Origin of the sequence: Sphaerisporangium dianthi (assembly GCF_042654065.1) — a bacterium.
Lineage (GTDB): Bacteria > Actinomycetota > Actinomycetes > Streptosporangiales > Streptosporangiaceae > Sphaerisporangium > Sphaerisporangium dianthi.
Window position 1 is genome coordinate 1 of sequence record NZ_JBHSFP010000040.1, and the last position, 57671, is coordinate 57671.

47 protein-coding genes, 4 tRNA genes and 1 riboswitch (1 of these 52 running past the window's edge) are annotated in these 57671 nt (G+C 72.6%); of the genes, 20 read left to right on the forward strand and 31 right to left on the reverse strand.

Annotation, left to right across the window (positions count from 1 at the left end; translation table 11 throughout):
- A partial coding sequence (locus tag ACFO60_RS35625; RefSeq protein WP_380849999.1) for a hypothetical protein occupies nt 1-485 on the forward strand: 485 nt, incomplete at its 5' end.
- 70 nt (nt 486-555) lie between these two features.
- Here ACFO60_RS35625 and ACFO60_RS35630 read toward each other — a convergent pair.
- Genes ACFO60_RS35630 through ACFO60_RS35645 form a run of 4 tightly spaced genes read right to left on the reverse strand, consistent with a single transcriptional unit; the run spans nt 556 to nt 3652 of the window.
- Nucleotides 556-1587 carry an ABC transporter ATP-binding protein gene (locus ACFO60_RS35630; protein WP_380850002.1) on the reverse strand — a complete coding sequence of 344 codons (1032 nt, stop codon included), beginning with the start codon at nt 1585-1587 and terminating at the stop codon, nt 556-558.
- Nucleotides 1584-2426 carry a molybdate ABC transporter permease subunit gene (gene modB / locus ACFO60_RS35635; protein ID WP_380850005.1) on the reverse strand — a complete coding sequence of 281 codons (843 nt, stop codon included), beginning with the start codon at nt 2424-2426 and terminating at the stop codon, nt 1584-1586. The genes ACFO60_RS35630 and modB overlap by 4 nt, the downstream gene beginning before the upstream one ends.
- A 4-nt stretch (nt 2427-2430) precedes the next feature.
- Nucleotides 2431-3228 carry a molybdate ABC transporter substrate-binding protein gene (modA, locus tag ACFO60_RS35640; protein ID WP_380850008.1) on the reverse strand — a complete coding sequence of 266 codons (798 nt, stop codon included), beginning with the start codon at nt 3226-3228 and terminating at the stop codon, nt 2431-2433.
- 13 nt (nt 3229-3241) lie between these two features.
- Complete coding sequence (locus tag ACFO60_RS35645) at nt 3242-3652, reverse strand: TOBE domain-containing protein (RefSeq protein ID WP_380850011.1); 411 nt, start codon at nt 3650-3652, stop codon at nt 3242-3244.
- A 143-nt stretch (nt 3653-3795) separates the two neighbouring features.
- Between ACFO60_RS35645 and ACFO60_RS35650 the strand changes: the two genes are divergently transcribed.
- The gene (locus ACFO60_RS35650; protein ID WP_380850014.1) at nt 3796-4593 is read left to right on the forward strand and encodes an alpha/beta fold hydrolase; all 798 of its coding nucleotides are present in this window, start codon (nt 3796-3798) and stop codon (nt 4591-4593) included.
- A gap of 38 nt (nt 4594-4631) precedes the next feature.
- On the forward strand, nt 4632-5810 hold the full coding sequence (locus ACFO60_RS35655) for a PP2C family protein-serine/threonine phosphatase (protein ID WP_380850017.1): 1179 nt from the start codon (nt 4632-4634) through the stop codon (nt 5808-5810).
- A gap of 73 nt (nt 5811-5883) precedes the next feature.
- Here the strand turns inward: ACFO60_RS35655 and ACFO60_RS35660 are convergent, their stop codons facing one another.
- On the reverse strand, nt 5884-6075 hold the full coding sequence (locus ACFO60_RS35660; RefSeq protein WP_380850020.1) for a ferredoxin: 192 nt from the start codon (nt 6073-6075) through the stop codon (nt 5884-5886).
- A 12-nt stretch (nt 6076-6087) separates the two neighbouring features.
- Nucleotides 6088-7278 carry a cytochrome P450 gene (locus ACFO60_RS35665; RefSeq protein ID WP_380850023.1) on the reverse strand — a complete coding sequence of 397 codons (1191 nt, stop codon included), beginning with the start codon at nt 7276-7278 and terminating at the stop codon, nt 6088-6090.
- A gap of 124 nt (nt 7279-7402) precedes the next feature.
- On the opposite strand from ACFO60_RS35665, the gene ACFO60_RS35670 reads away from it, so the two are divergent.
- From ACFO60_RS35670 to ACFO60_RS35685, 4 genes are all read left to right on the forward strand, one after another.
- Nucleotides 7403-8059 (forward strand): TetR/AcrR family transcriptional regulator, encoded by a 657-nt coding sequence (locus ACFO60_RS35670; RefSeq protein WP_380850026.1) that lies wholly within the window; start codon nt 7403-7405, stop codon nt 8057-8059.
- Nucleotides 8060-8283: 224 nt separating this feature from the next.
- The gene (locus ACFO60_RS35675) at nt 8284-11199 is read left to right on the forward strand and encodes a helix-turn-helix transcriptional regulator (RefSeq protein WP_380850029.1); all 2916 of its coding nucleotides are present in this window, start codon (nt 8284-8286) and stop codon (nt 11197-11199) included.
- Between the two features lie 132 nt (nt 11200-11331).
- A complete protein-coding gene (locus ACFO60_RS35680; RefSeq protein ID WP_380850032.1) occupies nt 11332-12432 on the forward strand; it encodes an alpha/beta fold hydrolase in 1101 nt (366 codons plus the stop codon).
- On the forward strand, nt 12422-14782 hold the full coding sequence (locus ACFO60_RS35685) for a GMC oxidoreductase (RefSeq protein ID WP_380850035.1): 2361 nt from the start codon (nt 12422-12424) through the stop codon (nt 14780-14782). The genes ACFO60_RS35680 and ACFO60_RS35685 overlap by 11 nt, the downstream gene beginning before the upstream one ends.
- Nucleotides 14783-14919: 137 nt before the next feature.
- Here the strand turns inward: ACFO60_RS35685 and ACFO60_RS35690 are convergent, their stop codons facing one another.
- Nucleotides 14920-15537 (reverse strand): DUF4142 domain-containing protein, encoded by a 618-nt coding sequence (locus tag ACFO60_RS35690; protein ID WP_380850038.1) that lies wholly within the window; start codon nt 15535-15537, stop codon nt 14920-14922.
- Between the two features lie 190 nt (nt 15538-15727).
- Here ACFO60_RS35690 and ACFO60_RS35695 point away from each other — a divergent pair, with 190 nt between their 5' ends.
- The gene (locus ACFO60_RS35695) at nt 15728-16273 is read left to right on the forward strand and encodes a sigma-70 family RNA polymerase sigma factor (RefSeq protein ID WP_465269896.1); all 546 of its coding nucleotides are present in this window, start codon (nt 15728-15730) and stop codon (nt 16271-16273) included.
- Nucleotides 16270-17268: an anti-sigma factor family protein gene (locus tag ACFO60_RS35700; protein WP_380850041.1), complete on the forward strand. Its 999-nt coding sequence runs from the start codon at nt 16270-16272 to the stop codon at nt 17266-17268. Before ACFO60_RS35695 ends, ACFO60_RS35700 begins: the two co-directional genes overlap by 4 nt.
- 68 nt (nt 17269-17336) lie before the next feature.
- Here the strand turns inward: ACFO60_RS35700 and ACFO60_RS35705 are convergent, their stop codons facing one another.
- Nucleotides 17337-18824 (reverse strand): NADH-ubiquinone oxidoreductase-F iron-sulfur binding region domain-containing protein, encoded by a 1488-nt coding sequence (locus ACFO60_RS35705; protein WP_380850044.1) that lies wholly within the window; start codon nt 18822-18824, stop codon nt 17337-17339.
- On the reverse strand, nt 18821-19396 hold the full coding sequence (locus ACFO60_RS35710; protein ID WP_380850047.1) for a hypothetical protein: 576 nt from the start codon (nt 19394-19396) through the stop codon (nt 18821-18823). Before ACFO60_RS35710 ends, ACFO60_RS35705 begins: the two co-directional genes overlap by 4 nt.
- A 462-nt stretch (nt 19397-19858) precedes the next feature.
- Between ACFO60_RS35710 and ACFO60_RS35715 the strand changes: the two genes are divergently transcribed.
- Nucleotides 19859-20605 carry a GNAT family N-acetyltransferase gene (locus ACFO60_RS35715; RefSeq protein WP_380850050.1) on the forward strand — a complete coding sequence of 249 codons (747 nt, stop codon included), beginning with the start codon at nt 19859-19861 and terminating at the stop codon, nt 20603-20605.
- 16 nt (nt 20606-20621) lie between these two features.
- Here ACFO60_RS35715 and ACFO60_RS35720 read toward each other — a convergent pair whose 3' ends face one another.
- Both ACFO60_RS35720 and ACFO60_RS35725 read right to left on the reverse strand, forming a co-directional pair.
- On the reverse strand, nt 20622-21269 hold the full coding sequence (locus tag ACFO60_RS35720) for a response regulator (RefSeq protein WP_380850053.1): 648 nt from the start codon (nt 21267-21269) through the stop codon (nt 20622-20624).
- The gene (locus tag ACFO60_RS35725; RefSeq protein ID WP_380850056.1) at nt 21260-22507 is read right to left on the reverse strand and encodes a sensor histidine kinase; all 1248 of its coding nucleotides are present in this window, start codon (nt 22505-22507) and stop codon (nt 21260-21262) included. The genes ACFO60_RS35720 and ACFO60_RS35725 overlap by 10 nt, the downstream gene beginning before the upstream one ends.
- A 204-nt stretch (nt 22508-22711) precedes the next feature.
- Between ACFO60_RS35725 and ACFO60_RS35730 the strand changes: the two genes are divergently transcribed.
- Nucleotides 22712-24142 (forward strand): acyltransferase family protein, encoded by a 1431-nt coding sequence (locus ACFO60_RS35730; protein WP_380850060.1) that lies wholly within the window; start codon nt 22712-22714, stop codon nt 24140-24142.
- Here ACFO60_RS35730 and ACFO60_RS35735 read toward each other — a convergent pair.
- Both ACFO60_RS35735 and pgeF read right to left on the reverse strand, forming a co-directional pair.
- Entirely contained in the window at nt 24074-27358 is a 3285-nt protein-coding gene (locus ACFO60_RS35735; RefSeq protein ID WP_380850062.1) for an ATP-binding protein, read from the reverse strand. The genes ACFO60_RS35730 and ACFO60_RS35735 overlap by 69 nt on opposite strands.
- Nucleotides 27359-27606: 248 nt before the next feature.
- Nucleotides 27607-28299, reverse strand: a complete 693-nt coding sequence (pgeF, locus tag ACFO60_RS35740) for a peptidoglycan editing factor PgeF (RefSeq protein ID WP_380850183.1) — start codon at nt 28297-28299, stop codon at nt 27607-27609.
- Between the two features lie 295 nt (nt 28300-28594).
- Here pgeF and ACFO60_RS35745 point away from each other — a divergent pair, with 295 nt between their 5' ends.
- A complete protein-coding gene (locus ACFO60_RS35745; protein ID WP_380850065.1) occupies nt 28595-29020 on the forward strand; it encodes a DUF5980 family protein in 426 nt (141 codons plus the stop codon).
- Nucleotides 29021-29363: 343 nt separating this feature from the next.
- Here the strand turns inward: ACFO60_RS35745 and glgA are convergent, their stop codons facing one another.
- A complete protein-coding gene (gene glgA / locus ACFO60_RS35750) occupies nt 29364-30536 on the reverse strand; it encodes a glycogen synthase (protein ID WP_380850068.1) in 1173 nt (390 codons plus the stop codon).
- Nucleotides 30537-30604: 68 nt separating this feature from the next.
- Between glgA and glgC the strand changes: the two genes are divergently transcribed.
- The 3 genes from glgC (at nt 30605) to ACFO60_RS35765 (ending at nt 34186) form a co-directional block, all read left to right on the forward strand.
- On the forward strand, nt 30605-31840 hold the full coding sequence (gene glgC, locus ACFO60_RS35755; RefSeq protein WP_380850071.1) for a glucose-1-phosphate adenylyltransferase: 1236 nt from the start codon (nt 30605-30607) through the stop codon (nt 31838-31840).
- Between the two features lie 183 nt (nt 31841-32023).
- Nucleotides 32024-32338 (forward strand): DUF5709 domain-containing protein, encoded by a 315-nt coding sequence (locus ACFO60_RS35760; RefSeq protein WP_380850074.1) that lies wholly within the window; start codon nt 32024-32026, stop codon nt 32336-32338.
- 243 nt (nt 32339-32581) lie between these two features.
- The gene (locus ACFO60_RS35765; RefSeq protein ID WP_380850077.1) at nt 32582-34186 is read left to right on the forward strand and encodes a hypothetical protein; all 1605 of its coding nucleotides are present in this window, start codon (nt 32582-32584) and stop codon (nt 34184-34186) included.
- Here ACFO60_RS35765 and ACFO60_RS35770 read toward each other — a convergent pair.
- The 5 genes from ACFO60_RS35770 to ACFO60_RS35790 all read right to left on the reverse strand — a co-directional run bounded on the left by ACFO60_RS35770 (nt 34166) and on the right by ACFO60_RS35790 (nt 41137).
- A complete protein-coding gene (locus ACFO60_RS35770) occupies nt 34166-35341 on the reverse strand; it encodes a mechanosensitive ion channel family protein (protein ID WP_380850079.1) in 1176 nt (391 codons plus the stop codon). The two genes, ACFO60_RS35765 and ACFO60_RS35770, sit on opposite strands and share 21 nt — an antisense overlap.
- A 205-nt stretch (nt 35342-35546) precedes the next feature.
- The gene (locus tag ACFO60_RS35775; RefSeq protein WP_380850082.1) at nt 35547-36542 is read right to left on the reverse strand and encodes a ribonucleotide-diphosphate reductase subunit beta; all 996 of its coding nucleotides are present in this window, start codon (nt 36540-36542) and stop codon (nt 35547-35549) included.
- A complete protein-coding gene (locus tag ACFO60_RS35780; protein ID WP_380850085.1) occupies nt 36542-38884 on the reverse strand; it encodes a ribonucleoside-diphosphate reductase subunit alpha in 2343 nt (780 codons plus the stop codon). Before ACFO60_RS35780 ends, ACFO60_RS35775 begins: the two co-directional genes overlap by 1 nt.
- Nucleotides 38885-39006: 122 nt before the next feature.
- Nucleotides 39007-39205: riboswitch (cobalamin riboswitch) on the reverse strand.
- A 59-nt stretch (nt 39206-39264) separates the two neighbouring features.
- Nucleotides 39265-40227: a tripartite tricarboxylate transporter substrate-binding protein gene (locus ACFO60_RS35785; RefSeq protein WP_380850088.1), complete on the reverse strand. Its 963-nt coding sequence runs from the start codon at nt 40225-40227 to the stop codon at nt 39265-39267.
- 157 nt (nt 40228-40384) lie between these two features.
- Entirely contained in the window at nt 40385-41137 is a 753-nt protein-coding gene (locus ACFO60_RS35790) for a DUF998 domain-containing protein (protein ID WP_380850091.1), read from the reverse strand.
- Between the two features lie 608 nt (nt 41138-41745).
- Between ACFO60_RS35790 and ACFO60_RS35795 the strand changes: the two genes are divergently transcribed.
- Complete coding sequence (locus ACFO60_RS35795; protein WP_380850093.1) at nt 41746-42906, forward strand: polyprenyl synthetase family protein; 1161 nt, start codon at nt 41746-41748, stop codon at nt 42904-42906.
- Between the two features lie 181 nt (nt 42907-43087).
- Here the strand turns inward: ACFO60_RS35795 and ACFO60_RS35800 are convergent, their stop codons facing one another.
- The 11 genes from ACFO60_RS35800 to ACFO60_RS35850 form a co-directional block, all read right to left on the reverse strand.
- The gene (locus ACFO60_RS35800) at nt 43088-43756 is read right to left on the reverse strand and encodes a response regulator transcription factor (protein ID WP_380850096.1); all 669 of its coding nucleotides are present in this window, start codon (nt 43754-43756) and stop codon (nt 43088-43090) included.
- Entirely contained in the window at nt 43753-45054 is a 1302-nt protein-coding gene (locus tag ACFO60_RS35805) for a sensor histidine kinase (protein ID WP_380850099.1), read from the reverse strand. The genes ACFO60_RS35800 and ACFO60_RS35805 overlap by 4 nt, the downstream gene beginning before the upstream one ends.
- Nucleotides 45055-45204: 150 nt before the next feature.
- Nucleotides 45205-47055: a GH39 family glycosyl hydrolase gene (locus tag ACFO60_RS35810; RefSeq protein ID WP_380850102.1), complete on the reverse strand. Its 1851-nt coding sequence runs from the start codon at nt 47053-47055 to the stop codon at nt 45205-45207.
- 44 nt (nt 47056-47099) lie between these two features.
- Nucleotides 47100-48701: a glucoamylase family protein gene (locus ACFO60_RS35815; protein WP_380850105.1), complete on the reverse strand. Its 1602-nt coding sequence runs from the start codon at nt 48699-48701 to the stop codon at nt 47100-47102.
- Nucleotides 48702-48737: 36 nt separating this feature from the next.
- Nucleotides 48738-49553 (reverse strand): carbohydrate ABC transporter permease, encoded by an 816-nt coding sequence (locus ACFO60_RS35820; protein WP_380850108.1) that lies wholly within the window; start codon nt 49551-49553, stop codon nt 48738-48740.
- A gap of 11 nt (nt 49554-49564) precedes the next feature.
- Nucleotides 49565-50551: a carbohydrate ABC transporter permease gene (locus ACFO60_RS35825; protein WP_380850111.1), complete on the reverse strand. Its 987-nt coding sequence runs from the start codon at nt 50549-50551 to the stop codon at nt 49565-49567.
- Entirely contained in the window at nt 50551-51915 is a 1365-nt protein-coding gene (locus ACFO60_RS35830) for an extracellular solute-binding protein (protein WP_380850114.1), read from the reverse strand. Before ACFO60_RS35830 ends, ACFO60_RS35825 begins: the two co-directional genes overlap by 1 nt.
- The gene (locus ACFO60_RS35835) at nt 51912-52940 is read right to left on the reverse strand and encodes a LacI family DNA-binding transcriptional regulator (RefSeq protein ID WP_380850117.1); all 1029 of its coding nucleotides are present in this window, start codon (nt 52938-52940) and stop codon (nt 51912-51914) included. Before ACFO60_RS35835 ends, ACFO60_RS35830 begins: the two co-directional genes overlap by 4 nt.
- Nucleotides 52941-53159: 219 nt before the next feature.
- Nucleotides 53160-54116, reverse strand: coding sequence for a pirin family protein (locus ACFO60_RS35840; RefSeq protein WP_380850125.1), 957 nt, complete (start codon nt 54114-54116; stop codon nt 53160-53162).
- Nucleotides 54117-54203: 87 nt separating this feature from the next.
- Nucleotides 54204-56024 (reverse strand): glutamine--fructose-6-phosphate transaminase (isomerizing), encoded by a 1821-nt coding sequence (gene glmS / locus ACFO60_RS35845; protein ID WP_380850128.1) that lies wholly within the window; start codon nt 56022-56024, stop codon nt 54204-54206.
- Between the two features lie 16 nt (nt 56025-56040).
- Nucleotides 56041-56319: a hypothetical protein gene (locus tag ACFO60_RS35850; protein WP_380850131.1), complete on the reverse strand. Its 279-nt coding sequence runs from the start codon at nt 56317-56319 to the stop codon at nt 56041-56043.
- A gap of 234 nt (nt 56320-56553) precedes the next feature.
- Between ACFO60_RS35850 and ACFO60_RS35855 the strand changes: the two genes are divergently transcribed.
- The 4 genes from ACFO60_RS35855 to ACFO60_RS35870 all read left to right on the forward strand — a co-directional run bounded on the left by ACFO60_RS35855 (nt 56554) and on the right by ACFO60_RS35870 (nt 56947).
- Nucleotides 56554-56626: transfer RNA gene (locus tag ACFO60_RS35855), tRNA-Gly, on the forward strand.
- Nucleotides 56627-56638: 12 nt separating this feature from the next.
- Nucleotides 56639-56709, forward strand: a tRNA-Cys gene (locus tag ACFO60_RS35860).
- Between the two features lie 75 nt (nt 56710-56784).
- Nucleotides 56785-56857, forward strand: a tRNA-Gly gene (locus tag ACFO60_RS35865).
- 15 nt (nt 56858-56872) lie between these two features.
- Nucleotides 56873-56947: transfer RNA gene (locus tag ACFO60_RS35870), tRNA-Val, on the forward strand.
- 258 nt (nt 56948-57205) lie between these two features.
- Here the strand turns inward: ACFO60_RS35870 and ACFO60_RS35875 are convergent.
- Nucleotides 57206-57671, reverse strand: partial view of a lysylphosphatidylglycerol synthase domain-containing protein gene (locus ACFO60_RS35875; protein WP_380850134.1) — the end only. Its footprint extends 566 nt past the window's final position; only the last 466 of its 1032 coding nucleotides appear in the window; its start codon lies off the right edge, out of view — the gene reads right to left on this strand; the stop codon is at nt 57206-57208.

Here is a 57671-nt window from a genome sequence, read left to right on the forward strand (position 1 = left end):
CCGTGACGGCCGGGCCGGCGGGCGCGCCCGGCGGCGGGCGGCGCGCGCGGTGGGCGGCGCCGGCCGCGGCCGCCCTCATTCTGTGCGCGCTCGGCGGCTGCGGCGGGGCGCAGGCCGCCTCGGGCGCCCCGCCCACCGTGGAGCAGATCGCCGTCAGGACCGGGTGCACGGCCCCGCGGATGCAGGTGGACGCCAAGGAGCTGCGTCAGGGCATGTGCAAGACGGCGAGAGGCCAGTACTCCGTCACGACGTTCGCCTCGGAGAAGGGCAAGCAGGAGTGGCTGGACGACGCGCTGAGCTACGGCGGCGCGTACCTGGTCGGCACCCGCTGGATCGTGCTCGGCAACACCCCGGAGATGCTGGAGCCGTTCCGGGCGACGCTCGGCGGCACGGTGCGGATGGGCGGCCACACGATGCCCTCCGGCGAGCCGATGCCGCAGGGGCACACGGCGCCCACAGGCGAGCACGAGATGCCGATGCCCTGAACGCCGGGGCTGTCGCCGTTCGTCCCGGCGGCCGGCCGAGGGACGTGGCGGCGCCGGCGGGGCCGGGGCGTCATGCCGGGTAGGCGTGGGTCTCGGTGGCCTTGACCGAGGCCCAGATGACCTGGCCCGAGGTCAGGCCGAGGTCGGCCAGCGCGGCGGGGGTGATGTCGGCGAAAGCCGTGATCGTGCCTTCCAGGTGGACGCGCACGTTGTCGCCGTGCCGTTCGATGCCGCCGATCGTGGCCTGCCAGAGGTTGCGCGGGCTGCCGTCGGGCCGTGCCCGGTACAGGGCCACCGCGGCCGGGGAGAAGGCCAGGAACGCGGGCCCCTTGAGGTGTTCCGCGACGGTGAACGCCACCTCGCCGATCGTGACCTGGCGGCCGTCGGCGGTGCCGCGGTGGAGGTTGAGCCCGACCAGCCGGGCGACGTAGTCGGTGCGCGGGCGGCGGGCCACCTCGGCCGGTGTGCCCTGCTGGACGATCGCGCCGTTCTCGATGACGACCAGCCGGTCGGCGAGCACCATGGCCTCAAGGGGGTCGTGGGTGACAAGGACGGTCGCGCCGTCGAAGTCGGCCAGGTGGCGGCGCAGCTCGGAGCGGATCTGAAGGCGGGTGTGGGCGTCGAGGGCGGCGAGCGGCTCGTCGAGCAGCAGCAGGCGGGGCCGCACGGCCAGCGCCCGGGCCAGGGCGACCCGCTGGGCCTGACCGCCCGACAGCTGCCGGGGGCGGGCCGCGGCGTGATCGGCCAGGCCGACCCGCTCCAGCCAGTCGCGCGCCGCCCTGCGGGCCTCGGCCTTCCCCGCGCCGTGGCAGCGCGGCCCGAACGCGACGTTGTCCAGGGCGGACAGGTGCGGGAACAGCAGGTAGTCCTGGAAGACCATTCCGATGGGACGGGCCTCGGCCGGCAGGTCGTGCAGCGGGGCGCCGTCCAGGGTGATGTGGCCGCCGGCCAGGCCGCCGAGCCCGGCCAGGGCGCGCAGGGCGGTGGTCTTGCCGGCGCCGTTCGGGCCGAGCAGGGCGACGACCTCGCCCGCGGCGACCGCCAGCTCGATGTCCAGCCGGAATCTCCGCCGGGCGACGACCAGGCGGGCGGTGAGGGTCATGGGCTGTTCACCCACCGGTCCCGAAGGGTGGCCAGGATGATCACGGAGACGGCGAGCAGGACGAGGCTGAGCACGATGGCGGCCTCGGGGTCGGTCTCCAGGGCGAGGTAGACGGCCAGCGGCATGGTCTGGGTGGTGCCGGGGAAGTTGCCGGCGAAGGTGATGGTGGCGCCGAACTCCCCGAGCGCCCTGGCCCAGCACAGCACGGCCCCGGCGACCACCCCGGGCGCCACCAGGGGCAGCGTGACGCGCCGGAAGACGACCCAGCGGGAGGCGCCCAGCGTGGCCGCGGCCTCCTCGAACCGCTGGTCGGCGGCGCGCAGCGCCCCTTCGACGCTGATGACGAGGAACGGCATCGCGACGAACGCCTCGGCGATGACGACGCCCGCGGTGGTGAAGGGCAGCGTCACGCCGAAGGCGGCCTCCAGCCATCGCCCGGCCACGCCTCGCCGGCCGAGCACCAGCAGCAGCGCGACGCCGCCGACCACCGGCGGCAGCACCAGAGGGACGGTGACCAGCGCGCGGACCAGCCGCCGGCCGGGAAAGCGCACGCGGGCCAGCAGCCACGCCAGCGGCACCCCGAGCAGCAGGCACACCGCCATGGCGAGCGTGGCGGTGATCAGCGACAGCCGCAGCGCCCGCAGCACCTGTGGCTCGACCAGCCGCTGCGGCAGCGTCGGCCAGGGCGCGCGGATCAGCAGCCCGGCGAGCGGCAGCACCAGGAAGACCAGCCCCAGTACGGCGGGCACCACCAGCACCCAGGGCAGGCGGCCCGCGACCGCGCCCGTCGCGGGATGGTCCGGGCCGCTGTGCGGAGGTGCGGGCGTGGTGGAGGTCATCGGGTCAGGGCGTCTCGAAGCCGGCCCTGCTCAGCACATCCCTGCCCTGGGCCGACAGCACCAGCTCGACGAACCGCCGGGCCGGCCCGGGCGCGGGGGCCCTGGTCAAGGTCGCGATCGGGTAGTCGTTGACCGCCTTGCCTGCCTCGGGGAAGGCGATGCCCTCGGCCTTGTCACCGGCGGCGAGCACGTCGGTGGTGTACACCAGGGCGGCGTCCACCTCCCCGAGCTCGACCTTGGTGAGGGTGGCCTTGACGTCCTGCTCCAGCGTGACCGGTTCGACCGTGAGGGCCGCCGCCTCCAGCGCCTTGACCGCCGCGGCGCCGCACGGCACCTGCCGCGCGCACAGCGCGACCTTGACCTTCGGGTCGGCCAGGTCATCGAGCTCGTCGACCTTGGCCGGGTTGCCGGCGGGGACGGCGATCTGGAGCCTGTTGCGCGCGAACGTCGTCGGGGTGCCCGCGAGTGAGGCGTCGGTGACGGTCTTCATGGTGGCGGGGCTGGCCGCGGCGAACACGTCCGCGGGGGCGCCCTGGGTGATCTGCTGGGCCAGCGTGGCGCTGGAGCCGAAGTTGAACCTCACCGTCGTGCCGGGGTGGGCCGCCTCGAACGTCTTGCCGAGCTCGGTGAAGGTGCCGGTCAGCGACGCGGCCGCGAACACGGTCACCTCCTCGGCGTCACCGCCGGCGGCGGGGGCGGACGCCTGTGTGCCGGCCGGCCGGCCGGAGCCGCAGCCGGCCGTCCCGGCGATCGCGAGCGCGGCGGGAAGGACGATGGCCCATCGGGAGAAGCGCGTGACCAAGGGGACTCCTCACCTAGCCGCCGGCCACGCGTTCGTGGCCGGGGATCTCGACGACGACGTTCGTGGACTTGATCACGGCGACCGCCACCACCCCCGGCGCGAGGCCGAGTTCGTCCGCGGCCTGGCGGCTCATCAGCGACACCACCCGGAACGGCCCGGCGGCGATCTCCACTTGCGCCATCACCGCGTCGCGGATCACCTCGGTGACGATGCCGCGGAAGCGGTTGCGCGCCGATGAGCGTCCGCCGTCGCCGTCCGTCTCGACCTGGTCGCGGGCGAAGGCGGCGAGATCGGCGCCGTCCACCCGCCGATGGCCGTGCTCGTCCCGCTCGGCCGCCAGCCGCCCGGCGTCCACCCACCGGCGCACGGTGTCGGAGCTGACCCCGAGCAGCGCGGCGGCCTCGCTGATCCGAAACGTCGTCACAAGCCTTCACCCTACCCCTCGCACATTCCACCCTGAATACCCTTTTTTCGCCGCAGAAGCGAGCCCCACCCGTCCGAACAGCCGGTCACCATGGGGCGCGATGGGTGATATGCGTTTAAGGCGTTGAATGAGACGATGCCTAGATGGACATCCGGAGCAGGAACAACGTCGTGGTGACGGGAAGACGCGGAGCACCGGTCGTCATGCTGGCGCACGGCTTCGGCTGCGACCAGAACCTCTGGCGGCTGGTGGCGCCCACGCTGGCCGAGGAGTTCGAGGTCGTCCTGTTCGACTACGTCGGCTCCGGCCGGTCCGACCTGTCGGCCTGGCGCGAGGAGCGCTACGCGTCCCTGGACGGCTACGCCCAGGACGTCCTGGACGTCTGCCAGGAGCTCGACCTGCGCGACGTGGTGTTCGTGGGTCACTCGGTGAGCGCCATGGTCGGGGTGCTGGCCGCGGACCGCGAGCCCGCGCGGTTCGGCAGGCTGGTGCTGCTGGTGCCGTCGCCGTGCTACATCGACGACGGGGAGTACCGCGGCGGGTTCAGCGCCGGCGACATCGGCGAGCTGCTCGAGTCGCTGGAGGACAACTACCTCGGCTGGTCCGGGGCGATGGCCCCCGTCATCATGGGCAACCCCGAGCGGCCCGAGCTGGCCGAGGAGCTCGCCGGCGCGTTCTGCCGCACCGACCCGGCGATCGCCCGGGTGTTCGCGCGCGCCACCTTCCTGTCCGACAGCCGGGCCGACCTGGCGACGGTGAAGGTCCCGGCGTTGATCCTCGAGTGCGAGCAGGACGTGATCGCCCCGCGCGAGGTGGGCGCGTACGTGCACGCGGCGATCCCCGGCAGCCGCCTGGTCACGCTCGACGCGATCGGCCACTGCCCGCAGCTGAGCGCGCCCGAGGCCACGGCCGGGGCCATCGCGAGCTTCGCCCGCGGCTGATGCGGGGCTCCGGGCTGACGGACACGGCATTCGCGGCGTTGCTCGAGGACAGCGCCGCGGAGCTCTACGAGGACGCCCCGTGCGGCTACCTGTCCACGCTCCTCGACGGGCGCATCGCCAAGGTCAACCGGACGCTGCTCGGCTGGCTCGGCTACGAGCGGGACCAGGTCGTGGGCCGCATGTCCTTCTCCGACCTGCTGACGGTCGGGGGAAGGCTCTACCACGAGACCCACTTCGCCCCGCTGCTGCGCATGCAGGGCGAGATCCGCGGCATCGCGCTGGAGATGAGGGCCGCCGGCGGCGAGCGGCTGCCGGTCCTGGTCACCTCGGTGGTGAAGACCGGCGCGGGCGGACGGCCGCTGCTGATCCGCGCCACGGTGTTCGACGCCCGCGACCGCCGGGCCTACGAAAGAGAGCTGCTGCGCGCCCGGCAGGAGGCCGACCGGGACCGCGAGCGGCTGCAGCGCGTGGTGGCCACGCTGCAGCGGAGCCTGCTGCCCCCGTCTCTGCCCGAGGTCGCGGGGCTCGACGCGGTCGCGCACTACCACACGGCCTCGCCCGACAACCTGGGCGGCGACTTCTACGACCTGTTCCCGCTGGGCGACGGCCGGTGGGGCTTCTTCCTCGGGGACGTGTGCGGCAAGGGGCCGGAGGCGGCGGCGGTGACCTCGCTGACCCGGTACACGCTGCGCGCCGCCGCGCTGCACGACCCCCGGCCGGTGGGGATGCTGGAGATCCTGGACACGGCCCTCCGGGAGGCCGTCGGGACGGGGGAGCGGTACTGCACGGTCATCGTCGGCACGCTGACCCCGGAGGGCGACGCCTTCGCCGTCACCGTGGCCGGCGGCGGGCACCCTCCGGCGCTGCTGCTGCGCGCGGAAGGCGAGGCCCGCTACCTGCCCACCGTGGGCGGCATGCTGGTCGGCGTCCTCCCCCGCCCGTCCTTCGTCTCGGCGGAGGCGCGCCTGCGGCCGGGCGACACGCTGCTGCTGTACACCGACGGGCTCCTCGACGCGCGCACCGGCGCCGGCCAGGAGCGTTTCGGCCCCGATGCGCTGTTGTCGTTCGCCGGGCGGACGGCCCCGGCGCCGGCCGCCGCCGCGGTCGAGGCCGTGGTGGGCCTGCTCGCGGGGTTCGGCGCGGGTCTCGACGACGACACCGCCCTGCTGGCGCTCGGCGTGCCCGCCGCCGCGGCCGCGGAAGGCTCCCCCGGCTGACTGACGCGCGCCCGCACCGCCCGGCACCGCGGCCCGTGGCCGGGCCGATGCCGTGCCGGCGCCGCGGCCCAGGTCAGACGATGGACAGGGCGCCCGACGGGCAGACCTGCACCGCGCGGCCGGCCGCCGCCTCGTCCTTCGCGGCCGGCTCCTCGGTCAGGAGGAGCACGGTGCCGTCTTCCTCGCTCTGGTCGAACACCTCGGGGGCGGTCAGAGCGCACATGCCGGCTCCGACGCAACGCTCGGTATCCGCTTTGATCCGCATGACGGGAACCTCCTACCAGGCCACCGGCAACCGGTGCACGCCGTAGATCGCCATGTTCGAGCGCATCGCCACATCGTCGGCCGGTATGGCGAGCCGCAGGTGCGGGAAGCGCCGCAGCAGGGCCGGGTATCCGATGCGCATCTCGATGCGGGCGAGCTGCTGGCCGAGGCACTGGTGGATGCCGTGACCGAAGGCGAGATGACCCACGGCCTGCCGTCTGATGTCCAGCTTATCGGGGTCGTCGAAGCGCTCGGGATCGCGGTTGGCCGCGCCGAGGGACAGCGTCACGGCCTCCCCCTCCTTGATCATGTGGCCCGCCACCTCCACGTCCGCGAGGGCCGCCCTGACGGGGCCGAGGTGGACGATGGTCAGGTAGCGCAGCAGCTCCTCGACGGTGCCGTCGGCCAGCGTGGGGTCCTCGCGCAGCGCGGCGAGCTGGGCGGGGTTGCGCAGCAGCGTGTAGGTGCCGAGCGCGAGCATGTTGGCCGTGGTCTCGTGGCCGGCGATGAGCAGGAGCATCGCCACGCCGGTGATCTCCTCGCCGGTGAGCTGCCCCGTTTCGATCAGCCCGCTGATGAGGGCGTCGTCCGGCTCGGAGCGCTTGCGCGCCACCAGCTCGCCCAGGTATCCGTCGAGGTCGTCGAGCGCTCCTTGCACCTGTTCGGGCGTGGCGTCCAGGTTGAGCAGGGTGGAGGAGTAGCGCTGGAAGCGCTCGTGGTCGTCGTACGGCACTCCCAGCAGCTCGCAGATCACCAGGGAGGGGATGGGCAGCGCGAAGGCCTGGACCAGGTCGGCGGGCGCGCCGAGGCGCTCCATCTCGTCGAGCCGGTCGGCGGTGATCTTCTCGACCCGCGGTTCGAGCTGCTTCATGCGGCGGACGGTGAACTGACCGGTCAGCAGCTTGCGGAAGCGGGTGTGCTCGGGCGGGTCATCCCGCAGGAAGAACCCCGGACGCCGGCGGGCCTGGGACAGCCTCTGGTTGATCGGTGGGTGCAGCAGCTCCAGGCGGGTGCTGAAGCGGGGGTCGGCGAGGATCGCGCGCGCGGCGGGGTAGCCGGTCACCAGCCAGCCGACGTGGCCGTCGGCGTAGAGCATCGGGCGCAGCGGGTCCTCCTCACGCCAGCGTCCGAAGGACTCGGGGGGATCGAGGGGAGTCTCGCGGGTCAGCGGGAAGGTCACCGGTTGGGATGCGGCGTTGGGCATGGACGCGCTCCTCGGAGTTGACAGCCTCTGTTACGAAACGTCGTTCTCGGTGTTCACAGAAAACAGTACCTCCTCCGATATTGCAATGGATGAAATTTATTGGCGGGTGGAGTAAAGTCCGGCCATGGCCGGTGGTCCTGGACTGAGGGAGCGCAAGAAGCTGCGCACCCGCCGCACGCTCATCGAGACCGCCGTGCGCATGTTCGAGCGGCACGGGTACGAGCGGACGACGCTGGCCGACATCGCTGCGGCCGCCGAGGTCTCCACGCGCACGTTCTTCAGCTACTTCTCCGGCAAGGAGGACGTGGTCTTCTTCGACACCCGCCCGCGGGTCGAACGCGCGCTCGGCGTCATCGCGAGCCGGCTGCCGGGAGAACCGGTGGCCGACCTGCTCCTGCGCGTCGCGAGAGAGGCGCTGCGCTTCGACACCGAGGAGGCCGAGCTCGTCCTTGAGCTTCACCCGGCGCGCACGCGGCTCATCATGTCGGTGCCCGCGCTCCAGGCCCGGGCCCTGCACCTGCTGTTCGAGGTGCAGCGCGAGCTGGCGGGCGCGCTGCTGCGGGCCTACCCCGGCGAGCTCGACCCGATCGAGGCCGGGGCGGCCATCGGCGGGTTCGTGGGAGCGGTCAAGCAGGCGGTGACGGCCGGCAGGGACAGAGGCGACCCGCCGCACCTGATGCGGGCCGCGGTCGAGCGGGGCATCGAGATCGCCCTGTACGGGGTGCGCTCGCTCGACAGGCCACGGGCAGGCGGCACCGGCCAGGCTGCCACAGAAGTGTAACCGACCGGGCCATATCGCGAGCATTATGGGCGGAATAGGTCTGATCCGCCCGTTCGGCTCGCCACCGGCCGATTTTGCGCCAAAATCATGGTCCGAGGGCGTCCGCGTGGAGATCCCTCGACCATGAAGGCCCGGCTCCCGCGGAGTCCCGCGTCAACTTCCCGGCGAAATTGCATTGCGGCGCGGCTGTTCCTGGTGTTCCGTCGCGCTGTGGGGTACATGAGATGAACAGTGGTGGGACTCCGCCATTCCGGGAGGACGCAGACAGGCCCTTTCCCGGCGAGGCCCCGCTCGTCGGCCGGCGAGACGCCCTGAAGTCCTTCTCCCAGGCGGTCGAGGCCGCGGTGAGCCGCGGCTTCCAATTCCTCGCCGTCGTCGGCGAGCCGGGCGCCGGCAAGACGCGCCTGCTGGCCGAACTGGCCGCGTCCGCCACCCGCCGCGGGTTCACCGCGCTCTGGGGCAGGGCCGCGGAGTTCGAGCAGATCATGCCGTTCAGCGCGCTGGTCGACGCCCTGGACGATCACCTGGAGGCCCGGCGCGACGATCTGTGCGAGCGGCTCGGGACGGCGCAGGCCCGCCGGCTCGCCGCCGTATTCCCCGCCCTGGCGGCCAAGATGCCCGACCGCGACGACGCCGCCGGCCAGGACGACGACGCCGACCAGAGCGGCATGGTCCGCTACCGGCTCTACCGGGCGCTGCGCCAGCTCATCGACGAACTGGCCTCTCCCGCCGGGCTCGCGCTCGTCCTCGACGACGTCCACTGGGCCGACGACAGCTCCGCCGAGTTCCTGGACCACCTGGTCCGCCACCCGCCGCGCGGCAGGGTGCTGGTCGCGGTGGCCTACCGGCCCGCGCAGGCCGGGCCGCGCCTGTCCGCCCTGGTCATGAGCGCGGGCGCGCGGGGCAAAGAGGTCACCGTCGGCCCGCTCACCCGCGCCGAGGCCGAGGAGCTCCTCGGCCCGGACGTCAACCGCACCCGCGGCCTCGCGCTGTACGAGGCCAGCGGCGGCAACCCCCTCTACCTGGAGGCCCTGGCGCGGATGAAGCGGCTGGACGTCGGCGAGCTGCCGCCCACGGTGCGCGCCGCGCTCCAGGTCGAGCTCGGCGACCTGTCCCCCCGCTCACTGCTGGTCGCCCAGGCGGCCGCCGTCACCGCCGACGAGTTCGAGCCCGCTCTGGCCGCCGTGACCGCGCAGGTCTCCGAGGCCGCCGTGCTGGAGGCGCTCAACGAGCTGAGCGCCCGCGACATCGTCCGCCCCGCCGCCGCCGGGCGCTTCCGGTTCCGCCACCCCCTGGTGCGGCAGGCCGCCTACGAGTCCTCGGCGCCGGGCTGGCAGCTCGCCGCGCACGCCCGCCTGGCCGGCCGTCTGGCCTCGCTCGGCGCGCCCGCCACCGTCCAGGCCCACCACTTCGAGCGCGCGGGCTCCTTCGGCGACCAGCGGGCGATCGCCACCCTGGTCGAGGCGGCCCGCAGGGTCGCCCCGCAGGCCCCGGTCACCGCCGCCCACTGGTTCCGCAAGGCCCTGGACCTGATGCCCGACGAGCCCGCCACCCTGGAGGACCGGCTGGAGCTGCTGATGGAGCTCAGCCGGGCCCAGGGCGTCAGCGGCCGGCTGACCGAGGGCCGCGACACCGCGCGCGAGCTGCTGCGCATGCTCCCGCCGGACGACTACACGCGCCGAGCCAGGGCCGCCCGCATCTGCGCGCTGATGGAACGCCAGCTCGACCGGCCGCACGAGGCGCGGGCCCTGCTGCTGGACGAGCTGCGCCGCATGCCCGACCCCCGGGCCGCCGCCGCCGTCCCACTGCGCATGCGGCTGGTCGCCGAGAGCATGATGCGCGGCGACTTCCGCGCCGCCCAGGCCGTGCTGGACCTCATGCCGGACTCCGGCGACGACTGGCGGCCCGACCTGGCGATGGCCGTGGCCGCGCTACGGCCGATGCCGGCCTACGCGGCCGGCAACATCGCCGACGCGCTGCGCAGCGCGGACGCCGCCGACGGGCTCATCTCCTCGGCGCTGGACGAGCACCTGGCCGAGTGGCTGGACGCGGTCGCCTGGCTGTGCTGGGCGGAGACCAACATGGGCCGCTACTCGATGGCCCTGCGGCACTTCGAGCGGGCCGCCGCCGTCGCCCGCTCCACCGGGCAGACCTACATCCTGACCAACCTGCTCGCCGGCAAGGCCAAGACCCAGGTGCTGCTCGGCAGGCTGCCCGACGCGCTGGCGACCGTGGAGGAGTCGGTCGAGGGCGCCCGGCTGATGGAGTCCGGCCAGCAGCTGGTCTTCGCGCTCACACAGCTGTGCCTGGCCTCCGCCTGGTCCGGCGACAACGAGGCCGGACTGCGCGCCGGCGAGGAGGCCGTCCAGGTGGGCGTCGGCGCGGGCGAGGCCTGGGGCGACATGGCGCGCCAGGCCCGCGGCGTGGCCCTGGTCGCCGCCGGCAGGCTGGAGGAGGGCGCCGAGGCCATCCTGGACGCCTGCGACGAGTTCAACGGCTCGCGCCTGGACCGCGGCACGCTCCTGGCCAGCACCGAGCTGCTCGCCCACGTCGAGGCCGCCCTCGGCCGCCCGGCCGCGGCCGCCGCGTGGGCCGACCGGGCCGCCGGGTTCGCCCACCCCGACCTGCCGGCGTTCTCCGGCCTCCTGCCTCTGGCCCGCGCCCACGCGCTGCGGGCGTCCGAGCCGGCCGCAGCAGCCGCGCTGGCCGACCAGGCGGCCTCCCTGCTCTCCGCGCACGAGCGCAAGGTGGACACCGGGCGGGCGCTGCTGCTGGCGGCCCTGGCCTACGGCGACGCGGGCGAGCGCATCCTGGCCCGCGAACGGCTGCGCGACGCCGCCGAGGTCTTCCTGGCGTGCGGCGCCCGCGGGCTGCGGGCGCAGGTCATGCGCGAGCAGCGGCGCAACGGCGTGCGCGTCGCCACCACGGAGCGCGGCGCGCCGGGAGCCGCGCCGTACGGGCTGTCGCCCCGCGAGCTGCAGATCGCCACCCTGGTCGTCGACGGCCTGACCAACCAGCTGATCGCCGAGCAGCTCTTCCTCAGCGTCCGCACCGTCGAGACCCACCTGTCGCACATCTTCGCCAAGCTCGGCGTCGGTTCGCGCGTCGGGGTGGCCACCAAGCTCAACCGCGGCTCCTGACCGGGAGTCGCACGCCGTGAAAGCGCCTTCCACGAGGTGCGCCGCGGCGCCGGATGTACGGGGTTTCCACGATGCGGCGGGGCCGCGGCGGTTGGCATTGTTGGGGCGGGTCACGAACAGGAGGTCGGCCGGATGGAGCACCGCATTCCCCGGTACACGCTCGAGGGCGTTTCAGGCGCCGAGGTGTCGGTGCATCCTTTCTCGACCGAGGACGAGCTCGGCCTGACGCTGACGCGGTTCTTCGCCGAGGAGTCCGACGACGTCGTGCTGCTGGTGCACGGCCTGACCTCCTCCAGCGACATGTTCATCATGCCGGAGCACCGCAATCTGGTGGGCTACCTGCTGGACAGCGGCTTCGGCGACGTCTGGACGCTCGACTTCCGCATGAGCAACCGGTTCCCCTACAACATGGAGACCCGGCGGCAGACCCTGGACGACATCGCCGCCTACGACCATCCCGCAGCGATGAGAGAGCTCCGCCGTCACGTTGGGGCACGGCGGATCCACGTCATCGCGCACTGCCTGGGGTCGGTGTCGTTCCAGATGAGCCTGTTCGGCGGGGCGCTCGACGGCGTCACGAGCATGGTGGCCAACAGTGTGGGGCTGACGCCGCGGGTCCACAGAAGGGCCCGCGTCAAGCTCGGCCTCGGCCCGGCACTGCTGGAGTACGGCCTCGGCCTGTGCTACATCGACCCGCGCTTCCACGACGCTCCCCCGCTGACCCGCCGCTGGCTGATGGCACGGGCGGTCTCGCTGCTGCATCCCGAGTGCCGCGAGCCGGCCTGTCACATGCAGAGCTTCATGTGGGGCTACGGCCGTCCCGCGATGTACCGCCACGGCAACCTCGCGCCGCAGACCCACGTTCACGAGCGCCTGGCCGACCTGAACGGCGCCGCGGACGTCAACTACTACCGGCACATCAACAAGATGGTGCGGGCCGGGCGGGCCGTGAAGTGCGACCCCGGCAACCCCGCCCACGCCGGGCTGCCGGACGACTACCTGGCCGGGGCGCACCGCGTCGAGACGCCCGTGCTGTTTCTGACCGGCGACCACAACGACGTGTTCACCGACTCCAACGTCGTCTGCCACAAGATCCTCTCGGAGCGGGCGCCCGGCCGCCACGAACTGCACGTCCTGCCCGGCTACGGGCACATCGACCCGCTCATCGGCAAGAACGCCCACATCGACGTCTTCCCCCGCGTCCTCGACTTCCTCAAGCGCCATGCCGGCTGAACACTACGACGCCGTGGTCGTCGGGTCGGGGTTCGGCGGGGCCGTCGCGGCGTACCGGCTCGCCTCGGCGGGGCTGTCGGTGGTGGTGCTGGAGCGGGGCCGCGCCTTCGCGCCGGGCTCCTTCCCGCGCAGTCCCGCCGAGATGGGCAAGGCCTTCTGGGATCCCGCCGAGGGCCTGTACGGCATGTACGACGTGTGGAGCTTCGGCGGCTGCGACTCGGTGGTGGCCAGCGGCCTGGGCGGCGGCTCGCTGATCTACGCGAACGTGATGCTCCGCAAGGACGAGCACTGGTTCGTGCACGAGGAGCCGATCACGGCGGGCGGGTACGAGTCGTGGCCTGTGACGCGGGCCGACCTCGACCCGCACTACGACGCGGTCGAGCGGATGCTGGACGTCACGCCGTATCCCCTGGAGAACCCCGCCTTCGACGTCCCGAAGACCCGGGCCATGCAGGACGCGGCGGCCGAGCTGGGCCTTGAGTGGCGGCTGCCGCCCCTGGCGGTCAGCTTCGCCCCCCGCCGCGGCGCCGAGCCGGGCATCGGGCTGCCCATCGCCGAGGCGCCGTACGGCAACGTGCACGGTGTGACCCGCAAGACGTGCCGGCTGTGCGGCGAGTGCGACATCGGCTGCAACGACGGGTCGAAGAACAGCCTTGACCACACCTATCTCTCCGCGGCCCGCCACCACGGCGCGGAGCTGCGCACGCTCCACCAGGCGCGGGCGATCCGGCCGCGCGCGGGCGGCGGCTACGAGGTGGACTACCTGCGCCACCACCCCGGCGGCGGGGCGGGCACCATCGGCTGCGACCGGCTGGTGCTGGCCGCGGGCACCTACGGCACGACGTTCCTGCTGCTGAAGAGCCGCGGCGACCTGCCAGGGCTCAGCGACACGCTCGGGACGCGCTTCTCGGGCAACGGCGACCTGCTGGCGTTCCTGCTGAGGGCCAAGGACCGCAGCAGGACCCGGCCGATCAACGCCAGCCGGGGCCCGGTGATCACCAGTGCGATCCGCCTGGCCGACGACGCCGACGCCACCCGCGAGAGCGGCCGGGGCGCCTACATCCAGGACGGCGGCTACCCGGCGTTCATCGACTGGCTCGTCGAAGGCGTCGACGCGGGCAACGAGATCGGGCGGGCCGCCCGCTTCATCGCCGAGCGGCTCCGCGCGTTCGTCACCCGGGACGCCAACCTGTCGGCGGAGGTCGCCGGGCTGATGGGCGACGCCGATCTGTCGGCCAGTTCGCTGCCGCTGCTCGGCATGGGCAGAGACGTCCCCGACGGCGAGCTGCGGCTGCGCGGCGGCAGGCTGGACGTCGAGTGGAACCAGGAGGCGAGCGAGGAGCACTTCGAGCGGGTGCGCGCGACCATGCGCCGCATCGCCCACGTGCTCGGGGCCGAGCACGGAGAGATGCCCTCCTGGCTCGGCAAGCGCATCATCACCGTGCATCCGCTCGGCGGCGCGCCGATGGGGCGGCATCCCGGCGAGGGCGTCTGCGACGCCTTCGGCGAGGTGTTCGACCATCCCGGCCTGTTCATCGCCGACGGCGCCGCCCTGCCGGGGCCTGTGGGCGCCAACCCCTCCCTGACGATCGCGGCGCTGGCCGACCGCATGAGCACCCGGCTCCTGGAACGACGACCTGTGACGACACGGTCCAAGAGAGAAGGACAGGTTGAGATGAGCGTGGGAACGGGAGCGGTGCCCGCTGGCCCGCACGCGGTGACAGGGAGCCTCGTGGCCGGCGACCGCGCCGAGCGCACGTCGCTGTCGTTCAGCGAGGAGATGACCGGCCACATCGCGCTCGGGGTGGCCGACCCGCGCTCGGGCGACCTCGCCGAGCGGTCGCACGGCGGCCGGTGCACGTTCCGGCTGACCATCTCGATCGCCGACCTGGACCGCTTCCTGGCCGAGCCCGAGCACCTCGCCCGGGCGGAGGGATGGGTCGACGCCGACTTCCTTGGGGGCCGGCGGCCGGTCGAGCGGGGATGGTTCAACCTCTTCGCCGCCGGGGGCGCCCCCGACCGGCGCGAGATGCGCTACCGGCTGTGGTTCACCGGCGCGGACGGCCTGCCGCGCACGCTGGCCGGCTGGAAGGACGTTCATCACGGGCCCGCCACACGGCTGTGGCTCGACACCTCGACCCTGTTCACGCGAGTGATGTGGGGTCACGTTCCGGAGGGCGAGGACCGTCAGGCCGAGGTGGCCGGCGCTGGGACGCTGCACATCCAGCCCATGGACCTCGCGGCGACGCTGAAGAGCTTCCACACGCAGGGCCCGCACGGCATCGCCGCGCTGGCCAGGTTCGGGAGGTTCTTCGTCGGCCAGCTCTGGGACGTCTACGGACCGGGGTGAGGCGGATACCCCGAGGCGGCCGATCGGCGCAGGGGGAGGTGGATCCCCCGCCGATCGGCCGCCGGCCCCGGAGTCCGGCGAGCGCCGGGTCGCGGTCGTGTGGCGTCTGAAGCGGCGACCGCTGCCGCCTTCGTCCCCTATTTGGAGGGGTTAGGGGAGGGAGGCGGGGGCGTCGGCAGGGCGGCGAAGTCCACCTTGCCGGTGCTCTCCAGCAGCGACATGTGCTTCATCACCACGTCGACCGCGACCTGCGCGAACGCCCGGATCTCGGAGTTCTTCGTGCCCGCGCGGACCACGGCGACCGCCTGGAACACCTTGCCGTGGGCCGCGCGCAGCCGGTCGGCGAAGACCTTGTCGTAGGCGGTGCCGTTCAGGCCGGACAGCTCGGCCATCCACCCCTGCTGGTCGGCGTTGGGCGTGCTGGGCAGCGGGACGTTCAGTTTGGCGGCGAGCGCGCGCACCTGGTCGTCGAGCTTGGTGTGGTCGGCGGCGAGCATCAGGCCCACCTCCTTGACCCGGGCGCTGGACGCGCGATCCTGCGCCTGCTGGCCGGTCGGGATCTCCCAGAGCCCCGCCTGCCGCACCTTGACCAGGAAGTCCCGGTCGGCGGGCCCGAGCGGGCCAGATTCGGTCTCGGTCCAGTCGCCGGGCGCGGCCCCGCTGGCCGACAGGATGGCGTTGGGAGCGATCGCGAACACCGCGACCGTGGCGATGACCAGGAAGGCGAGCGCGGCGAGAACCTCGACGAGCCGCATGGACCTGAGTTGAAGCCGGTTCACCGAATGTTCTCTCCCTTTCGTGTCCCGCGATCCCTCGGGCGCGCTGTCAGGGGGAGGTACGGCTCCGCCCCGCCATCGGTTCACCAGATGTGGCGGGATGTTCAGTTTTTTGCGGAAGTTGCCAGATTTGCTCACGCGACGGGTGATCCACTGCAACCATGTGCCTGTGCAGCGTCATCGCAGCGTCCGGTCCCTACCGGAGGGAGCGCACGACGACTCCGAAGAGCAGCTGGTCACCACGCTCTACCGCGAGTTCGGCGGCCCCCTCCTCCGCAATGTGCGCAGATTGACGGGAGGCGACCAGCAGTGGGCAGAGGATGTCGTGCAGGAGACCGTCTTTCGCGCGTGGCGGAACGCGGGGAAGCTGAACAGAGAACCCGGCCTCCTGTGGGCATGGCTGATGACCGTGGCCCGCAGGATCGTCATCGACGCCCATCGTCAGCGCTCCGTACGCCCGCAGGAGGTCGAACCTGACCGGCTCGACAGCGTGGCCATCCCCGACGGCTCCGAGCCGATGCTGTCGGCGATGGTGGTATCGGAGGCCCTGTACAGCCTCTCGGAGGAACACCGGGAGGCGCTCGTGCAGACCTACCTTCACGACCGTACGATCAATGAAGCGGCAGAAGTGCTGGGAGTTCCGCCGGGGACGGTCAAGTCCCGGGTGTACTACGCGCTTCGCGCCCTCCAGAAGACGATGAAGGAGAGGGGGTGACCGGTCTCATGGATTCACCCCCGCACGTCGAGGTGGCCGCCTACATCCTCGGAGTCCTCAACAAGGAGGACTCCGAGGCGTTCGATCGCCACCTGCCCGACTGCCCCAGCTGCCAGGAGGAGCTGCGGGACATGTTCGAGCTTCCCGACGCGCTGGATGTGATCAAGCGCGGCATGAAGGGAACGGTGGACGGCGCGGCCCGGGGCTCGGTGAACGGCGCTGGTCTCGGCTTCGGCGCCGACGGCATGGCTCCGCCCGGCATGGCTCCGCCCGGCATGGACGGCCTCCTTCGCGACGCCCTGAGCGGAGCGATCCCCGGCGGGCCGCGCGTGAACGGCTCGGCGCCGCACGCGCTCAACGGCGCGACGCCCCCCGGCCTGAACGGCGCGCCGCGCAACGGCGGCGCCCCCTCCCCCGACGGCGTGGTGCAGGACCTGTGGTCACCCGGGCGGCGCCGGCGCTCCTCCGCGGGCCGCAGGCACGCCGCCCCCGCCTCTCACGCCAGGTCGCGCGAAGAGCTGGCCGAGTCGCGCACCCGGCGTCGCCGAGCCCTTCTGCTCGGCGTCGCGGCCGCCATGGTCGTCGGCCTCACCGGCGCCGGCGCCTCGCACCTGCTGTGGCCCTCGCCCAGCCGGACGGTCGCGGCCGCCACCCCCAACGGCTCGGTCCCCCTGGAGGTCAAGGAGGGCACCAGCCCCGACACCGGGGTGAGCGGCTCGGTGGGCCTCGCGCCCAAGGGCTGGGGCACCGAGGTGGCCTTCCAGCTCAGCGGCGTGCGCGGGCCCGAGCGGTGCAGCCTCGTGGCGGTCTCCCGCTCGGGTGACACCGACGTGGTGTCCGGCTGGCGCATCCCCCCCGGCTCGGGATACGGCGTGGCGGGGTTCCCCGAGCCGCTGCGGCTCACCGGCGGCACGGCGCTGGCCAGGAAGGACATCGTCCGTTTCGAGGTTCGCAGGGACGACGGGGCACGCCTGCTGGAGATCCCCGTCGCCTGAGCGGCGCGGGCCGCGGGCGACGGGGACGCAGGCGAGGGCGTGAGGGGCGGGGCGAGAGGCGTGATCTGCTATCGCCTGCTCTCTGTCGGCGCGGCGTTGAGCCGCAGGGCGAGGGCGGGGCACATCTCGATGGCCCTGCGGGCCTCGCCCTCCAGGCTGGGCGGCACCGAGGCCGTGCTGACGACCGGGTAGCCGTGCTGGTCCAGGCTGATCAGCTCCGGCACGACGTGGGAGCACAGCCCGTGGCCCTCGCAGCGTGACCAGTCGAGGATGAGCTGCGCCTCCGAGGCGCGGGCCGAGGCCTCGGCCGGCAGCGGCAGCACGCCCTTCACCGGCAGGCCGCAGGTGCCGTACGCCGCGTGGGTCATGATGTCCTCGGCGAACACGTCGATCGCGGACAGCACGAACCGCGCGGTGCCGTCGGGGTGGCCGCAGGCCCCCCGCCCCTTCATCGTCGCGGCCGCGCGCTGCACGGTCTCGATGTGGCCGTTGCCGTCGGCGAGCGCGCCGAACGCCTGCGCCAGGTCGGGCAGCCCCATGTAGCAGGGACCGCACTGCCCGGCGCTCTGCCCGGCCATGTAGCGGGCGACCCTGGCGGTTTCACCCAGCGGGCAGGACTCCCAGCCGAGCGGCACGACGATGCCCGCGCCCAGGGCCCCGCCGAGGGCCTCGAACCCGGCGCGCGACACCTCGGCGCGTTCGACGGCCTCGGGGGTCATCCACTTGCCGTGGTAGCCGCCGAGCAGCACCGCCTGCCCGACGGTGGCGTCGCACAGGTCGAGGACCTCGCGCAGGCGCACGCCGGTCGGGGTCTCCACGACCGCCGGGCGCCGGGCCGACCCGGTGACGCTGAGCAGCACCGTCCCCGGCTCGGACGCGAGGCCGACCGAGGAGTACATGTCGACGCCGAGCATGGCCATCAGGGCGAGCTGCGCGTAGGTCTCGGCGTTGGACAGCATGGTGGGCATGCCGCCCACGCCGCTGTCGCTGGAGCGCACCTTGCGCCCGGGCGGGATCGGCCGCTCTCCGTTGATGCCCCGCACGAGCGCCCCGCCCTCACCGGAGATGAAGCGGTCGGGCATGCGCACCACCCGGACGGTGTCGGTCATGCCGCGCTCGTGTATGGCGTTGAGCAGCGAGCGCTCGCCGGGACCGCCGTGGGCGACGCCCACGACGATCTCCACCGCCGACAGGGCCCTCGCCACCAGGTCGGCGCCGTCGAGGATCAGGTGCGGGGCCCGGGTGAGCAGCACCTTGTCCTTGTGCGCCGCGGGCTCGCCCTCGGTGCCGTTGACGACCACCGTGATGGGCGCGCCGCGGCGTCCCGCCGAGTCGATGACCGCCCTGAGCTTGCGGGCGAACGGGAAACCCGCTCCCCCGCGGCCGCGCAGGTCGCCGAGCTCGGCGAGCGCGATCAGGTCGTCGATCGGCAGCCGCGGCATGCGGCCGTGCACGCGCCTGTGGGTGTCGTAGTCCAGCCGGGGCGAGCTGTCGAGGCCGGCGGTGAGGCGACCTGGCCCGATCCTGAACACGTCGGGCACTCCGTACGTGGTCATCGCCGTACCTCCTTTCGCAACGTGACCCAGAACTCCTCGTCGAACACGTCGTCGACGCGGATCTGCTCGGCCTTGCGCCCGGAGTTGCCGGCGCGCACGACCTTCGGACCGCCGTCCCTGGGCCCGACGGTCACGACCATCCGCACCAGCAGCACGAGCCCGACCACGGCGAGGGAGACCACATAGCTCAAGGTCACCCAGTCGGCGGCGGGCCGCCCGGCCGTGAGCCCGTGCACGATCGCGACCGGCCAGGACAGGTAGGCCGTCACGTGCATCGCCCGCCACAGCCAGGGCCAGCGGATGCCGACGAAGGCGCCGCGGAAGGCGCCGGTGGCGGCGACCATGATCATCAGGTCGGCGGCGAGCGTGCCGAGGCCGACCGCGAAGCCCGACCCGCTGAAGGGCAGGAAGGCGTCCGCGGGGATCACGCGGCCTCTCATTATCTGCAGGATGACGTGCGTGATGAGGAAGCCGACGGCGAAGACGGCGAACGCCCGGTGCAGGTCCTGCATGAAGACGCGGTGGCGTACCGCGAGGATTATCCGATCGGTGGCGGCGAGTCCGACGGCCACCGTTCCAGTCAGTCCAAGGAGAGCGAACACCCCCGAGTAGAAGATGAGAAAAGCCTGTACAGAGGCGAGGACCGACGCTCCGAGGAGAGCGGTGCCCGCTACCAGCGACGTTGACGTGAACAGCCCGACCACGATTGGGGCCCGTGATCGAGACCGTTGCGGGGCTCGTCGATGTCGCGTTTCTTTCATCCCGTCCTCCGCCAGATAACGCGGTGCCGGCACAAACCGGACAACGTGGTGCTGGGTGCCTACCGGGATCTATCGGGACATTTGCGCGCGCGATCACACTAGCGCCTCCACAGCCCCCCTGGTACCAGAACGTTACAGAAATTCGGCGTGCTTGAATCATCAACCACTGGAGGTTCAATACTCTGGGCAAACCAGACAAATCACCATAAATGCCTACGTTTCACTACGTAAACCGCTGGCCTGTGAGGTCGCCCCGCTCTAACGTTTGACGACGTGGAGACTCTCAGCCGCCGCACGATGGCCGACGCCGCCGGCCGTCCGGTGCTCAGCTACGTCGAGGGCACCCGCGCCGGGCGTCCGTACGCCGACCTCGTGGAGGTCCTCGGGCCGGGCGCGCCCGGCCTCATCCTGCGCGAGATGCCCGGCTGGGTGGTCTCCGGCGACGAGGAGCTCGGCCGGCGGCTGATCGAGGCCGGTGGGCGGCCGCTGCGCCACGCCCACGGCCTGTCCCGCGATCTGCGCGCCGATCCCGCCCCGCCCGGCTGGGCCGAGACCGGTCACGGGGTCGTCGCCTGCGAGGCGGTGCCGCCGGCCGAGGTCTTCCCCGCCTGGCGCGCCGCCTATCCGCCCGGCCATCCCGACCGCGACCGCGGCGACGACGCCACCGTCCTGCGCGAGACCCTGACGCCGCTGCTCTCCGGGGCCTCCTACGGCCCGTTGCTCCCCTGCGGCGGCCTGCTGCTGCACGACCAGCGGGTGGTGGCCGGCGTCATGGTCGGCCGGCTGCGCGGAGAGCCCCCGTTCGGCGGGCCGTGGATCCTTGACGTCTTCCGCGACCCCCGCCCGCCGTTCGCCGGCCTCGGCACCGTGATGCTGCGCCGGGCGCTCGCGCTCGCGACCCTGCACGGGCTGCCCGCCCTCGGCCTCGCCGTGACCGACGGGAACCCGGCCCGCCGCCTGTACGAGCGCCTCGGCTTCCGCCTCGTCCAGTCGTCGATAACAGTGACCGTCCCCGGCTGACGGCGGCGCCCGGCCGTCAGGAGCGCAGGAACGCGAGGACGGCGAGCACCCGGCGGTGCTGGTCGCCGTCGTCGGCGTAAAGGCCGAGCTTGTTGAAGATGCTGCGCACGTGCTTCTCCACCGCGCCGTCGGTGATCACCATGCGGCGGCCGATCGCGGGGTTGGAGCTGCCCTCGGCCATCAGGCCGAGCACCTCGCGCTCTCTCGGGGTCAGCGAGGCCAGCGGGTCGTCGCGGCGGCGGCGCACCATGAGCTGGGCCACCACCTGCGGGTCGAAGACGGTGCCCCCCGAGGCCACCCGGCGCAGCCCGTCCATGAACTCCTCGACGTCGGCGACGCGGTCCTTGAGCAGATAGCCGACGGCCCCGCGGGCGTCGGCGAGCAGGTCGTCGGCGTAGGACACCTCGACGTACTGCGAGAGGATCATCACCGGCGCCCCCGGCACCAGGCGGCGGGCCTCGACCGCGGCCCGCAGTCCTTCGTCGGTGAAGTCCGGCGGCATCCGCACGTCCACCACCGAGACGTCGGGACGATGCGCGGCGACGGCCCGCACCAGGCCGTCGCCGTCCCCCGCCTCGGCCACCACCTCGCAGCCGAACTCCTCCAGCAACCGCACCAGACCCGACCGGATCAGGACGGCGTCATCGGCCACGACTACCCGCACGGCACCTCCGCGACGATCAGCGTGGGGCCACCGGCCGGTGACTGGACGATCAGCTCGCCGTCCACCGCGCGCAGCCGGTCGGCCAGGCCCGCCAGCCCGTGCCCCTTGGCGACATGGGCGCCGCCGACCCCATCATCGCCGATGGACAGCAGCAGCGCGTCCCCCGTCCGGGTGAGCATCAGCGTGCACATCTGGGCCCGGCTGTGCTTGGCGATGTTGGTGAGCGCCTCCGCGGCCACGTAGTAGACGGTGTTCTCCACCGCGGCGGTGTACCGCTCGACGGTCTGCACGTCCAGCTCGACCGGGATCGTGCAGCGGCTCGCGAGCGCGGCCAGCGCGGGCGACAGGCCGCGGTCGCTCAGGATCGGCGGCGCGATGCCGCGTGACAGCGCCCGCAGCTCGTCCAGCGTCTCGCGGGTCGCGGTGATGGCCTCGCCCAGCGTCGCGTGCGCGGCCTGCGGGTCCTTCTGCAGCTGGCGCTGTGCCCGCGACAGCTCCATCGCCAGGTGCACCAGGCGCTGCTGCGGCCCGTCGTGGATGTCGCGCTCCAGCCTGCGCAGGGCGCTCGCCTCCGCCGAAACGGCCGCCGCCCGGCCTTCGGTGAGGTCGTCGATGCGCTCGTGCAGCTCGGCCACCCCGGTCAGCAGCGCCCTGCCGAGGCCGGCCTGGAGCAGCGCGGCGCCCCGCACGATGCCCGGCAGGGTGAGGGTGAACAGCAGGCCGACGGCCAGGTAGAACGCGCTGTTGACCAGGTAGCCGTCACCCAGCCCGAGCAGCTGGGGGGGTTCCTGGTATCCGGGGATCCGCAGGAGGATCCAGCCGTAGAGGGGGTAGAGCAGCCCGCCCGCCGCCACGGCCCACCACGTCACGGTCACGACGAAGGTGATGATCGCGATGGGGAACACCACGATGCCGTGCAGCAGGTCCAGCCACGACTGCCCGGTGGCGAGCGGCTGGAGTATCCGGCGCACCCGGCCGGCGCCCTGCGGGGCGCGGGCATAGCGGGGACGGGCGACCGGACGGGCGAGGATCTCAGGCAACCAGCGTCGCTCGACGTCCGCGAACCCGCGGGCGACCAGCAGCGTCACCGCCAGGATCGGCAGGCCGACCAGCACCGGAATGGTGCCCGCGCCCGCGGACAGCCCCGCGATCAGGATGGAGAAGCTCAAGATGGCGAGGGGCAGCCCGAGGAGCGTGTAGCGGGTGTCGGCGCCGAGTCGTCTGAGGAGGTATCCCATGGCGACCAAGCTACGAGCCCCGGCCCGCCCGGTGCAGCCCGCGGGCAGGCATCCCGATGGTAGGGCTGGCCCTACCATCCTGGTCGCGTTCCCCGCCATCGATACACCCGCTCGCGTCACTGCGCGGCCCCCGCCTGTCGCGGCACGCTCGGATCCGTCCCGGTTCCGCGCTTGACAGACAAGCCGACAGACAAGGGGTGCGCCGTGCCCGCACTGCTCGACAGACCACCGACCGCCGTGGCGGCCGAGGTGACAGGCGGCGGCGCCGTCCGCCCGGCCGCCGCTCCCCCGCGCCACGGCCGCCCGGGCCGGGACGTCTTCATCGACCTGCTGCGCCTGTTCGGCATCGCCGTGGTGGTGGTGGAGCACTGGAGCATCCCGGTCCTGTCCTACGACCACGGCCGCATCGCGACGGGCAACGCCTTCTCCGCCCCGGGCGCGTTCTTGATCACCTGGCTCTCCCAGGTGATGCCTCTGGTGTTCTTCGCGGGCGGGGCAGCCAACGCGATCAGCCACCGGGCGCACCGCGCTCGCGGGCTCGGCGACCCACTGTGGCTGGCGGGACGGGTGCGCCGCCTCGCCTGGCCGGTGCTCCCGCTGGCGGCCGTGTGGATCCCCCTCCCCCACCTGCTGCTCGCCCTCGGCCTCCCGGCGCAGCCGGTGGAGACGGCCGCGCGCCTGGCCGGCCAGCTGCTCTGGTTCTTGGCGATCTACCTGGTGGCGGTCGTGCTGACCCCGGCGCTGCTGCGCCTCGGCGAGCGATACGGGTGGCGGGTCCCCGCCGCCCTCGCCGTGGCGGCGGCCGCGGTGGACGTGGTGCGGTTCACCGGCTGGGAGCCGGCCGGATACCTGAACATCGGCCTGGTGTGGCTCGCGGTGCACCAGCTCGGATTCCTGTACGCGAGCGGACGTCTGGCCGGGTTCCGCCTGATGGCGGCGGGCGGATTCGCCGCGGCGGCGGCGCTGGTGGCGTTCGGCCCGTACCCGGGGAGCATGATCGGGCTGCCGGGCGCGGCCATGTCGAACATGGCGCCGCCGACCGCCGCGCTGCTCGCCGTGTCCTTCGGCCAGATCGGCCTGGCGATGCTGCTGCGGCCCCGCCTGGTGCGGCTGGCGGCCCGGCCCGGCGTCGCGCGCGCGATGACGTGGGCCGGCCCGCGCATGATGACGGTGTACCTGTGGCACATGAGCGCGCTGTTCGTCGTCGCGGGCGTGGCCGTCGTGGGCCTCGGGCTCGCCACCCCCTCCCCTGGGGGCGCCGCCTGGCTGGCCGGGTGGCCGCTCTGGCTCGGCGCGCTGCTGCTCGTCCTGCGCCCGCTGACCGGCCTGCTCGCCCGGTTCGAGGAACCGCCCCGGGTCGCGCGCACGGCGATCGGCTGGGGGCGGGCGCTGGCCGCGGCGGCGCTGGCGGGCGCCGGACTGCTCACCCTCACGATCGCGGGGTTCGTCCCGGGGGCCGCGCCGATGCTCGCCGCCGCCGCCATCGTCACCGGCCTGGCCCTGATCAGCCCGATCGGCGGCCGCGGGCGCCGCGGCTCGCGCGGGCCCGAAACGTCGCCGCCGCCGCTATACGGGGAGCTCGGCGAGCAGGCCGTCGGCGCGCACGGCGAAAAGGCGGGCTCCTCGCTCCTGTGAAAGGACGAGCGCCCGATGGGCCATGCGCACGGCGGGCCGGACGTCGCCGCCGGCGCGGAGCGCCTTCGCGCGGATGAGGAGGACCAAACCCTCCGCGTACCGTTCGCCGTAGGTGTCGATGAACGTCTCGGCCTTGTCCAACGCGGTCATGGCGGCGGAGACATCGCCGGCGCCGAGCAGGATCTCGGCGAGAAGCGCGTACCAGGTGGCCAGGTTCGATCGAGGCGGGTCGACCAGCGCGCTCTCGATGATGCGCTCCATCTCCGCGGCCGACGCGACCGGGTCACCGCCGGACATGGCCTTCGCCCAATGCCACGCGAGGCGCGGGTAGCTGCCGGAGAACGTGAAGGAGAAGTCCGGATCGGCGTTGATCGCCGTCTCGGCCGCCCGCAGCGCCCAGGCGGAGTCTCCCGCGGCGGCCGCCGCCGTGACGGCGAATGAGCCCCAGACGCTGATGGCGTAGGGGTCGTCGCCGGCGTCGAGCTCCACCACGTCGAACAGATGGCGCGCGGCGACCACGTCGCCGTGCAGCGCGGTGTTCAGCGCCAGCATGACCGGCGTCATCATCTGCAGCCGGTGGAGCAGCGGCTCGGCCTCCGGCTGGGCGCGGATGAGCGAATCCGACCGGCTCAGGTTCCGGTAGGCCTCACCGACGTCGCCCGAACTCCACTGGTGGACTCCCCACGCGTGCAGGCCGGACGCCTGGACGACAGGGTCTGAGGAGCGCTGACCGTAATGGAGCAGCCGGCGCGCGAGGCGCCCGGCGGCGTCGAGCCGGATGCCCTGGGAGTGAGCCAGGAACCGGGAGAACAGGAAGCCGGTGGCCTCCCGTTCTTGGCCGAGCGACCGCGCGACCTTCTCGGCCCGGTCCAGATGGTCCATGGTGGCTCCGACGAAGCCGGCGTGGATACCGGCGACGGCGGTCAGTTCGGTCAGCGCGGTCAGCTCAAGGCGGAGGAGTCCGGCGCCGCGTGCGATGCGGGCCGCGGTGTCCAGGTGCTTCTCCGCCGTCTCGTAGGCGGATCGTCTCGCCGCGATGCGGGCCGCGACGATGAGTGCCTGCGCCGTCTGCTCCGGCTCGGCGAGCGGGCCCGCCGAGCACAGGTGGTGGGCGAGCGCCTCACCATGACGCTGGGCCGCTTCCTGGGTCTGCGCGAGCGCGGCCGCGATGGCCAGATGGAAGCGGCTCGCGTTCGACGGGGACGTCGAGCGGGCCACCGACTCGCGGACGAGATCGTGCACGAACCGCCAGTCACCGAAGGAGCCGGAGGTCACCTCGACCAGGCCGAGCGCTTCCAGGGCCTCCATGCGAGTGAGGCACCGCGACGCGTCGAGGCCGGATGCCCTCGCCAGCAGGCGGGCGTCGATGTCGCGGCCCATCAGGGCCGCGATCTCGATGAGGCGACGGTCCTCGTCGTCGAGCCTGCTCGTCCGGTCGCGGACGATGTCGCGCACCGTGGACGGGACCGCGGCCTGGGCCGCCGCCTGGTCGGACAGCCCGTCGCCTTCGGCCAGGAATCTCGCGAGCTCGCGTACGAACAGGGGGTTGCCTTCGGTGCGGGCCTGTATGTTCCGCGCGACGCCGGGACTCGGAGACCGGCCGGTCTCCTGGCGGATCAACTCGGCGACGTCGGATGGGCCGAGGGGACCGAGCGCGATGCGCCGGTGGCGGTCCTGGCGCGCGACCGCCGCCAGCATGCTCCGCACGTGCTGGTCGGGCGCCGGCGCGTGGTCGCGTAAGGCGCCCATCAACACGCTCCTGTCCGGGAGCGACTCGGCCAGGTGTGTGAACAGCTGAAGCGACGCCTGGTCCGCCCAGTGAAGGTCGTCCACGACCGCGACCAAGGGCCGCCGTGCGGTGGCCGCGCCGAACAGTGCGACGACGTTGCCGTACAGACGGAATTGCGCTCCGGCATCCGGCCGCGTCAGGCCTTCGGCGTCGCGCGCGGGGTGCTGCAGCAGGTCGCCGAGTTCGGCGGTCCAGCGCGCCCGGTCGCCCTCCGGCAGTGCCGCGATCAGGGCCCCGACGATCTGGACCCAGGGCCACATCGATGGGGTGCCCTCTCCGTCGTGGCATCGGCCCCAGAAGGTCAGGGCACCGTTCGCGGCGGCCTCGCCGGCGACTTCGGCGAGCAACCGGCTCTTGCCCACTCCTGGTGGACCCTCGACGAGGACGATCTGCGCTCGGGCGTTGGTGGCCGAGCCGACGGCATGGCGGAGGAGGGCGAGTTCCTCCTGTCGGCCCACGAGCCGATCGGGCCGGCCGCCGGAGGGTTTTCGCGCTCCGCTCGTGGAGTGCGCGCCGGACGTGGATCTGGGCGCGACTTCCGGGAGGGGGCCGGCGACGCGTGATGTGAAGACGCTTTTGGATCGTTGAAGGACCTGCCGGTGCGCCTCGCGAAGCCCTGGACCGGGATCGATGCCCAGATCGTCGGCCAGCCGTGCTCGCACCGTGTCGAACACCGACAGGGCCTCCGCCTGCTGTCCCAACGCCGCCAGGGTGGTCATGAGCGTCGCCTGGACGGTCTCGTCGATGGGCGCGATCCATGCGGCGAAGCGCAGCGGTTGCAAGATGCGTTCGGCATGGCCGCGAGGCACGGTGACGCGAGCGGCCTCGACGCAGGCGTCGAGCAGCTCGCGGTTGACGGAGGCGAACAGAGGGCTCGCGGCGGCGCTGAGGGGCAGCCCGTCGCCCGCGGACCCTCGCCACCGCGACAGAGCCGCTTCGTAAGCACTGGCTCCCTCCTCGAATCGGTGAGCGTCCAGTGCGGCGCGAGCGAGGCCGAGGAGCCGGCGAAACTCGGTCAGGTCGAGTGCCACTCCGCTGTCGTCGAACTTGTAGCCGTTGCCGTGGCGATGGAGGTAGGAGCCGGGCGCCCGCGTGGGCAGGTCCGGTTCGAGCAGCCGGCGCAGCGTCCCGACATATTTGTGCACGATGTTCAACGCCGACGCCGGCATGCTCTGGTCCCAGATGAGGTCGATGAGCTCTGAAGCGCTGACCGGTCGGCCCGCGCGCATCAGCAGCAGGGCCAGCAGGTAGGTCTGCTGTCGCGGTCCGGTGTCGACCTCGACGCCGTCACGCCACACCCGTAGGGGACCGAGGACCTGGACGGTCAGCGACGCGGCGCCACCTCCCGGACGGGCCGCGGAGGCGGCGGGCACGACGAGCGCCGGTTCGGTTCCGGCGCTTCGCCGGGAGGGGGAGGCGTCGGCCATCGAGCCCTTCCTCGAAATGGGTAGCTTTGAGGAGAACACGTAGGTATTGGGGAAAATGCTACGCGCTGGCTCGATCATGCCGCCGCGGGGGCCGGCCGCTCCCCAGCCTGGGGGAACGACGGGATCAGGGCTGGATCGCCGAGGATCCCTCGTGCCGGCTCAAGCTCGGTCTTCGGAGTTCGGTCGCCGCTCACGCCCCGCGTCCGCCGGGCCGGCGCGATCGGCGTCGCGGAGCGGGCCGCACGGGCTCAGGCGCCGGGGGCGACCCAGGCGTAGCCGGCGAACCTGCCGGTGAGGTGATCTCTGCGGTAGGAGTAGAGATCGGCGGTCTCGATGGTGCAGCGGGCGTCGTGCCGGATGTCCGCCACACCGGCGCGCCGGAGCTGGGCGGTGATCCCCGCGCGCAGGTCGAGCGCGGGGGTGCCCGCGCGGGTCGACGACCAGGTCTCGGGCACGACCTCGGCGACCTGCTCGCGCAGCGCCTCGGGCACCTCGTAGCAGGCGCCGCACGCCAGCGGGCCGACCACGGCGACCAGGTCACCGGCGCCGCGGGCCCGCATCTCGGCCACCAGGGCCGCGACCACACCGGCCGCGGTGCCGGCCCGCCCCGAGTGGGCCGCGCCCACCATCCCCTTGACCGGGTCGGCGAGCAGGACGGGGGCGCAGTCGGCGACGAGCACGGCCAGGCCGAGCCCCGGCCGGTCGGTGCACACGCCGTCGAGCGCGGGAGGGGCGGCCCCGAACGGCTCGGCCGCGTAGGCGACGTCGGGGCTGTGCACCTGCCGCATGAACACGACCTCGCGCGGGTCGAGGCCGAACTCCCTGGCGGTCAGGGCGCGGTTCTCGGCCACGGCCGCCGGGTCGTCGCCGACCGAGCCGCCGAGGTTCCTGCTGCCGTACGGATCGGCGCTGACGCCTCCGTGACGGTCGGTGAACGCCATCCTGACCCGGTCGATCGCAAGCACCGCACCAGCCTACCGACCCTCCCGCCGCCGCCCGCCGCCACCGCGGTAGCACCGGACACCAGGCACCGGGCGCCGGACGAGTGCCACGATCGGCGGCCCGGCGACCGCGACCACAGCCCGTTCACCCCCTCGCACCGGCCCGGACGTTCACGACGTCGCCCTGCGAATGAAACTTTCAATAAGAGCGCCGAAACTTGTCATAGATAGTTCAGTCATCAACAATTGAGGATGTAAGTAACACACCAGAACCGCAAGCACCAAGGAGGCAGCCGTGAGAACGACCTATCGTGCCGCCAGGCTGGCACTCGGCGCGACAGCCGGGATGGCGCTCGCCCTGTCCGGCATCACACCGGCCTCGGCGGCGACATGGGAACTACGCGATTTCCAGCAGCGGATCTGCGTCACGTCGAGTAACGGCCACCCCGGCACCTACTTCGTGGCCGCGGTCGTCGGGCACTGGTCGACGACCGTCCAGATCGCCCTGCGGGACCTGCCCGCGGGTTCGACCAGCGCGGGCGGCACGCCGATCCCGCCCGGTTCCAACTATCCGAACAACGGATCGACGACGATAAACGGCTTCGTCCAGCTCTCGATCGCGCCGCTCCCTGTCGGCATGTACACCCCGCGGCTGACGGCCTCGGACGGGACCGAGACCCAGTCCGTCCCCGTCACCATCAACGTGAAGGAGAGCTGCTAGCCTCGCCGTCCGCACGTGCCGCTCGGTCGTGGGCCCGCCGCCACGACCGAGCGGGCATCGCCGGAGGCCGGTGGCGAACCCGGCGCGTCCCCGCGTGCCCGCCGGATGGCGCCGGCGCGGCGGGTCAGCGGCGGAAGACGCCGAGCATCAGGCAGATGACCATCAGCACGCCGCCGGCGATGAGCAGGGCGATGGGCAGGGCGGGCACGTCCACGTGGTCGGCTCCCGATCGTCTTCGTGGTCCTGAAAGGCAGATGCAAAGGTAGGGCAGCGACGCCCGCCGGGTGGGCCGAAACGGCGGAGAAGGACACCCTGCCCGATCTTGGTCAGCGTCCGCCGACCGTCACAGGGACTCGTAGAGGGCCTGGGTGCGGGCGGCGATGGCGGGCCAGCTGAAGTGGCCGACGGCGCGGCGGCGGCCGGCCTCGCCCATGGCGGCCGCGAGGCCGGGGTCGCCCAGCAGCCGGGCGACGCGCTCGGCGATGGCGTCCGCGAACGCCCCCGGGTCGAGCGGCTCGCCGTCGGCGCCCTGTTCGATGGGGACGAGCAGGCCGGTCTCGCCGTCGGCGACCACCTCGGGGATGCCTCCGGTCGCCGTGGCCACGACGGCCGTCTCGCAGGCCATGGCCTCCAGGTTCACGATGCCCATCGGCTCGTACACCGACGGGCACACGAACACCGCCGCGTTCGTGAGGATCTGGATGACCTGCTCGCGCGGCAGCATCTCGGAGATCCACACGACGCCCGCCCTGCTCGCGCGGAGCTCCTCGACCAGCCCGGCCACCTCGGCGGCGATCTCCGGCGTGTCGGGCGCGCCGGCGCAGAGCACGATCTGCGCCTCCGGCGGGAAGGACCGGGCCGCGCGCAGCAGGTGGGCCAGCCCCTTCTGGCGGGTGATGCGCCCGACGAAGACCACGTACGGCCTGGCGGGGTCGATGCCGTGCGCGAGCAGGACATCGGTGCCGCGGTCGGGGGCGTACTCCTCGGTGTCGATGCCGTTGTGGACGACCGTCACCCGCTCGGGCGCGATCTGCGGGTAGCAGGCGAGCACGTCGCGCCGCATGCCCTCCGAGACCGCGATCACCGCGTCGGCGTTCAGCAGCGCCGTGCGCTCGGCGAAGGAGGACAGGGCGTAGCCGCCCCCGAGCTGCTCGGCCTTCCACGGGCGCAGCGGCTCCAGGCTGTGGGTGGTCACCACGTGCGGCACCCCGTACAGCAGTTTGGCGACGTGCCCGGCGAAGTTGGCGTACCAGGTGTGGCTGTGCACGACGTCCGCGCCCTCGCACGCGGCGGCCATCTCCAGGTCGACGCCGAGCACCTGCAGGGCCGGGTTGGCGGTCTCCAGCCCCCCTGGGACGCGGTAGGCGTCGACGCCGCCCTCGTCCCGGCGAGCGCCGAAGCAGCGCACGCGGACGTCGACCAGGCTTCTCAGCTCCCGGGCGAGGTACTCGACATGGACTCCGGCGCCGCCGTACACCTCTGGCGGGTACTCACGGCTCAATAGATCGACGCGCATGCGTAAACCTTAATGGTCGAGGATGTTTCGCCGGGTTTAGCTGGGTAAAGCCGGGTAACGTCGGTTCTATGACGACGCCCAAAATCCTCGCGATCGTGCTCGCCGGTGGCGAGGGGAAGCGGCTCATGCCGCTCACCGCCGACCGGGCCAAGCCCGCGGTTCCCTTCGGTGGCATCTACCGGCTGGTCGACTTCGTGCTCTCGAACCTGACCAACGGCGGCTACCTCAAGATCGTCGTCTTGACGCAGTACAAGAGCCACAGCCTCGACCGCCACATCACCCGCACCTGGCGCATGTCGACCATGCTGGGCAACTACGTCACCCCGGTGCCGGCCCAGCAGCGGCTCGGGCCCCGGTGGTTCGCCGGGTCGGCGGACGCGCTCTTCCAGAACCTCAACCTCATCTACGACGAGCTGCCCGAGCACTGCATCGTCTTCGGCGCCGACCACATCTACCGCATGGACCCGCGCCAGATGGTGCAGCAGCACATCGACTCCGGCGCCGAGGTGACGGTGGCCGCCATCCGCCAGCCCCTGGCGCTCGCCGACCAGTTCGGCGTGATCGAGACCGACCCGGCAGGGCGCAGGATCGTGGCCTTCCGCGAGAAGCCCACCGACGCAATCGGCCTGCCGGACGCCCCCGACCAGGTCTACGCCTCCATGGGCAACTACGTCTTCAAGACCCAGGCGATGATCGACGCGCTCAGGGAGGACGCGCTCGACCCGAGCAGCAAGCACGACCTGGGCGGCAACATCATCCCCATGTTCGTCAAGGGCGGCGGCGCCGAGGTCTACGACTTCGCCGACAACGTCGTTTCCGGCTCCAGCGAGCGCGACCGCGGCTACTGGCGCGACGTCGGGACCCTGGACGCCTACTACGAGGCGCACATGGACCTGGTCTCGGTGCACCCGGTGTTCAACCTCTACAACGACCGCTGGCCGATCTACACCGGCCACGACCCGCTGCCGCCCGCGAAGTTCGTGCACAACGACGGCGACCGCGTGGGCCAGGCCCTGGACTCGCTGGTGTCCCCAGGGGTGATCGTCTCGGGGGCCACCGCGGCGCGCTCCATCCTGTCGCCGGGCGTCGTGCTGCACTCTCACTCCCTGGTGGAGGACTCGGTCCTCATGGGGAACGTCAAGGTCGGCCGGGGCGCGATCGTCCGCCGGGCCATCATCGACAAGAACGTGGTGATCCCGGACGGCGCCCGCATCGGCCTGGACCTGGACTACGACCGCTCGCGCTTCGCGGTGACGCGGGAGGGCGTGGTCGTGATCGGCAAGAACGAGGTGGTCGAACGCTGACCCGTCCACAGAGCTCGGGGACGGGGGGCGGCGGATCGCGGACGCCCACTGTCCCCGGCCCCGCGCGGCGGACCGCCCCGACGTCCCGTCAGAAGTGTCCTGGTCACGGGGGTATCGTGCGTATATTGATCGATTCGCGGCTCGCGTACGTGGGTCGTCGCACGATTGGGGTAGGGCAAAGGCATGACCGGATCACATCGCGGCCCTGACGACATGGGCGACGACGAGCAGTTGACCGAGATCGAAGAGTGGACCGACAACCTGCCCATCGGTCACGAGATCGTGGGCGACGACCCCGGCGAGCGGAACGGCATCTCCCGGCGGATCTGGCAGGAGGCCCCCGAACGGAGCCGCGTGCCCCGCGAGGAGCACCGCTTCGTCGCCCCGGACGAGGGCGCCCACCCCGACGAGGAGTCCGAGCAGTACGCCGCCGAGGTCGGCGAGGACGATGGTGACTTCTCCGCCGAGGAACGCGCGATGCACATCGAGCGCGACTGACGGCCCCGGCGCCCCGTCCTCGCAGAGCTCCGCGTCGCCGCGCCGTCACGCGGCCGCGCCGTCGCATCGTCCGGCCGCCGCGCGGGCGCGCCGTCATCGCGCCATCACGCCATCGCACCGCCGCGCTGCCATCGCACGCCGCGCCCGTCCGACCGGGTCTCGCCCAGCGGCCGGTTCGTCGCTTGGGGAGCGATCTGCCTTATCTGCCGCGATTCGGGGGCTCCGGCGCGCTACAGTCCCCGCGTGTTGAGATCACGACCGCTCTGGCGGCTGACCGCGGCGGAGCGCCAGGTATGGGACGCCTATCCCTCCGGGGCCTGGGTCGACCTGCGCATCGGCGACGCAGCCCGCGACGACCCTGCCGAGGGCGCCGCGTGGGGGCCCGAGCGCACCGTGCGGGCGGAACTGGTGACCGCGCTGCTGCTCGGCGCCCGCCCCGCCAAGCCCGGTCAGGTCGCCGGGCTGCGGCTCGCGGGGGCCCGCATCACCGGGATGCTCGACCTGTCCGACGCGACGATCACCAGCAAGCTGCACCTGCTGAACTGCCATCTGCCGGGCACGGTGTCCCTGACCGACGCCACCACCAAGGGAATGCGCTTCCGCGGCTGCGACATCCACCGCATCCGCGCGGCGCGCGCCACGGTGGACGGCCTGTTCGAGCTGGACTCCTGCACCGTCCACTCCGGCGTGCGGCTGGACAACGCCCACGTCACCGGCCAGCTCAGACTGGCGCGGGCGCGGCTGATGGCGCCGGGCATGGCCGAGCCGGGGCCGGGGGGCCGGCCGGGCTCCGACAACCACAAGGCCTCCGAGAGCTACATGGAGGACGCCCGCAGGCCGTTCGCCGAGGCCGAGAGGCAGGAGCGGGGCTGGGACCAGAACCACTGGGCACTGTGGGCCGGCGGGCTGACCGTCGACGGCGGCGCGTTCTGCCGCGATGTCCAGACGGTCGGCGGCCTGCGGCTGATCGGCGCCCGTTTCAACAGCGGCCTGTACCTCCAGCGCGCCGTGATCAAGGGCACGGGCGCCCACTCCGTCTACGCCGACCACCTGCAGGCCACGAGCGTGGAGTGCAGCGCGGGCTTCACCGCCGAGGGCACCGTGCGGCTGCGCGGCGCACGGGTCACGGGGGTGCTGTCGTTCGACCAGGCCACGCTGAGCGCCGAAGGCCGCGCGCTGCACCTGAGCCACATGCAGGTGGACGAGCTGATCCTGACCCCGGCCTCGGTCCAGGGGGAGGTCAACCTCGGCTACTCGCGGGTCGGCGTCCTGCTCGACCACCCGAGCGCCTACCCGGGGCACGTGCACCTGAACGGTTTCGCCTACGAGTCGCTGCGCGGCGACGCCCGGCTGGCCGACCGGCTCTCCTGGGTGGGCCGCGACCCGGGCGGCTACCGGCCACAGCCCTACGAGCACCTGGCCGCGTGGTACCGCAGGATCGGCCACGAGCAGGAGGCCCGCCGGGTGCTGCTCGCCAAGCAACGCGCGCGCCGCGCGACGACTGGCCTGGCCGGCCGCCTGGCGGGGCTGCTGCTGGACCTGATCGTCGGGTACGGGTACCGGCCGTGGCTGGCCGGGGTGTGGTTCGCGGTCCTGCTCGCCGCCGGCACCGCGGTCTTCGCCACCCATCCGCCGTCGCAGGTCGGCCTGGACGAGCGGCGCGTCTTCCACCCCTTCCCCTACACCCTCGACCTGCTGGTGCCGGTGAGCGTCTTCGAGCTGCGCGGCGCGTGGGAGCCGGTGGGCTGGACACAGTGGCTGGCCAACGTCCTGATCGCCTCGGGCTGGATCCTGGCCACGGCGCTGATCGCCGGCGGCACCCGCCTGCTACGCCCGTCCACCCCCTGAGCGCGGCTCGCGGAGGCCGGGCGCTCCGGAGGTCTCGGGCTCCCTGGGGCCTCGCGCCGCGCCGAGGGCTTCGCGCGCCGCGGAGGCCTCCGGCGCCGCCGGGGACCCAGGGACGGGCGCGGTGCCCGGAGCGTCCTCGACGCGCAGGCGCGGAAGGGCGTGGGGGTGGTGCTCGCGGATGTAGGCGACGAGGTGCTCGCGGATGTCGCACTTGAGGTCCCACACGCTCGGCGCGTCGGAGGCGCTCATGAGCGCGCGCAGTTCCACCAGGCCGTTGGACCGCACGTCGGTGACCTGGATGGTCCAGTCCTTCTGGTCCCACAGGGGGTGCTCGCGCAGGCGCCGGTACAGCTCCGCCCGCAGCTCCTCCACCGGCACCGTCCAGTCGACGTAGAACATGACGTGCCCGACGACGCGGCTCTCGTAGCGGGTCCAGTTCTCGAACGGCGTCGTGGTGAAGTACGACACCGGCAGGATCAGCCGGCGCTCGTCCCACAGCCGCACGACGACGTAGGTCAGGGTCAGCTCCTCGATACGGCCCCATTCCCCGTCGACGACCACCGCGTCGTCGAGCCTGATGGCGTCGCTGAAGGCGAGTTGCAGCCCGGCGATCAGATTGCTCAGCGTGGACTGGGCGGCGATGCCGGCCACCACGCCGGCGATGCCCGCGGAGGCCAGCAGACCCGCGCCGAGCGCCCGTACCGCGGGGAAGCTGAACAGCATGGCCCCCGCGGAGACCACGATGATGACGGCGGCCGCCACCCGGCGCACCAGCGTGATCTGGGTGCGCATGCGGCGGGCCCGGCGGTTGCCCACGCCCTCGACACCGTTGAGCCTGGCCAGCACCACGTCGGTCACCGCGTACGCGGCCTGGATGACCAGCCACGCGACGCAGGCGATCAGCAACACGGTGATGGTCTGCCGCACCGCGAAGTCGACCGACCTGCCGGACATGCCGGGCGCGTACCCCGTGTTGAACGCGACCACGGCCGCGGTCGCGAACCCCGGCCACGTGCACCGCTCGACGATCGGCCCCGCCAGCGAGAAGCGGCCGTTGACCCGCCGCGACCTCAGCACGCGGCGGAGCAGTTCGACGGCGACGACGGCCGCGAGGACGGCGACCGCGAGGACGATCCAGTTGACTGCCGATGACACGGGCGGCATCCCCTCTTCCACTTCCCCCGTCTCGCACCGGCCCGGACGCCGGCGGGCCGGTTCCGGGCGCCCTCGGCTTTCACCGGGGGCCCGGAACCGGCTCCGCGATCCTTAACCAGACATTGACCTGAAAACCACCAACAACTGGGTGATTTACCTCACAGGGGCTCCCTGAGGCCGGGATGCGGCGCCGGACGGGCCGGGCTCAGAAGGCCTCGTCGAGGCTCACGGTGCCCTCCACCGCCACCTGGTAGGCCGACACGCGGCGCTCGAAGAAGTTGGCCAGCTCCTGCACGTCCTGGAACTCCATGAACGCGAACGGGTTGGCCGTGCCGTACCGCTCGGGCAGGCCCAGCCGCGCCAGCCGGCGGTCCGCGACGTACTCCAGGTACGCCCGCATCTGGTCGGCGCTCATTCCGGGCAGTCCCTCGCCGCACAGGTCGCGGGCGAAGGCCAGCTCGGCGGCCACCGCCTCCTCGATCATCCGGGTCACCTGGACGCCCAGGTCGTCGTCGAACAGGTCCGGCTCCTCGGCGCGCACCGTGTCCACCACCGAGAAGGCGAACTCCATGTGCATGGACTCGTCGCGGAACACCCAGTTGGTCCCGGTGGCCAGCCCGCCGAGCAGGCCCCGCGAGCGCAGCCAGTAAACGTAGGCGAAGGCGCCGTAGAAGAACAGGCCCTCGATGCAGGCCGCGAAGCAGATCAGGTTGAGCAGGAACGCTCGCCTGTCCCGCTCGGTCGACAGGCGCTGGAGCGCGTCGACCGAGTCGATCCAGCGGAAGCAGAACTCGGCCTTGTCCCGGATGGACGGGATGTGCTCCACGGCGGCGAACGCCTTGGCGCGCTCGTCGTGGTCGGGCAGGTAGGTGTCCAGCAGCGTCAGGTAGAACTGGACGTGCACCGCCTCCTCGAACAGCTGCCGCGACAGGTACAGCCGCGCCTCGGGGGCGTTCAGGTGCTGGTAGAGGTTGAGCACCAGGTTGTTGGCCACGATCGAGTCGCCCGTCGCGAAGAACGCAACGAGCCGGTTGATCAGATGCCGCTCGCCCGCGCTCAGCCCGGCCAGGTCGGCCAGGTCGGACTGCAGGTCCACCTCCTCGACCGTCCAGGTGTTGCGGATGGCGGCCCGGTAGCGCTCGTAGAACTCCGGGTACCGCATCGGGCGCAGGGTCAGGTCCATTCCAGGGTCGAGCAGCATCACTGGCAGGCCTCGCAGATCTCGGGGTTCTCAAGGGAGCAGGCGACGGCGTCCTGGTCGGGGAGCGCCGCGGGCAGGTGAACGGCCCCGGACGCGGGTAGGGATCCCGGAGCGGGGGCCGGGCCGCCGGTCTGCGAGCCCGAGGCTGGCTCCTGGGCGGCCACGGTGGCCTGCGCGATCCGGGTGGCCGGGCGCGAGCGCAGATAGTAGGTCGTCTTCAGCCCGGCCCGCCAGGCATAGGCGTACATCGAGGAGAGCTTGCCGATGGTGGGGGACGCCATGAACAGGTTCAGCGACTGCGACTGGTCGATGTACGGCTGGCGCGCGGCGGCCAGGTCGATCAGCGCCTTCTGCGGCAGCTCCCAGGCCGTGCGGTACAGCCCTCTGAGTTCCCCGGGGATCTCCTCGATCTCCTGCACCGACCCGTCGGCGCGCTTGATCGCGTCCCTGACCTTCGCGGTCCACAGCCCGCGCTCCTGCAGATCACGCACCAGATAGCGGTTCACCTGCAGAAACTCACCCGAAAGGGTCTCGCGTTTGAACACGTTGGACACCTGCGGCTCGACGCACTCGTAGCAGCCGGCGATCGAGGCGATGGTCGCGGTGGGGGCGACGGCCAGCAGCAGCGAGTTGCGCAGGCCGGTCTCGGCGATGGTCGCGCGCAGCTCAGCCCACTCGCGCGGGTACGCCGGAGCGGCCTTGGGGAAGTGGTCCAGGTGCAGCACTCCCCCGGCGGCCCGCGTGTCGGCGTAGGACGGGTGCGCGCCGTGCTCGGCGGCGAGGGCGGCCGAGGCGCCGTACGCGGCCAGCGCCATCTCCTCGGCGGCGCGTGTGGACAGCGCCAGCGCCTCGGGCGAGTCGAACGGCAGCCGCGCCGCGAAGAACACGTCCGCCAGTCCCATCACGCCGAGGCCGATCGGCCGCCAGCGCTTGTTGGCGGCCTCCGCCTCGGGCGTCGGGTAGAAGCCGCGGTCGATGGACCTGTCCAGGAAGCGGACGGCCGTCGCCACCGTGGCCCGCAGCCGCGCCCAGTCGAGCTCGCCGTCCACCAGGTGCGCCGCCAGGTTGACCGAGCCGAGGTTGCACACGGCGGTCTCGGCGTCGCTGGTCACCTCCAGGATCTCGGTGCACAGGTTGGACAGGTGGATGACGTTCTCCGGCCGCGCCGTCTGGTTGGAGGCGCGGTTGGATGCGTCCTTGAACGTCATCCAGCCGTTGCCCGTCTGGGCGAGCGTGCGCATCATGCGGCCGTACAGCGTCCTGGCGGGCAGCCGCCTGACGTACCGGCCGGCGGCCTCGGCCGCCCGGTAGGCGCGGTCGAACTCCTCGCCCCACAGGTCGGTCAGCTCGGGGACCTCCTTGGGGTCGAACAGCGACCACGTCTCGTCGGCCTCGACGCGGCGCATGAACTCGTCAGGGACCCAGTTGGCCAGGTTCAGGTTGTGGGTGCGGCGGGCGTCCTCGCCGGTGTTGTCGCGCAGCTCCAGGAACTCCTCCACGTCGGCGTGCCACGTCTCCAGGTACACGCAGGCCGCGCCCTTGCGCCGGCCGCCCTGGTTGACCGCCGCGACGCTCGCGTCCAGCGTCCGCAGCCACGGCACGATGCCGTTGGAGTGGCCGTTGGTGCCCCGGATCAGCGAGCCGCGCGAGCGGACGCGGGTCCAGGAGACGCCGATGCCGCCCGCGTACTTCGACAGCCTCGCCACCTGGCCGTACCGCTCGTAGATGGCCTCCAGCTCGTCGCGCGGCGAGTCGAGCAGGAAGCAGGACGACAGCTGCGGGCGGCGCGCCCCGGAGTTGAACAGCGTCGGCGAGCTCGGCAGGTACGACAGCGTCGACATCAGCCGGTACAGCTCGCCCGCCTCGGCGACGCTCTCGGCGAGCCCGCACGCCACGCGCAGGAAGAAGTGCTGCGGCGCCTCCAGCACCCCCCGGGTGACCGGGTGGCGCAGCAGGTAGCGGTCGTAGACGGTGCGCAGCCCGAAGTACTCGAACCGGGCGTCCCCCTCGGGGTCGACGAGCGCGTCGAGCTCGGCGGCGTTGGCGCGCACGAACTCCGCGAGGGCGTCCTGCACCAGCCCTGCCTCGTGCGTGGCGGCGACCGACTCGGAGAACGACCGCACCCCGTGCGCGGCGGCCTCCTCGGCGACCTCCTCGGCCAGCAGGCGGGCCGCGACGCGGGAGTTGGCCGGATCGGCGATGACGCGCGCGGCCGCCTCCTCGATGGCCAGCCGCCTGTCCGCCGTCCGCCGTACGCCCCCGCCCTCCCGCTCGTCCCGCTCGCCCGGTTCCTCCGGCGAATGGGGCGATCGGGGCGGCGGCATGTCGCGTGTCACGGTCACGTGGTCTCTCCTCGTGCGCTCGAATCCCCCGTACGAGGGCACGCGTCGGAGCACGACCGGAGAGCAGCGATGTGCGGGCACGCCGGATGACCCCGTCACGCGGCCCACCCTCGAGGCCCTGGACGACTACAGCGTCACCGGCAGGTTTTCGGGCTCGCGGGCGCCTCACTCGTGCCTACCGGCCGTCGCTTCCCAGGCTGTGCGGCCCAGTGCTCACATGACGGCTTTCGTTCCCGCTCACCGCTGCGGGGCAGCCCCGGAATCGCACCGGGTTCCCTCTTGCCTCGCCCCGAAGGGCGAACCAGCGACGAGCAGGATCCTACATCTAGTGGCCCTGAGCGCAACCACCCCCACAAGTTGTGTAGCCCGACCCGTCCTGCTCACACGCGCAGGCCCAGTTCCCCTAGTGCGCGGCCCAGGCGAGCGGTCTCGACGCGGAGCCACTGCCGGAAGTCCTCCCCTTCCAGATACAGCGGCGTCCAGCCGTTGCGCGCGCACAGCTCCCTCCACCGCGGCGAGCCGGCGACGTCGTGGCACATGCCGATCAGCGCGGCCCGGTCGTCGTCGGGCAGGTCGCCGGGCCCGAGCAGCCCGCGCCAGTTCGCGCAGTACAGGTGCGTGTCGCACTCCAGCATCGTCGGCGCGTCCACCCCGGCGATGCGGTCGGGCGACGAGACGGCGAGCGCGCGCAGCCCGCCTGTGCGCAGGGCTTCACGCACGCCGTTGTGACCGGCGAGGACCACCGCCACCTCCCCGCCGGCGAGCGCGGCCGCGGCCTCCTGGGTGGTGGGGTAGGCGACGTACCGCAGCAGGCGCGGGTCCACGCCGAGGCTCTGCGCCAGCATGCCGAACAGCACGTGGTCCACCCCGCCCTCGGCCCGGCCGCCCAGCGTCAGCTTGGCCGGGTCGCGGCGCATCGTGTCCGCGAACGCGCCGAAGGACCTGAGCGGAGAGCCGGCCCGCACCACCAGCGCCTCCCACTCCCCGCAGAGCCGGGCCAGCGGCGTGGTGCCCGCGAAGGCGCCCGCCTGCCGCGCCGCCCGGACGGTGCCGACCAGTTCGGGCTCGGCCATCAGCACATGGCGCACGCGCCGCACGCGCCCGAACTCCGTCAGCGCGACGTAGGAGGGCCGGTTCACCAGGCGCAACTCACCGACGAGGGCCGCCCGTTCGGCGATGCCCTTGAGGGCCTGGGCCACGCGGCCGGCCTCACCGCCGGACGGGCCGGGCACCACGACCGGCAGCGTCACCGAGGCGAGCTTGCGCGAACCTGGGGGGTCGGAGCATCCCGCCGCCAGCGCCACGAGCCCGGCACCGAGCGCGAGCACCTGCCGACGACGCATACTTCACGCCCTTTCCCCCGATATACAACTAAATGCCCGCTTCACCTTCTCCCCACACCGGCCCTCCCGCCCCGCACGCCCCGCCGACCGGCGCGGCGACGCCCATCGCGATCTCCCCGAGGTCAGGGACACGATCCCGGATCACCGGACCACCGCCTCAGCCGGCGGCCCGCACCACGCCGCCCTCGGAGTCACGCACCGTGCCGCCCCCGGAGTCACGCAGCACCCGCAGCGCCAGCGCGGTCAGCCAGGCCATCCCCACCACCAGCGTCAGACGCTGCAGAAGCCCGCCCATCGCCACCAGGCCTGGAGCCTGCGCGAACGCCTGCGACGCCAGCGCGAACCCCACCAGGAACACCACCGCCGACACCGCGCTGTAAACGGCGAACCACCGATGCCCCGACCTGGCGAACCGGTAACAGGCCACCAGAGCCGCCACCGGCAACCCCAGGAACACCAGAGTCCCGAACAGACCGTGCACCATCCCATGAACCGTGCCGGCCGCCCCCTCCGGCACCGGCGGGCTCCCCGGCGGATACCCGCTCCACGGATCGGTGACGAACAGAGCCGAACCCACCAGACCCACCCCGACCAGCGCGACCAGCAGCGGCACCCATATGCCGCCCGCGTAAAGCCGCATGGCCGGCCGCAGCGCGAACGCGAACACCAGCAACGACAACCCCACCATGAGGAAGTTCGCCACCTGGATCCACCCCAGCTCGCCGATCGCCAGCGAGCTCACCGGATGCCGCAGCGCGCTGTAGCCCGCGGGACGGATCCCCGGCACCGACCCCTCCAGCAGGAACACCGCCACGAACAGTGGCGGCCCGGCCACTCCGAACGCCACAAGCCCCCGCCGCACCGCCCCACCGGCACGCCGCGCACCCGCACCGGACTCGTCAAGAGCCATCCCATCCGCTCCAATCGTCCGCCTTACCCGGAATTGCAACGTACGGCCAATACGGTCGACGCGCCAGCCTCGATATTGCGCGATCTTCGCGGTTTCCCATTTCGTTACCGCGGCAGGCTCCTGAAATCGGGACGCGGGATAAGGGTCGTCCATGTCATGGCGTCACGCTGGGGATTCACCCGCGTTTCCACCATGAGCGCCACCACATGGTTTCGAACTCGCCGCCACCTGCGCCCCATCGAACCGAGCCCGGTTCAGCGAAGAATCATGTGCCGTGTCACTCGCCTTCCGACGAGGCGCGAGGTCATCCTTTACGCCGTTTTCTCCCGATATACCACGAAATGCTCAATTCACCGTCCTGCATACGAGACGCCAAGGTCGCGCCCGCTCGTCACGATCCCCCGTGCGGGGGATGAGGTTCCCGTCCCAGGGGGAGTCGGTGGCCCGGCGGTCCGGTGGAACGTGGAAACGCGCGATCCGCGCACCCCACGTCCCACCCGAAGGAGCCACCTTGTCCCCCGCATCGGCCATCCCGTCCAGCGCCATACGGCTACCACCTGCGGCGACGGACGACGTGCCGCGCCTGCGGACGTAAGGGCCGAGCGGACATGCCGGTCATCTCCGACGACGCGCTCGCCGCGTGGACCCGCCGATCACTCGCCGGCGTCGACGAGTTGCTGCGCTCCACGCTGCACAATCCACGCGACCCGTTCCTCACCACTGTGGCCACGCACCTGCTTGACGCCGGCGGCAAGCGCCTGCGCCCGACGATCGCGCTGCTGGCCGGACGGTTCGGCGACCCCGGCCATCCCCATGTGCCGCGCGCGGCGGCGGCCGTGGAGCTCATGCACGTGGCGTCGCTCTACCACGACGACGTCATGGACGAGGCTCCCATCCGCCGCGGCGTGCCCAGCGTCAACGCGCGGTGGGGCAACCGCGTGGCCATCCTGGCCGGCGACTACCTGGTGGCCAAGGCGGGCGAACTCGCCGCGCCGCTCGGCGCCGCGGCCCTGGAGACACAGGCCCGCATGCTGACCCGGCTGGTCACCGGCCAGCTCCACGAGACGGCCGGGGCCGGCCGCCGCGACGATCCCGAGCGGTACTACATGGGCGTGATCGCCGACAAGACGGCCGCCCTGTTCGCGCTCGCCGCCGGGCTCGGAGCGCGCGCGTCCGGAGCGCCCGACGAGGCGGTCGACGCGCTCGAAGCCTACGGGGAGGCGCTGGGCATCGCGTTCCAGCTGTCCGACGACCTGCTGGATCTGTCCGAGCCGACGGCGCGGGCGGGCAAACCGTCCAACGCCGACCTCCGACAGGGCGTGGCGACCCTGCCCCTCCTGCGCGCCCTCGCCCCCCGTCGCGCCCGCGGGCCCGGCCGCACCTCCACGACACGGCAACCCGGCGGCCGAACCTCCAGGACGGAGGAGAACGGCCGCCGAGCCTCCGGGACGGAGGCCGGCGACGGCCCCCGCGAGGTGCAGGGCGGCGGGCCGGAGCGTTCCGCGTCGTGGCGGCGGCGCGACGCGCGCGACTCGGCGCGGCTGCGCAGGATGCTCGCCTCCGGGCGGCGCACCGGCGCCGGGAGCGTCGCCGAGGTCGCCGAACTACTGCGGCGCTCGCCCGGCTTCGCGGAGGCGCACGCGGAGGCCCGGCGCCACGCCGACGACGCCCGCCGGGCACTGCTGTCGCTGCCACCGGACCCCGCCCGCGACGCCCTTCGCGACCTCTGCGACCACGTCGTCTCCCGCGCCACTCCCCCATCCCCCTGACACCACTCCCCCTGGCACGTCCTGGGACCCCCGTCCCGGCCTCGTGACACCGAACCCGCCGTGGCCCTCTGAAGCCCTCTGAGGCCTCCCTCCCCGGCGCGGCCGGCGCCATCCCAGCTCTTCACCTGCCGGGGAGGGACACCCGGCGTCGCCGTTCACCGGTCCGGCACGCCCGGAGCCGTCACATCGCCGATGGGGCGACGAAGCCGGACTCGTAGGCGGCGATGACCGCCTGGGTGCGGTCGCGGGCTCCGAGTTTGGCCAGCACGTTGCCGACGTGGGTCTTGACCGTCTCGCCCCCGACGACCAGCCGGGCGGCGATCTCGGCGTTGGACAGGCCCGTGGCCATCAGGCGCAGGACCTCCTCCTCACGCTCGGTGAGCCGGGCCCGCCGGAGCCGCTCGGCGGCCGGGCCCGCCGAGGCGCCGCCACCGCGCGCGCCGGCCAGGCGGCGGATCGCCGCCGGGAACACCAGCGACTCCCCGCGCACGACCAGCCGGATCGCCTCCACCACCTCCGCCGGGCGGGTGCGCTTGAGTACGAACCCGCTGGCGCCGGCCCGCAGGGCGTCGTACACGTGGTCATCGTTCTCGAAGGTGGTGATGACCAGGACGCGCGGCGGCGTGCCCGACGCCGCGAGCAGCCGCCGGGTGGCCTCGATGCCGTCGATGGCGGGCATGCGCACGTCCATCAGCAGCACATCCGGCCGGGTGCGGGCCACCATCGCCATCACCTCGGTCCCGTCGGCGGCCTCGCCCACCACCTCGAGGTCGGGCTGCGCTCCGATGATCACCCGCAGCCCGACCCGGATCAGCTCCTCGTCGTCGACGACGCCCACGCGGATCGTCACGCTCCCGAGCCCTCCTCTGACACCGCCCCGGCCTCCCCCGCACCCGAACGCCCCGGATTCCCACCCACCGGCCGACGCCCCGTCCCCTGCCCCTCCGCGCTCACCGGCCGGCGTCCCGCCTTCCGACCCGCCACCGCCGGGAGCCGGACCGAGACGCGCCAGTGGCCGGACTCCCGGCCCGCCGTCATCGTGCCGCCGAGGAGGGTGACGCGCTCGCGGATGCCCGCGAGCCCCCTGCCGCCGGTCTCCCGGGAGCGCCGCCCGGTGACGGGATTGGCCACCTCGATCGCCAGCGTGCGGCCGTCGGCAGCGACGTTCAGCGCGACGGGGACCGGGCCCGCGTGCCGGAGCACGTTGGTGAGACATTCCTGGACGATGCGGTACCCCTCCCGCGACACCGGTTCGGGCAGGTCCGCCAGCGAGCCTTCGAACCGGGTGCCGACCTGCACACCGATTCCCCGCGATTGGGCGAGCAACCCGTCCAGATCCGCCATCCTCGGCCACGACGACGGCTCCGGCTCGCGCAGCATGCCGAGGACGCGGTCGAGGTCCTCGGTGGCGGCGCGGCCGGTTTCCTCGATCGCGATCAGTGCCTGCCGCGCGAAGGCCGGATCGGTGTCCAGCAGGTGGAGCGCGGCACTGGCCTGCAGCATCGTCACGGTGAGCGCGTGCCCGATGGAGTCGTGCAGCTCGCGGGCCAGCCGGTTGCGCTCGGCGAGCTTCGCCGCCCGCTCCTCCAGCGCCGCGATGCGCTCGGCCGCCGAGGGTCCGAGGAGCACGGGCGCCATGACCGCCGCGAGCGCACCGAGCCCCGCCACGGCGTACACGACGCCCACCAGCATGGCGACGCCGACCAGCAGGAGCAGGCCTGTGCCCGGCTGGTCCAGCGGCGCGAGCCACGGCAGGTTCAGCGGGCCGCCGGCCATGCCCGCCCACCGGGCGACGAAGATCACCCCGCTGACCAGGGGGACGAGGATCAACGCCCCGACGAGCCCGCCCACGGCGAGGTGGACGGCGAACCACAGGGCCGCCCGTGACCGGGTCTCCCAGGCGGCTCGCCCCTGTTCGGCCGTCTCGGGCGGGTCGGGTAGGTCGACTCCCAGCAGGGAACGCGCGGCGACGATCTCGAGCGCTCTGGTGCCGCGCAGGAACGGCGGCACCACGCCGACCACGACCGTCAGGGCCAGCACGAACGCCGGCACCCCGCGCGGCACGCCGGCCACGGCGAAGTTCTGTGCCATCAGCCCCGCCACCAGCAGATACGGCAACAGCAACACCCCGCCGAGCAGCAGATGCACCGCACGACGGTAAGTCGCCCCACTGACCAGCGGTCCCGCCGCCATCCGCACCCGCACATCGCCATTCTGCCCGCTGAACGCCAACGCTCCGCGGGCGCAAGGGGGAGCGCCGCCGACCGGCTGCGAACAGCGGCTCGCGCCGGGCGGCGGTCAGGCGGGGTGGGCCTCTATGTAGGAGACGGCGGGCATGGGGAGGTCGAAGGTCACGGTCACCGCGCCGTTCTCGGGGTGGGCGGAGGTCGGGGGGTGGAGTTGGTCGAGGGTGTCGTGGGCGTGGAGGGCGGGCCACTGGGCGGGGGACGGCCAGTCGGCGCCGCCCATGGCGGTCCAGACGGCCTCGATGTTGGAGTGGTCCTCGTCGATGCGGTGGTGGGTCAGGACATACGGGCCGTCGGCGAGGCCGGTGAGGGTGAGGGTGACGTCGCGGCCCAGGAGCGGGGCGCCGCCGGCCTTGGTGTGGTCCAGGGTGCCGTTCCACACCAGCACGCCGACCCGGCCGTCGTCGTGCCGGGCCGCCCACGTCTCGACGCCGCCCGCGTCGCCGGTGACCTCCACGGCGAGCTCGTGGTCGCCGAGCCGCTGGGCCAGGACCAGGGCGAGGTAGCGGGGCTTGCGCAGGTTCCCGACCGTGAGCAGGCCGAAGCCGCCGTGGAACAGGCGGGGCGGCCGGCCCAGCTCCTCGAAGTGGTCCGAGGCCACCCAGTGGGACAGCGCCTCGACGCGTCCGGCCGCCGACCGCATCCCGTGCAGGACGAACGCCGCGCCGAACGGGCCGTCGCCGACGCCGTGGAAGTGGGTGGGCGTCGGGCCCCACTCGGTCCACCAGATCGGCGTGCCCTCCTTGCCGTGCCCGGCCAGGACCGGACGCCAGTCCAGGGGCGCGTTGCCGTAGGTGTGGGTGGAGACGAAGTCGAGCGCCGCGCCGGACCGCGCGGTGTGGGCGATGAGCTCCTCGACCCAGCCGTTGGCGGCGCTGGCCGGGCCGCCCACGCGCAGGCCGGGGTGCACGCTCTTCACCGCCGCCGCGGTGACGTCGTACAGCCGGAAGTACTCCTGCGGCGTGCCGCTCCAGAACACCTCCAGGTTGGCCTCGTTCCACACCTCGAAGGACCAGTGCTCGACCAGCTCGCGCAGCCCGTAACGGTCCGCGAGATGGCGCACCAGGTCGTGCACCAGGTCGCCCCAGCGGTCGTAGTCCTTGGGCGGCGAGATGATCGCCCGGTAGTCGAACACGGTCCTGGCGGGGTCGGCGGCCAGGTCGCGCGGCATGAAGCCGAGCTCGACGACCGGCCGCAGGCCGAGGCCGGTCACGGCGTCGTAGACCCGGTCGACGCCGCTGAAGTCGTGGACGGGCGCGCCGTCCACCTCGCGGTACACCCCGAGGTCGTCGCCGAGGATGGCGTGCGCGCGCACGGCGCGCACGCCCAGTTCCTCGTGCGCGAGGCGCAGCGCCTCGGTGAGCTCGGCGCCGATGGGACGCCCGCCGGTCTCCTGCGTGCTGAGCAGGTGCGACAGGTGCTCCGAGCCGATCATCTCCCGCCAGGGCCGGGGCAGTGGCCGGGTGACGCGGGCGGCGTCGACGCGGACGGCGACGGCCGCCCGGTCGCCCTCCACGTCGCCGGCCTCGCGCGAAGCCGCCGCGACGGGGGCCGAGAACGCGCCGAGGACGTCGGTCGAGCCGAGGGCCGCCACGACGTAGTGGGCGGCGCGGCCCGGCGTCGCCGCCGTGTCGACGTAGCGGGTGGCGGGCACGCCGGCGACGTCCACGTGGGCGGGCTTGGTCTCGGCGAAGGGCCCGTCCGGGCCGTCGCCCCGGTGGACGACGTAGCCGATCGCGCCCTCCACCGGTTCCCACTCCAGTGTGACGTGCCCGGCGCCCGCGGACGCCCGCAGCCCGCGCGGTGCGGCCGGCGCCGCGGGTGCGACGCCGGCGACCGCGCCCGCGTCGCCCGAAGCGCGGTAGATGCGCTCTCGCCAGTCGGTGCGGGCGGAGTCGGTCATATCGCTTCTCCCCGATCGGTGGTGGTTCGCTGGACTTCGATGGGTCAGCGCATCCGCGCGTCCCACTCCTCCACGCCGAGGACGGGCTTGAGGCGCCGTTCCGCCCCGCCCCTGGTGAAGTAGCGGCGCAGGGCGTCGTCCGCGAGGGCGTTGCCGAGGGCGCCCATGATCATGCCTTGGTCGAGGGCCAGGTACTCCTTGGCGACCCTGCCGCTGCGCACCGCCACCGCGTCGTAGAAGCCGCCGGGACCGTAGGAGTCGAAGCCGGCCCGCAGCCGCGCGAGGTTGTCCAGCGCCTTGTCCCCCGCGTAGCGCAGCGCGAGGAAGGAGGCGTGCGGCGTCACCACGCCGTCCCCGTAGTCGCCGGGTTCGGGCTTGGCGGGACGGCAGTCGCCGAACCCCGGGTCGGTGGAGGTGCGCTCCTCGTCCGAGGTGTAGCCGTCGGTGTCCATGCCGAGCGGGTCCACCCCGTACTCGCGGTAGCCTCCGGCCGGGTCGTCGGACGGCGAGAAACCCCAGTAGCCGTACTTCGCCTCGTTCAGGCCGTGCTCGATCTGCGCGGCGACGTGGACGGGGTGGTTGCGGCCCCAGCTGCGGGCGCCCCAGCGTTCCTCGGGGACGACCAGGTTCGCCATCAGGGCCTCGAACATGCTCCCGCCCCAGGTCGGGACGTAACGCATGCCGCGGTATCCGTAGGTGCCCTCGAAGACCTTGATGCCCTGGTGCGTCCGCCAGGCCCCCTGGGGTCTCTGGTCGGCCCAGCCCCAGTCGCAGGTGTCGGGGAAGGTGCGCCAGAGGCCGAAGTAGTGGGTGGCGGGCACCTGGCCGAGCGCGATGGCGACGTAGCTGACGATGCGCGTCTCGGACATGGCGCCGTAGCGGTGACAGGTGGAGTACACCGTCGTGCCGGTGTGCGCGTAGTCGGTCTCCTGGGAGCAGCCGTCCGGCTTCTCCGGCCAGTAACCGCCGGTCATCAGCCCGGTACCGGCGTCGGGCCTCGCCTCCGGGTCGTAGAAGGCGGTGAAGTCCATCCGCGACAGCAGGGCGCCGGCCTTGGCGGCCTGCTCGGGGACGGCGTCGCGGACCATCGTCAGCGCGACGGCCAGCCAGGCGTTGTCCACGCTGGACACGAAGGGCCGCACGGGGTCGCCGGTGTCGGGCCAGGCGCGCACCACCTGAAGCGTCGCCGGGTCGTACCAGTTGTAGTACAGCCCGGTGGCGGCGTCGTGGTCGAGCCGGCCGAGCGCGTCGAGCACCCGGCCGACGCGGGCGGCGGCCTGGCGGCGGCCGGCCAGGCCCAGCTCGCGGGCGGACAGCGTGCTCCACAGGTAGGTGCCGGCATTGGTGGGCGAGGTCACCTTGGCCCGGACCGACAGGTCGCCGGACACCTTGTCGGCCGGCAGGCCGGTGCCGGGGTCCACCATGGCCGTCATGGACCGCCAGGTGTCGGCGGCGTACCGCCGGAGCACCGCCGTCCGCGAGCCGGCCGAGACGGAGACGGCGGACACGGAAGACGGGGCGGACACGGCGGACGCGACGGAGACGGCCGACGCGGCGGGCGTGGCCGCGGCCGCCGGCGCCGTCCCGGCGGCCAGGGCGAGTGCGCAGGCGAGGGCGAGTGTGCGAGCGGGGACTGTCTTGCGCATGGGCACCTCAGATCGCTCGAATGCTTCGGTGGGGGGTCATCTGAGCCCGGCCGTGGCCACGCCCTGGACGAAGTAGCGCTGGAGGAAGACGAACAGCAGCAGGACCGGCGCGATGACGACGATCACCCCGGCGAGCAGCAGCCCGTAGTGCACGGTCTCCCGGCCCGACAGGCTCGCGAGCGCGACGGGCAGGGTGTACATCTCCTTGCGCTGGGCGACCACGGCCGGCCAGATGAAGCCGTTCCACGAGGTCATGAAGGTGATCAGGCCGAGCGTCGCGAGCACCGGCTTGCACAGCGGCATCACGACGCGGAAGAAGATCCGGAACTCCCCCGCACCGTCCACGCGGGCCGCGTGCACGAGCTCGTCGGGGATCTCGCCCATGAACTGCCGCATCATGAACACCCCGAGCGGGGTGACCAGCCCGGGAAGGACGATGCCCGCGTAGGTGTCGGCCAGGTTCAGGCTCGCCACCGTCACGAACTGCGGGATGAGCAGCACGATGCCCGGCACCATCATCTGCAGCAGCACCAGGCCGAAGACCACGCGGCCACCGGAGAAGCGCAGCTTGGTGAGCGCGTAGGCGACCATCGAGCAGAACAGCAGGTTGGAGGCGACCACGACGGCCGCGACGACGGCGCTGTTGGCCGTCACCCTGACGACGTCCATCCGCTCGAACAGCGCGGCGTAGTTGTCGGTGATCCACTGGAGGGGCAGGAAGGTGGGCGGGTCGCGGCGCAGCTCGGCGTCGGACTTGAACGAGCCGAACAGCGTCCACAGGAAGGGGCCGGCGACGGCCACCAGCCCGATCGTGAGCGCGGCGTACAGCGCCGCGACGCGTGTTCTCCTCACGGTCACGCTCCTCACCTCCCGGGCCGTAGCCAGCGGAACTGGGCGAACGAGAACGCGGCGATGACGGTGAACAGCACGGTCGCCGCCGCCGCGCCGAAGCCGTAGTCACCCGCCCCGAACTGGTTGAAGATCGCCAGCGAGGCGGAGAGCGTCGAGTCGAGCGGCCCTCCCCTGGTCATCACCAGGGGCTCCTCCAGGAACTGCATGAACCCGGCGGCGCTGTAGACGCCGCAGAAGAGCAGGACCGGGCGCAGCATCGGCAGCGTGATGCGCCGGAACGCGGCGAAGGCGCCGGCGCCGTCCACCTCGGCCGCCTCGTACAGCTCCTTCGGCACGCCCTGCAGCGCGGCGAGGAAGACGACCATGTCGAAGCCGAAGTTGCGCCACGCCGTCATCACGACGAGCGCGGGCAGCGCCGTCCGCTCGTCGAGCAGCCAGGCGGGGCCGTCGACGCCGGCGGACCTGAGCAGGCTGTTGACCAGACCGGCCTGCGGGTCCAGCAGCAGCCGCCAGGCGACGGCGACGCCGATGATGCTCGTGACGTAGGGCAGGTAGTAGCCGAGCCGGAAGAAGGAGCGCAGCCGGGTGACGCCCGAGTTCAGCAGGATGGCCGCGCCCAGGCCCATCGCGATGGTCAGCGGCGTGGTGGTGACGACGAAGAACAGCGTGTTGGTCGCCGCCCTTCGCATCGTCTCGTCCTGGAACAGCCGCTCGAAGTTCGCGAAGCCGACGAAGTTCACCGCGAACGGGTTGCGCACGTCGGTGCTGCGCATGTCGGTGAAGCCCATGGCCAGCCCCGCGAGCAGCGGCAGCGCGTACATCAGGGCGAACACCGCGAGGAACGGCGCGGAGAACAGCCAGGCGTGGGCGGTCTTCCTCGGCGGGTTGGACACCGCCGGTCCGCCGCCGCGGCCCGCGCGCGGGAGGGCGCGCTCGCCGTCGCGCGTGTCCGCTCCGCGCCGGTCGCCGCGCGCCAGCCCGGAGGGGAGGGCGGCCATCACAGGCCAGTGCCGACCGCGTCGGCCCGCGCCTGGACGGCCTTGGCCGCGTCCCGCGGGGTCGACCTGCCGAGGACGACCTTCTCCACCTGCTGGTCGATCACCTTGGAGATCTGGTCCCACGTCGGGAACGGCGGGGGCGTCTTGGCGTCCTTGAGCTGCTCGCCGAACACGGCGACGCGCTCGTCGGCGGTCAGCTCGGGGCGCTGCCAGGCGGCCTGGACGCTCGGCAGGTCCTTGACCGTCTCGAACCAGGCCGCCTGGGTGGCCGGCTCGCTGAGCCACTGGACGAACCTCCAGGCGGCGTCCCTGTTCTTGGACTCCTTGAAGACCACCAGGTCGCTGCCGCCGATGAAGCTCGTGCCGCCCGCGCCGCCCTTGGGGTAGGGGGCGACGTCGAACTTGCCCGCGAAGCCGGGACCTCCGTCCTTCTCCATGGCGGCGATCATCCACGGGCCGGAGAAGTACGCGCCGACCTTGCCCTTGAAGAAGCTCGCGGGGAACGACGCGGGGTCGACCTTGCTGGAGGCCAGGCCCTCCTTGAAGTAGGACTGCTGCTGTGTCAGGGCCTTGACCATCTCGGGGGTGTCGAAGGTCCACCTGCCGTCGGCCCCGATGATGGAGCCGCCCTGCTGCCAGACCAGGGGCAGGATCTCCTGCCAGGAGCCCACGGTGTAGTTGAGGTTCACGCCCTGCGTGGCGCCGGCCCGCTGCAGGCCCTTGGCGAAGGCCTTGGTCTCCTCCCATGTGGCGGGCGGGGTGAGGCCGGCCTTGGCCGCAAGGTCCTTGCGGTAGTACATGACCCGGGTCTCCACGTACCAGGGGACGCCCCAGGCCGTGCCGTTCACCTCCACGGTCTCCCACGCGCTGGGGAAGAACGCGGACTTGTCGATCAGGTTGGCCGGGGTGGGGTCGACCGCGCCGGTCTTGGCCAGCTCGCCCATCCAGGTCGAGCCGATCATGCTGACGTCGGGGGTGGCGCGACCGGCGATCGACGCGGTGATCTTGTCGTGGGCCACGTCCCAGCCGATGGGCGTGACCGTCACCTTCACGCCGGGGTTGGCCTGCTCGAACCGCTTGGCGAACGCGGTGAGCGCCTCGCCCTCCGAGCCCATGGCCCACACCGCGAGGGAGCCGGTCACCGTGGCGGCGGTGTTCACATCCTTGGGCTTCTCGGCGGCGCCGCCCGTCCCGCGCCCGCAGGCGGGGACGACGAGCAGCGTGGCGGCCAGCAGCCCGGTGAGGGCCTTCCTGCCGCGCGCGGCGCCGGCGTCCCGCGCCCCCGTCCTCCTGTACGCCGCCGTCGCGTGCCCCGCCGTAGCGTGTGCCGTGGTCTGGTGTGCCGTGGTCTGGTGTGCCGTCAACTCAGTGACCTCCCTGGGGGGTGCGGCCCGCAACTGCCGCGGATGATCAGCTCGGTGTCGAGGGTGCGGTGGCCCGGTTCGGCTCTCCCGCCGGCGATCAGCCGGTCCAGCGCGCGGGCGGCCTGCGCTCCGAGCTCGCGCATGGGCTGCCGCACGGTGGTCAGCGCGGGCCGGGCGTGGCGGGCGGCCATGATGTCGTCCCATCCCGTCAACGCGACCTCGTGCGGCACCGGCAGCCCGAGGTGCTCTGCGGCCAGGATCGCCCCGAGCGCCACCTCGTCGTCGGAGCAGATCACCGCCTCCGGCCGGCGCCTGCCGCCCAGCAGCCGCAGCGCGGCCTCGTAGCCGGCCTCGACGGTGTACTCGGCCGTCGCCACCGGCTCGACGGCGCCGCCCAGCACGCCGCGCACGCCCTGCCAGCGCTCGTCCACGTCGTCGCCCGTCGCGTACGGCGCGCCGAGGAAGGCGAAGGCGCGGTGGCCATGGCCGAGCAGATGGGCGGCCAGCGCCCGCGCGGGCGCGGCGTTCTCGCTGCGCAGGGTCATCGCGCCCGGCCTGCCGGCGTGCGAGATGAGCACCAGGGGCAGGCCCGAGGCGACCAGTTCGTCCACGACGTCGCCGGGCACGGTGCTGCCGAACACGGCCAGGCCGTCGACCCTCCCGGCCAGCTCGCGCACCAGGTCGCGGACGGCCCCGCGTCCTTTGGTGGACAGGATGACGACCGACCGGCCGAGTTCGGAGGCGACCTCCTCGTAGCCGATGAGCACCTCGGCGAAGTACGGCCCGGAGAGGTTGGGGAAGACGATGCCGTTGGCGGCGTGCCGTCCCTCCGCGAGGCTCACGCCCGCCCGGCTCGGCGTGAAGCGCAGCTCTTCGACGGCGCGCATGACCTTCTCGCGGGTGGCGTCCGCCACCGGCCCGGTCCCCCGCAACGCGCGCGACACCGTGGCGATCGACACGCCCGCCCGCTGCGCGACCTCGTAGATCGTCACGCCGGCCGGCGCCGGGGCGTCTCGCCCGTCCATCAGACCTCCCACGGTGTAAGCGCTTCCACTCGACGAGACGAGAGTAGGGGGAAGCAGGTGAAAGCGCTTACAGTGCCACGGTCAATGCCCACGTCACCGGAAGGTAAACAAATCCGCACAACAAAACGGGCCGGATGTCCGCGCCGCGGATGGCCTCGCCGGCGCGGGCCGCGTGAGACCGTCCGCGTTCCCGCACGTCCCCGCAGTGGGACGAACGCCTCACCTGCGGCGGCCCCGCGGCTTCAGCCGGGCGTTGGGCAGCGGCGGCGCGGGGATGCGCGGGATGGCCGTGCCCTGGACCGTGCCGAAGGCGGCGCCCTCCTCCCATTCCTTGCGGAACCGCTCGATCTCCTCATGGCCGCGGCCGACGAAGTTCCACCACATGACGATCTCCTCCTCGAAGGGCTCGCCGCCGAGCAGCAGCACGCGGCCGGCCCGGCGGGCGGCGAGGACGAGCTCGGAGCGGCCGCAACCGAGGTAGAGCAGGGGCCCGGGCGCGAGGTGCGCCCCGTCCGCGTCGATGTCGCCGGACAGTGCCAGCACCGCGTACTCGAAGTCCGGGCGCAGCGGGAGGGTGATGCTTCCCTGGTCGTCGAACGCCAGCTCGGCGCCCACCAGAGGGCTGTGGACGGTCGCCGGCGAGACCAGACCGGCGAGTTCCCCGGCGATGACGGTCACCGTCACACCGGGCGTGGTCAGCACCGGAAGGACCGCGTGGTGCTCGAAGGCCGGGTCGATGTGGCGGGAGGCGCCGGGAAGGGCCACCCACAGCTGCACGCCGTGGATCACGGCGTCCGCGACCACCGACTCCTCGGCGTGCGAGATCCCGCGGCCGGCCGTCATGAGGTTCAGCCCGCCAGGGCTGATGAGCTGCTCGCTGCCGAGGCTGTCGCGGTGGAGCACCTGGCCCTCCAGGAGCCACGTCACCGTCTGCAGGCCGGTGTGCGGGTGAGGGCCGACGCTCATGGTCGCCGGCTCGGGACCGTAGTCGTCAAGGAAGCACCAGGCGCCGACCATCCGGCGTTCGCGGCCGGGCAGCGTGCGGGCCACCTTCATGCCCCGCGTGCCGCCGAGGACCACCTCTCGCCCGGCCAGCAGCTCGTGCACCGGCCCCTCGGCCCCATCGGCCCGGCCTCCGCACACGGTCTCGCGCGGGTCCTGCTCCAGATTGCTCACCGGGAAACTCTACGACTCATGCCCTGATGTCCGGAATGCCCCGTACGGCGCCGCGTCGTCGGGCGGGCGCCGCGCGGGGGCGGGAGGCTACTCGACCGTGACGCTCTTGGCGAGGTTGCGCGGCTTGTCGACGTCGCGTTCCAGGGCGACCGCGGCGTGGTAGGCGAACAGCTGCAGGGGGATGCCGAGCAGGATGGGATCCAGCTCGACCTCGTTCTTCGGCACCACGATGACGTCCTCGGCGAGCTTGGCGTCGGGGACGCGGTGGCCGATCATCAGCACCTGGCCGCCGCGGGCGCGGATCTCGCCGAGCGTGGTGAGGTTCTTGTCGAGGAGCTCGTCGTCGGGCACGATCGCGACGGTCGGCATGTCGGGGCCGATGAGGGCCAGCGGCCCGTGCTTCAGCTCGCTCGCCGGGTAGGCCTCGGCGTGCACGTACGAGACCTCCTTGAGCTTCTGGGCGCCCTCGCGGGCCACCGGGTAGCCGCGCACCCGGCCGACGAACATCATGCTGGGGTGGGGGGCGTACTTGCGGGCCAGCGCCTCGATGGCCTCGTTCTGCTTGATGATCTCCTGGATCTGGTCGGGCAGCTTCTTCAGGCCCTCGACGATGCGCCGCCCGTCGGCGGGCGACAGATCGTGCACCCGGCCGAAGTGCAGGGCGATGAGCGCGAACGCCACGGCGGTGGAGGTGAAGGCCTTGGTGGAGGCGACCGAGACCTCGGGCCCGGCGTGCAGGTAGACGCCGCCGTCCACCTCGCGGGCGATGGCGCTGCCGACCGCGTTGACGACGCCGAGCACCCGGCCGCCCTTGCGCTTGAGCTCCTGAACGGCGGCCAGGGTGTCGTAGGTCTCCCCCGACTGGCTCACCGCGACGTACAGCGTGTCGTGCTCGACCACCGGGTTGCGGTAGCGGAACTCCGAGGCCGGCTCGGCGTCGGCGGGGACGCGGGCCAGCTCCTCGATGAGCTGGGCGCCGATCTGGCCGGCGTAGTAGGCCGAGCCGCAACCGATGATCTTCACGCGGCGGAACGCGCGGGTCTCGCGGGCGTCGAGGTTGAGGCCGCCAAGGTGGGCGATGTTGAACCGGCCGTCCAGGCGGCCGCTCAGCGTGCGGGCCACCGACTCGGACTGGTCGGAGATCTCCTTGAGCAGGTAGTGCTCGAAGCCGCCGGTGTCGTAGTGGCCGGCGTCCCAGTCGACGGTCAGCGGCTCCTTGGAGGTGGCGCGGGCGTCCATGGTGAAGGTGCGGAACCCGTCGGCCTTGAGCACGGCCAGCTCGCCGTCCTCCAGGTGCACGACCTGGCGCGTGTAGCGGATCAGGGCGGCCACGTCGGAGGCGGCGAACATCTCCTTCTCGCCGATGCCGAGGACGATCGGGCTGCCGTTGCGCGCCACCACGATCTCGCCTGCGCGCTGGGCGTCCAGCACGGCGATGCCGTAGGTGCCGACGATGCTCTTGAGCGCCTTGCGGACCGCCTCCTCCAGGGAGTCGGTGTCCTCGACGGTGCGGGCGATGAGGTGGGCGAGCACCTCGGTGTCGGTCTCGGAGACGAAGACCGCTCCGTCGGCCGTCAGCTTGGCGCGCAGCTCCTCGGCGTTCTCGATGATGCCGTTGTGCACGACCGCGATGCGCTGCGCCGTGTCCAGGTGGGGGTGGGCGTTGACGTCGTTGGGCATGCCGTGGGTGGCCCAGCGGGTGTGGCCGATGCCGAGACCGCCCTTGAACCGCGCGGGCACGGCCGCAGCCAGGTCGGCGACCCTGCCCTTGACCTTGCGCATCTTCAGGCCCTTGTTGCCGACCACCAGACCGGCCGAGTCGTAGCCGCGGTATTCCAGGCGCTGGAGGCCTTCGAGCAGGATCGGCGCCGCGTCCTTCGGCCCGACATAAGCCACGATTCCACACATATAGATCTCCTTGGCGCTAGCCGTAAACGATGCGACGCAGTTGGCGCAGCGACAACTCGGGAGCCGCGACAGGTCGGGAGGAGAGCTCGGCGGCGATGCCGGGGAAGATCTGCTCGTTGGTGAGCCCCCGCGCCTTCATCTCGCCGTGGCGGCGCCGGACGTACTCCTCGACCGGTTCGGAGAAGTACGCGACGACCTCGGCCACCACCCGAGCGGCCTCTCCTGGGCCGAGCGAGGTGGTGCGGATGAGATGCGCGATCAGATCTTCGTGGGACTGCTGCCGTGCCGTTGACACAGGGCAGGACTTTACGCAGGAAATCGACGGCACGCCAAGAATCTTGCCCGATTTCGGGCAACGATACGCACTTGACCCCCTTGATCCAGCCCCATCTCGTCGTGCCGCCCCCCTGGTGCAGGCAGGATTCCGCCCTCACGCACCCACCGCTGTTGCGCGTGGGCCGTGCACGGGGCCCCGGGGACGCGCTAGAGTCATCTCCGTACCCGGAGAGCGGTTGCCCTCCGCGGTCACGCGGACGTGGCTCAGCTGGTAGAGCATCACCTTGCCAAGGTGAGGGTCGCGGGTTCGAATCCCGTCGTCCGCTCGGAAAGATCCTGGTGGAGTGGCCGAGAGGCGAGGCAGCGGCCTGCAAAGCCGCGTACACGGGTTCAAATCCCGTCTCCACCTCGACGGGGTCTCGCACCGCCGGGATCCGGTAAAGTTGTACATGCACCACGCGGGCGTCACCGCCCGAGTGACCATGCGGACGTGGCTCAGCTGGTAGAGCATCACCTTGCCAAGGTGAGGGTCGCGGGTTCGAATCCCGTCGTCCGCTCTGATTCCTCATCGAGGGCGATTAGCTCAGTGGGAGAGCGCTACCTTGACACGGTAGAGGCCACTGGTTCAATCCCAGTATCGCCCACCATGACATGGCCGCCTTACCGGAACGAGTGGCCGGCCGCGCCCGGTTCCGCAGGTCGGCCGAGGTCGCATTCTCGTACAAGCCGTCTTCCATCCGGAAGGCGGCTTGTGGCGTTCCAGCCAGTTCTGCGTCGTGCGCACCCTGGCGCCGCGGAACCAGGCGGCGGTCGTCTGACGACGCGCATGCGCCGCGGCGGGCCGGCGACGGCGAGCGGCGTCGCCGCTCGTGAGGGTGAAGCCGCCGCCCGGGACCCGAGAGGACCTATGGGACGTCGGCCGGCCGCTGGCCGAGGCCGGCGGGTGGTGGGGCGATGGGCCGGACCTCGCGCCTCCGGCCGTCCGGTCCGCGGCGGATCACGTACTCGGCGACGGCCAGCGCGGTGGCGCCGAGCAGCACTTCGCTCACCGTGGAGACCAGGCGGCTGGCCAGCGCCACCACCGCGGCCGCCGGAGCGGGGAGCACCAGGGTCAGCGCGGCCGTCAGCACCGCCTCGCGGACGCCGATGCCGTCGGGGATGAAGACCGCCGCGATGCCGGCCGACGTGGCGAGGGTGAACGCGCCGACGCACAACGCCAGAGAACGTCCCGGCGGGGCGCCCATCGCGATGGCCAGCGGCCACAGGTGCAGCCCGGTGACCACCCACGACAGGCTCTGCCAGGCGACCGCCAGCCGTACCCCGCGCACCGAGACGGACGTGGCCGCCGCGGGCCTGCGCAGCAGTCGCAGC

Coding starts and splice junctions, on each gene's coding strand:
- ACFO60_RS35630 (WP_380850002.1), bottom strand. CDS start 1,587: ATGACCCTCACCGCCCGCCTGGTCGTCGCCCGGCGGAGATTCCGGCTG.
- modB (WP_380850005.1), bottom strand. CDS start 2,426: ATGACCTCCACCACGCCCGCACCTCCGCACAGCGGCCCGGACCATCCC.
- ACFO60_RS35650 (WP_380850014.1), top strand. CDS start 3,796: ATGGACATCCGGAGCAGGAACAACGTCGTGGTGACGGGAAGACGCGGA.
- ACFO60_RS35660 (WP_380850020.1), bottom strand. CDS start 6,075: ATGCGGATCAAAGCGGATACCGAGCGTTGCGTCGGAGCCGGCATGTGC.
- ACFO60_RS35665 (WP_380850023.1), bottom strand. CDS start 7,278: ATGCCCAACGCCGCATCCCAACCGGTGACCTTCCCGCTGACCCGCGAG.
- ACFO60_RS35670 (WP_380850026.1), top strand. CDS start 7,403: ATGGCCGGTGGTCCTGGACTGAGGGAGCGCAAGAAGCTGCGCACCCGC.
- ACFO60_RS35675 (WP_380850029.1), top strand. CDS start 8,284: ATGAACAGTGGTGGGACTCCGCCATTCCGGGAGGACGCAGACAGGCCC.
- ACFO60_RS35680 (WP_380850032.1), top strand. CDS start 11,332: ATGGAGCACCGCATTCCCCGGTACACGCTCGAGGGCGTTTCAGGCGCC.
- ACFO60_RS35685 (WP_380850035.1), top strand. CDS start 12,422: ATGCCGGCTGAACACTACGACGCCGTGGTCGTCGGGTCGGGGTTCGGC.
- ACFO60_RS35690 (WP_380850038.1), bottom strand. CDS start 15,537: ATGCGGCTCGTCGAGGTTCTCGCCGCGCTCGCCTTCCTGGTCATCGCC.
- ACFO60_RS35705 (WP_380850044.1), bottom strand. CDS start 18,824: ATGACCACGTACGGAGTGCCCGACGTGTTCAGGATCGGGCCAGGTCGC.
- ACFO60_RS35725 (WP_380850056.1), bottom strand. CDS start 22,507: ATGGGATACCTCCTCAGACGACTCGGCGCCGACACCCGCTACACGCTC.
- ACFO60_RS35735 (WP_380850062.1), bottom strand. CDS start 27,358: ATGGCCGACGCCTCCCCCTCCCGGCGAAGCGCCGGAACCGAACCGGCG.
- pgeF (WP_380850183.1), bottom strand. CDS start 28,299: ATGGCGTTCACCGACCGTCACGGAGGCGTCAGCGCCGATCCGTACGGC.
- glgA (WP_380850068.1), bottom strand. CDS start 30,536: ATGCGCGTCGATCTATTGAGCCGTGAGTACCCGCCAGAGGTGTACGGC.
- glgC (WP_380850071.1), top strand. CDS start 30,605: ATGACGACGCCCAAAATCCTCGCGATCGTGCTCGCCGGTGGCGAGGGG.
- ACFO60_RS35760 (WP_380850074.1), top strand. CDS start 32,024: ATGACCGGATCACATCGCGGCCCTGACGACATGGGCGACGACGAGCAG.
- ACFO60_RS35775 (WP_380850082.1), bottom strand. CDS start 36,542: ATGCTGCTCGACCCTGGAATGGACCTGACCCTGCGCCCGATGCGGTAC.
- ACFO60_RS35785 (WP_380850088.1), bottom strand. CDS start 40,227: ATGCGTCGTCGGCAGGTGCTCGCGCTCGGTGCCGGGCTCGTGGCGCTG.
- ACFO60_RS35790 (WP_380850091.1), bottom strand. CDS start 41,137: ATGGCTCTTGACGAGTCCGGTGCGGGTGCGCGGCGTGCCGGTGGGGCG.
- ACFO60_RS35795 (WP_380850093.1), top strand. CDS start 41,746: ATGCCGGTCATCTCCGACGACGCGCTCGCCGCGTGGACCCGCCGATCA.
- ACFO60_RS35810 (WP_380850102.1), bottom strand. CDS start 47,055: ATGACCGACTCCGCCCGCACCGACTGGCGAGAGCGCATCTACCGCGCT.
- ACFO60_RS35815 (WP_380850105.1), bottom strand. CDS start 48,701: ATGCGCAAGACAGTCCCCGCTCGCACACTCGCCCTCGCCTGCGCACTC.
- ACFO60_RS35825 (WP_380850111.1), bottom strand. CDS start 50,551: ATGGCCGCCCTCCCCTCCGGGCTGGCGCGCGGCGACCGGCGCGGAGCG.
- ACFO60_RS35835 (WP_380850117.1), bottom strand. CDS start 52,940: ATGGACGGGCGAGACGCCCCGGCGCCGGCCGGCGTGACGATCTACGAG.
- glmS (WP_380850128.1), bottom strand. CDS start 56,024: ATGTGTGGAATCGTGGCTTATGTCGGGCCGAAGGACGCGGCGCCGATC.